Source organism: Desmonostoc vinosum (assembly GCF_059505385.1).
The window spans coordinates 1-57,671 of record NZ_JCACKM010000001.1; the positions used below are offsets into that span (position 1 = coordinate 1).

The 57,671-nt window shown below is 43.0% G+C and carries 54 protein-coding genes and 3 pseudogenes (1 of these 57 running past the window's edge); 20 read left to right on the plus strand and 37 right to left on the minus strand.

Annotated elements, in window-relative coordinates; genetic code table 11:
- Window positions 1-36: 36 nt before the first annotated feature.
- The 3 genes from AC5JMF_RS00005 to AC5JMF_RS00015 all read right to left on the minus strand — a co-directional run bounded on the left by AC5JMF_RS00005 (window position 37) and on the right by AC5JMF_RS00015 (window position 2,333).
- Window positions 37-252: a hypothetical protein gene (locus AC5JMF_RS00005; RefSeq protein WP_495793668.1), complete on the minus strand. Its 216-nt coding sequence runs from the start codon at window positions 250-252 to the stop codon at window positions 37-39.
- A 130-nt stretch (window positions 253-382) separates the two neighbouring features.
- The gene (locus tag AC5JMF_RS00010; protein ID WP_495793669.1) at window positions 383-844 is read right to left on the minus strand and encodes a BON domain-containing protein; all 462 of its coding nucleotides are present in this window, start codon (window positions 842-844) and stop codon (window positions 383-385) included.
- A gap of 217 nt (window positions 845-1,061) precedes the next feature.
- On the minus strand, window positions 1,062-2,333 hold the full coding sequence (locus tag AC5JMF_RS00015) for a general stress protein (RefSeq protein ID WP_495793670.1): 1,272 nt from the start codon (window positions 2,331-2,333) through the stop codon (window positions 1,062-1,064).
- A gap of 790 nt (window positions 2,334-3,123) precedes the next feature.
- Here AC5JMF_RS00015 and AC5JMF_RS00020 point away from each other — a divergent pair.
- Window positions 3,124-3,894, plus strand: coding sequence for a pentapeptide repeat-containing protein (locus AC5JMF_RS00020; RefSeq protein ID WP_495793671.1), 771 nt, complete (start codon window positions 3,124-3,126; stop codon window positions 3,892-3,894).
- A 354-nt stretch (window positions 3,895-4,248) separates the two neighbouring features.
- Window positions 4,249-4,548 (plus strand): RNA-binding regulator, encoded by a 300-nt coding sequence (gene rbp, locus AC5JMF_RS00025; protein WP_495793672.1) that lies wholly within the window; start codon window positions 4,249-4,251, stop codon window positions 4,546-4,548.
- A 135-nt stretch (window positions 4,549-4,683) separates the two neighbouring features.
- On the opposite strand, the gene AC5JMF_RS00030 is transcribed toward rbp, so the two are convergent.
- The 15 genes and pseudogenes from AC5JMF_RS00030 to vnfK all read right to left on the minus strand — a co-directional run bounded on the left by AC5JMF_RS00030 (window position 4,684) and on the right by vnfK (window position 21,291).
- On the minus strand, window positions 4,684-5,496 hold the full coding sequence (locus AC5JMF_RS00030; protein ID WP_495793673.1) for a carbon-nitrogen hydrolase family protein: 813 nt from the start codon (window positions 5,494-5,496) through the stop codon (window positions 4,684-4,686).
- Window positions 5,497-5,678: 182 nt separating this feature from the next.
- Complete coding sequence (gene hypB, locus AC5JMF_RS00035) at window positions 5,679-6,506, minus strand: hydrogenase nickel incorporation protein HypB (RefSeq protein WP_495793674.1); 828 nt, start codon at window positions 6,504-6,506, stop codon at window positions 5,679-5,681.
- Between the two features lie 146 nt (window positions 6,507-6,652).
- Window positions 6,653-6,979: a hydrogenase maturation nickel metallochaperone HypA gene (hypA, locus tag AC5JMF_RS00040; protein ID WP_495793675.1), complete on the minus strand. Its 327-nt coding sequence runs from the start codon at window positions 6,977-6,979 to the stop codon at window positions 6,653-6,655.
- A 16-nt stretch (window positions 6,980-6,995) separates the two neighbouring features.
- On the minus strand, window positions 6,996-8,087 hold the full coding sequence (hypE, locus tag AC5JMF_RS00045) for a hydrogenase expression/formation protein HypE (protein ID WP_495793676.1): 1,092 nt from the start codon (window positions 8,085-8,087) through the stop codon (window positions 6,996-6,998).
- Between the two features lie 42 nt (window positions 8,088-8,129).
- On the minus strand, window positions 8,130-9,299 hold the full coding sequence (gene hypD, locus AC5JMF_RS00050; protein WP_495793677.1) for a hydrogenase formation protein HypD: 1,170 nt from the start codon (window positions 9,297-9,299) through the stop codon (window positions 8,130-8,132).
- Between the two features lie 239 nt (window positions 9,300-9,538).
- A pseudogene (locus tag AC5JMF_RS00055) lies at window positions 9,539-9,778 on the minus strand (HypC/HybG/HupF family hydrogenase formation chaperone); the annotation flags it as partial.
- Between the two features lie 41 nt (window positions 9,779-9,819).
- Window positions 9,820-12,225, minus strand: a complete 2,406-nt coding sequence (hypF, locus tag AC5JMF_RS00060; RefSeq protein WP_495793678.1) for a carbamoyltransferase HypF — start codon at window positions 12,223-12,225, stop codon at window positions 9,820-9,822.
- Window positions 12,215-13,429: an NHL repeat-containing protein gene (locus AC5JMF_RS00065; protein ID WP_495793679.1), complete on the minus strand. Its 1,215-nt coding sequence runs from the start codon at window positions 13,427-13,429 to the stop codon at window positions 12,215-12,217. Before AC5JMF_RS00065 ends, hypF begins: the two co-directional genes overlap by 11 nt.
- Window positions 13,430-13,571: 142 nt before the next feature.
- Complete coding sequence (locus AC5JMF_RS00070; RefSeq protein ID WP_495793680.1) at window positions 13,572-14,414, minus strand: NifU family protein; 843 nt, start codon at window positions 14,412-14,414, stop codon at window positions 13,572-13,574.
- Window positions 14,415-14,500: 86 nt separating this feature from the next.
- Window positions 14,501-14,725 carry a hypothetical protein gene (locus AC5JMF_RS00075; RefSeq protein ID WP_495793681.1) on the minus strand — a complete coding sequence of 75 codons (225 nt, stop codon included), beginning with the start codon at window positions 14,723-14,725 and terminating at the stop codon, window positions 14,501-14,503.
- 8 nt (window positions 14,726-14,733) lie between these two features.
- Window positions 14,734-15,000 carry an asr0689 family protein gene (locus AC5JMF_RS00080; RefSeq protein WP_495793731.1) on the minus strand — a complete coding sequence of 89 codons (267 nt, stop codon included), beginning with the start codon at window positions 14,998-15,000 and terminating at the stop codon, window positions 14,734-14,736.
- An 81-nt stretch (window positions 15,001-15,081) separates the two neighbouring features.
- Complete coding sequence (locus tag AC5JMF_RS00085; RefSeq protein WP_495793732.1) at window positions 15,082-16,056, minus strand: hypothetical protein; 975 nt, start codon at window positions 16,054-16,056, stop codon at window positions 15,082-15,084.
- A gap of 633 nt (window positions 16,057-16,689) precedes the next feature.
- On the minus strand, window positions 16,690-18,033 hold the full coding sequence (locus AC5JMF_RS00090; protein WP_495793682.1) for a nitrogenase component 1: 1,344 nt from the start codon (window positions 18,031-18,033) through the stop codon (window positions 16,690-16,692).
- 110 nt (window positions 18,034-18,143) lie between these two features.
- Window positions 18,144-19,667 carry a nitrogenase component 1 gene (locus tag AC5JMF_RS00095; protein WP_495793683.1) on the minus strand — a complete coding sequence of 508 codons (1,524 nt, stop codon included), beginning with the start codon at window positions 19,665-19,667 and terminating at the stop codon, window positions 18,144-18,146.
- Between the two features lie 238 nt (window positions 19,668-19,905).
- Window positions 19,906-21,291: a V-containing nitrogenase subunit beta gene (vnfK, locus tag AC5JMF_RS00100; RefSeq protein WP_495793684.1), complete on the minus strand. Its 1,386-nt coding sequence runs from the start codon at window positions 21,289-21,291 to the stop codon at window positions 19,906-19,908.
- Between the two features lie 88 nt (window positions 21,292-21,379).
- Between vnfK and AC5JMF_RS00105 the strand changes: the two genes are divergently transcribed.
- On the plus strand, window positions 21,380-21,577 hold the full coding sequence (locus tag AC5JMF_RS00105) for a hypothetical protein (protein ID WP_495793685.1): 198 nt from the start codon (window positions 21,380-21,382) through the stop codon (window positions 21,575-21,577).
- A gap of 120 nt (window positions 21,578-21,697) precedes the next feature.
- Here AC5JMF_RS00105 and vnfD read toward each other — a convergent pair whose 3' ends face one another.
- A complete protein-coding gene (gene vnfD, locus AC5JMF_RS00110) occupies window positions 21,698-23,800 on the minus strand; it encodes a nitrogenase vanadium-iron protein, alpha chain (protein WP_495793686.1) in 2,103 nt (700 codons plus the stop codon).
- A 1,045-nt stretch (window positions 23,801-24,845) separates the two neighbouring features.
- On the opposite strand from vnfD, the gene nifH reads away from it, so the two are divergent.
- The 14 genes and pseudogenes from nifH (at window position 24,846) to AC5JMF_RS00180 (ending at window position 37,678) form a co-directional block, all read left to right on the plus strand.
- Entirely contained in the window at window positions 24,846-25,670 is an 825-nt protein-coding gene (nifH, locus tag AC5JMF_RS00115; protein WP_495793687.1) for a nitrogenase iron protein, read from the plus strand.
- A gap of 166 nt (window positions 25,671-25,836) precedes the next feature.
- Window positions 25,837-26,190, plus strand: coding sequence for a hypothetical protein (locus tag AC5JMF_RS00120; RefSeq protein ID WP_495793688.1), 354 nt, complete (start codon window positions 25,837-25,839; stop codon window positions 26,188-26,190).
- Between the two features lie 447 nt (window positions 26,191-26,637).
- Entirely contained in the window at window positions 26,638-27,999 is a 1,362-nt protein-coding gene (locus AC5JMF_RS00125) for an XRE family transcriptional regulator (RefSeq protein WP_495793689.1), read from the plus strand.
- 112 nt (window positions 28,000-28,111) lie between these two features.
- Window positions 28,112-29,230: a homocitrate synthase gene (gene nifV / locus AC5JMF_RS00130; RefSeq protein ID WP_495793733.1), complete on the plus strand. Its 1,119-nt coding sequence runs from the start codon at window positions 28,112-28,114 to the stop codon at window positions 29,228-29,230.
- Between the two features lie 116 nt (window positions 29,231-29,346).
- Window positions 29,347-29,475: pseudogene (locus AC5JMF_RS00135) on the plus strand (CopG family transcriptional regulator); the annotation flags it as partial.
- 182 nt (window positions 29,476-29,657) lie between these two features.
- The gene (locus AC5JMF_RS00140) at window positions 29,658-30,371 is read left to right on the plus strand and encodes a 2OG-Fe(II) oxygenase (protein ID WP_495793690.1); all 714 of its coding nucleotides are present in this window, start codon (window positions 29,658-29,660) and stop codon (window positions 30,369-30,371) included.
- A gap of 169 nt (window positions 30,372-30,540) precedes the next feature.
- Window positions 30,541-31,365 (plus strand): NADPH-dependent oxidoreductase, encoded by an 825-nt coding sequence (locus tag AC5JMF_RS00145; protein ID WP_495793691.1) that lies wholly within the window; start codon window positions 30,541-30,543, stop codon window positions 31,363-31,365.
- Between the two features lie 178 nt (window positions 31,366-31,543).
- Window positions 31,544-31,771, plus strand: coding sequence for a hypothetical protein (locus AC5JMF_RS00150; RefSeq protein ID WP_495793692.1), 228 nt, complete (start codon window positions 31,544-31,546; stop codon window positions 31,769-31,771).
- Between the two features lie 362 nt (window positions 31,772-32,133).
- Entirely contained in the window at window positions 32,134-32,640 is a 507-nt protein-coding gene (locus tag AC5JMF_RS00155) for a phosphate-starvation-inducible PsiE family protein (RefSeq protein WP_495793693.1), read from the plus strand.
- Between the two features lie 509 nt (window positions 32,641-33,149).
- A complete protein-coding gene (locus AC5JMF_RS00160) occupies window positions 33,150-33,644 on the plus strand; it encodes a DUF2231 domain-containing protein (RefSeq protein ID WP_495793694.1) in 495 nt (164 codons plus the stop codon).
- Window positions 33,641-34,246: a DUF2231 domain-containing protein gene (locus AC5JMF_RS00165; protein ID WP_495793695.1), complete on the plus strand. Its 606-nt coding sequence runs from the start codon at window positions 33,641-33,643 to the stop codon at window positions 34,244-34,246. Before AC5JMF_RS00160 ends, AC5JMF_RS00165 begins: the two co-directional genes overlap by 4 nt.
- A 2-nt stretch (window positions 34,247-34,248) precedes the next feature.
- On the plus strand, window positions 34,249-35,331 hold the full coding sequence (locus tag AC5JMF_RS00170; protein WP_495793696.1) for a cytochrome c oxidase subunit II: 1,083 nt from the start codon (window positions 34,249-34,251) through the stop codon (window positions 35,329-35,331).
- Window positions 35,328-36,983: a cytochrome c oxidase subunit I gene (gene ctaD, locus AC5JMF_RS00175; RefSeq protein ID WP_495793697.1), complete on the plus strand. Its 1,656-nt coding sequence runs from the start codon at window positions 35,328-35,330 to the stop codon at window positions 36,981-36,983. The genes AC5JMF_RS00170 and ctaD overlap by 4 nt, the downstream gene beginning before the upstream one ends.
- Before the next feature lie 104 nt (window positions 36,984-37,087).
- Window positions 37,088-37,678 (plus strand): cytochrome c oxidase subunit 3, encoded by a 591-nt coding sequence (locus AC5JMF_RS00180; protein WP_495793698.1) that lies wholly within the window; start codon window positions 37,088-37,090, stop codon window positions 37,676-37,678.
- Between the two features lie 108 nt (window positions 37,679-37,786).
- Here AC5JMF_RS00180 and AC5JMF_RS00185 read toward each other — a convergent pair whose 3' ends face one another.
- The 7 genes from AC5JMF_RS00185 to AC5JMF_RS00215 all read right to left on the minus strand — a co-directional run bounded on the left by AC5JMF_RS00185 (window position 37,787) and on the right by AC5JMF_RS00215 (window position 41,288).
- A complete protein-coding gene (locus AC5JMF_RS00185) occupies window positions 37,787-38,176 on the minus strand; it encodes a type II toxin-antitoxin system VapC family toxin (protein ID WP_495793699.1) in 390 nt (129 codons plus the stop codon).
- Window positions 38,163-38,408 carry an AbrB/MazE/SpoVT family DNA-binding domain-containing protein gene (locus AC5JMF_RS00190; RefSeq protein WP_495793700.1) on the minus strand — a complete coding sequence of 82 codons (246 nt, stop codon included), beginning with the start codon at window positions 38,406-38,408 and terminating at the stop codon, window positions 38,163-38,165. Before AC5JMF_RS00190 ends, AC5JMF_RS00185 begins: the two co-directional genes overlap by 14 nt.
- A gap of 434 nt (window positions 38,409-38,842) precedes the next feature.
- Window positions 38,843-39,808: a DNA-methyltransferase gene (locus tag AC5JMF_RS00195; RefSeq protein ID WP_495793701.1), complete on the minus strand. Its 966-nt coding sequence runs from the start codon at window positions 39,806-39,808 to the stop codon at window positions 38,843-38,845.
- Between the two features lie 150 nt (window positions 39,809-39,958).
- On the minus strand, window positions 39,959-40,186 hold the full coding sequence (locus tag AC5JMF_RS00200; RefSeq protein ID WP_495793702.1) for a hypothetical protein: 228 nt from the start codon (window positions 40,184-40,186) through the stop codon (window positions 39,959-39,961).
- A 3-nt stretch (window positions 40,187-40,189) separates the two neighbouring features.
- Window positions 40,190-40,663 (minus strand): type II toxin-antitoxin system VapC family toxin, encoded by a 474-nt coding sequence (locus AC5JMF_RS00205; RefSeq protein ID WP_495793703.1) that lies wholly within the window; start codon window positions 40,661-40,663, stop codon window positions 40,190-40,192.
- A gap of 81 nt (window positions 40,664-40,744) precedes the next feature.
- A complete protein-coding gene (locus tag AC5JMF_RS00210; RefSeq protein ID WP_495793704.1) occupies window positions 40,745-40,891 on the minus strand; it encodes a hypothetical protein in 147 nt (48 codons plus the stop codon).
- 241 nt (window positions 40,892-41,132) lie between these two features.
- Window positions 41,133-41,288 (minus strand): hypothetical protein, encoded by a 156-nt coding sequence (locus AC5JMF_RS00215; protein WP_495793705.1) that lies wholly within the window; start codon window positions 41,286-41,288, stop codon window positions 41,133-41,135.
- Here AC5JMF_RS00215 and AC5JMF_RS00220 point away from each other — a divergent pair.
- Window positions 41,278-41,571, plus strand: a complete 294-nt coding sequence (locus tag AC5JMF_RS00220; protein WP_495793706.1) for a DUF3854 domain-containing protein — start codon at window positions 41,278-41,280, stop codon at window positions 41,569-41,571. The genes AC5JMF_RS00215 and AC5JMF_RS00220 overlap by 11 nt on opposite strands.
- Here AC5JMF_RS00220 and AC5JMF_RS00225 read toward each other — a convergent pair.
- The 6 genes and pseudogenes from AC5JMF_RS00225 to AC5JMF_RS00250 form a co-directional block, all read right to left on the minus strand.
- Entirely contained in the window at window positions 41,555-44,341 is a 2,787-nt protein-coding gene (locus AC5JMF_RS00225; RefSeq protein ID WP_495793707.1) for an Ig-like domain-containing protein, read from the minus strand. The genes AC5JMF_RS00220 and AC5JMF_RS00225 overlap by 17 nt on opposite strands.
- Entirely contained in the window at window positions 44,338-45,924 is a 1,587-nt protein-coding gene (locus tag AC5JMF_RS00230) for a TIGR03032 family protein (protein WP_495793708.1), read from the minus strand. The genes AC5JMF_RS00225 and AC5JMF_RS00230 overlap by 4 nt, the downstream gene beginning before the upstream one ends.
- A gap of 84 nt (window positions 45,925-46,008) precedes the next feature.
- Complete coding sequence (locus tag AC5JMF_RS00235; RefSeq protein ID WP_495793709.1) at window positions 46,009-48,228, minus strand: hypothetical protein; 2,220 nt, start codon at window positions 48,226-48,228, stop codon at window positions 46,009-46,011.
- On the minus strand, window positions 48,219-48,479 hold the full coding sequence (locus AC5JMF_RS00240) for a hypothetical protein (RefSeq protein ID WP_495793710.1): 261 nt from the start codon (window positions 48,477-48,479) through the stop codon (window positions 48,219-48,221). Before AC5JMF_RS00240 ends, AC5JMF_RS00235 begins: the two co-directional genes overlap by 10 nt.
- A 2-nt stretch (window positions 48,480-48,481) precedes the next feature.
- Window positions 48,482-48,619: pseudogene (locus AC5JMF_RS00245) on the minus strand (IS5/IS1182 family transposase); the annotation flags it as partial.
- 96 nt (window positions 48,620-48,715) lie between these two features.
- Window positions 48,716-53,029: a DUF4347 domain-containing protein gene (locus AC5JMF_RS00250; protein WP_495793711.1), complete on the minus strand. Its 4,314-nt coding sequence runs from the start codon at window positions 53,027-53,029 to the stop codon at window positions 48,716-48,718.
- A 926-nt stretch (window positions 53,030-53,955) separates the two neighbouring features.
- Between AC5JMF_RS00250 and AC5JMF_RS00255 the strand changes: the two genes are divergently transcribed.
- Window positions 53,956-55,401: an NAD(P)/FAD-dependent oxidoreductase gene (locus tag AC5JMF_RS00255; RefSeq protein WP_495793712.1), complete on the plus strand. Its 1,446-nt coding sequence runs from the start codon at window positions 53,956-53,958 to the stop codon at window positions 55,399-55,401.
- Between the two features lie 62 nt (window positions 55,402-55,463).
- Here AC5JMF_RS00255 and AC5JMF_RS00260 read toward each other — a convergent pair whose 3' ends face one another.
- Complete coding sequence (locus AC5JMF_RS00260; protein ID WP_495793713.1) at window positions 55,464-55,643, minus strand: type II toxin-antitoxin system RelE family toxin; 180 nt, start codon at window positions 55,641-55,643, stop codon at window positions 55,464-55,466.
- Window positions 55,644-55,718: 75 nt separating this feature from the next.
- Window positions 55,719-56,129, minus strand: a complete 411-nt coding sequence (locus AC5JMF_RS00265; RefSeq protein WP_495793714.1) for a hypothetical protein — start codon at window positions 56,127-56,129, stop codon at window positions 55,719-55,721.
- Window positions 56,130-56,465: 336 nt separating this feature from the next.
- On the opposite strand from AC5JMF_RS00265, the gene AC5JMF_RS00270 reads away from it, so the two are divergent.
- Entirely contained in the window at window positions 56,466-56,642 is a 177-nt protein-coding gene (locus AC5JMF_RS00270; RefSeq protein WP_495793715.1) for a hypothetical protein, read from the plus strand.
- A 31-nt stretch (window positions 56,643-56,673) separates the two neighbouring features.
- Here the strand turns inward: AC5JMF_RS00270 and AC5JMF_RS00275 are convergent, their stop codons facing one another.
- The 3 genes from AC5JMF_RS00275 to AC5JMF_RS00285 all read right to left on the minus strand — a co-directional run.
- Window positions 56,674-56,931, minus strand: a complete 258-nt coding sequence (locus AC5JMF_RS00275) for a type II toxin-antitoxin system Phd/YefM family antitoxin (RefSeq protein ID WP_495793716.1) — start codon at window positions 56,929-56,931, stop codon at window positions 56,674-56,676.
- Complete coding sequence (locus AC5JMF_RS00280; RefSeq protein ID WP_495793717.1) at window positions 56,928-57,239, minus strand: type II toxin-antitoxin system RelE family toxin; 312 nt, start codon at window positions 57,237-57,239, stop codon at window positions 56,928-56,930. The genes AC5JMF_RS00275 and AC5JMF_RS00280 overlap by 4 nt, the downstream gene beginning before the upstream one ends.
- Before the next feature lie 278 nt (window positions 57,240-57,517).
- Window positions 57,518-57,671: the end of a hypothetical protein gene (locus tag AC5JMF_RS00285; protein WP_495793718.1), read on the minus strand. Its footprint extends 458 nt past the window's final position; the window shows 154 of its 612 coding nt (coding positions 459-612); its start codon lies beyond the right edge, outside the window; its stop codon occupies window positions 57,518-57,520.

A 57,671-nucleotide genomic window follows, 5' to 3' on the forward strand; every position in this document is an offset into this window, starting at 1 on the left:
CACTCAACCGTATTATCTCGTACTCTTTTTCAAAAATCAAATAGGAGTTCTATAGGTTTTAAAAAAGCTATTTAAGTATTCGGGCAGTTGCTCTAAAGATTGAGAAATTTGTTTACTAGTTTGCTCCCATTGAGATGCTGGTTGAGTAGCAGATGGTAGCTTTGGCAAATTTTCAGTATTTGCACCTTCAATTGCTAGCATCTCTTGAGAGGAAGTAGGATTGATAGATTCCATTTGTTGATCAGTTTCCATATCACTTACTAAATGAAATGTAGAGGGAGAGCGGCGTTCATTCCGCCGCTCTGAAACTAATGCTTTATGTCATAGAACTGGGTACTGGGGAGGGAGAAAATATTCTCCCTGACATTTGTTTGTAGCCTAATTAGTTTTTGGGGGGGGCAACAATTGCTTTGACAACTACATTTTTAACGCCTTTAATTTCTTTAGCTAAAGGTTCAATTTTAGCCAGCTGATCCTTGTTGTTTACAGTTCCAGCAACTGTTACAGTCCCATCTTTTGTGGCATCAACAGTAAGTAAACCATTGGGTATATTAGCCTCTAACTTTGAGCTAACTTCACTTTTGAGGTCTTTTACTGCTCTATCTGTGTCACCACCAGTAACATTACTGCGCTCTTCACGAGCGCGAATGTCAGAATTTAATTGCCTTCTGCGGACATTGCTCTGTGCATCTTGTTGAGAAGCCTCTGTTGTTTGTGCGTTTGGTGTTTCTGGACTAGTGTTAACATTCTCAGGTGCTTCTTGGCTAGTTCTGGAAGTATCTTGACAAGCAACAGCACCAAAAACCAAAAAGCAACCAATTAAGAAAGGAGTTAGTTTTTTCATATGTTTAATTGTGGATTGAAGAGTGATAGTTATTGGAGCAAAAATTCGGGGTGTAGGGAAAAAAGATCAGCAAGAGGACTGGGTTCTCAAGTGTGCCAAAAGACTCATATGTACATAGAGGCACTTCGCGCTTGAAATACGAGCGAGAAAATCAATACTTTTCTCTACACTCCCACACCCCTACACCCGACCCTTGCAAGGTCTCAAAGCAATGGGATTAAACTATGTCATCCCGACGATCAACAATTACTACAGATGGATCTCCGCTACCATGCTCGGTTGGGTAGCCAGTAACTGGTGTTTCTTGATGACGAGTTCTGTCGAAACCAGAGTGATGTTCGGTATTTAAATCACTGGCATCATAAATGGCGAATTCTTCAATGCCTCGGTGTCTGAGAATTGACTCAGCATGGTGAATTTCAGCTTCTGTACCATCTACTATTACTATATATTCACCGCGCTGGAAGCGATCGCCATAAACTCGTGCCCGATTTTCGGGAATTCCTAAACCAACAAGTCCACCACCAATGCCTCCAGCAGCTGCACCAATTGCACCACCAGTTAAAGTTGTTGCTATAGCCGTCGCTGCTGCACCACCTGCAATTACAGGGCCAATACCAGGAATAGCTAAAGCACCAATACCAACTAATAATCCACCTAATCCGCCTAAAACACCACCTGTAGCAGCTCCAGCTTTAGCTCCCTCGTCTGCTTTGTTGCCTGTACTAACGTTTCTATCCATACCAGCAATTCCTTGATTACTGGCATCTTTAGCAATCAGCGAAACTCTACTCATTGGGAAACCAGAATTTCGCAATTCTGTAAGTGCAGTTTCTGCGTCCCGATAATGAGGAAATGCACCAATGGCCCGCTTAATGCGACCAACATTCGTATGAGCTACACCAGGCGTCGCAACGGCATGATCTGTAGTTACATGTTGACCATTTGGATGATCATAAACACCAAACTCTTCAATACCCCGACGATGTAAAATTGCCTCTGCTCTGCTGATTTCAGTATCTGTACCTTCGATGATCACCAGATACTGTCCTCGTTCTACTCGCTCGTTGTAAACTCTGGCTCGTTCTTCAGGAATTCCTAAGCCAATCAAGGCCCCAATCAAACTACCAGCTGCCGCACCAATACCTGCACCTGCCAAGGTTGTAGCTAAGGTAGTTGCTGTAGCCCCAGCGAGCATAATCGGCCCAATTCCCGGAATCGCTAAAGTACCAAGACCGACTAGTAAGCCAGTCAAACCGCCTAAAGCACCACCAGAAATTGCCCCGACCTTAGCACCTTCATCTGCTTTATCACCCACCTTTTCACGCACTTGGGTACCAGCAATATCGTCGTTGCGGTCTGCATCTCTCGCAATTACGGAAACTCTGTCCATTGGAAAACCAGAATCTCTCAATTCATGTAATGCTTGTTCTGCATCTCGACGATGAGGGAACACTCCTACAGCACGTCTACGCACACCTACAACCATGCTTTTTCTCCCAAAATTAAAATTACTTTGTTTCACTAATTTGGTAATACCAATAGTTTTATTTATGCATTTATAGATTAATTTTTCCTCAATCGGCCGGCGTAATTTTTATCTCTATCATTAGATATAAGTGTAATTAGCTAAATAAGTAAAAAAATATATGGAATAATTTTACAGATTAGAGATTTTAGAGACATTGTATCGCAACGTCTCTACCAAATGATTGATCACAACTATTAATTGAATCAGGCTAAAAAATAAAGTGCAAAATTAAAAATAATTTGAATTAAATATTTTTGGAAGCTTCCGTGTATTAAAATCAAAAGACTTTAAATGGCTAGCTTTTAACCTATAAAACTACGTCTTAAATAATACATTTTTCTCAAATTTCTCTTAGGAAAATTGATTAGTTAAAAAGTTTTTTTTGTGCATTAACAAAACTTTAAAAATACTCAAAAATAAAAGATTAATAATTAACAACAATAGAACTTTTACCAAAAACTCAATGAGCTATCTTGACAAGGAAATATAAAAATATTTCTTCCCCACTCCCCACTCCCCACTCCCTATCATCAAAGAATGAAGATTTGCATTTATGTTATGCCAAGAAGATACTTAATGACAATTCATATGCAACATTTAAGTTTTTGGCAGTTTCCAACTATATGAGGTGTACTCTAGCCCCTGATGTCAATCTGAATGAATACAGAGGGCAAAATGCTGAGATTGCTCATATCATATGCTGGGGTATAAATTTATCTCGGATATTCATTGGTATTGAGTAAAAAGTATGAAAAATCAAATTTTAGCTACTGTGACATTTATAACCACAATCACTTTTTCAGCAACGGCTCAGGCAGCGAATTCCGAACATGTAAGACAGTTGTTGGCAACTAAACAATGTCAAAACTGTGATTTGAGTGGTGCAGGTTTAGTTATGGCTGACTTAGCGGGAGCTAATTTGAGTGGTGCTAATCTCACTAGTGCAAACTTGAGCCGTGCAAACTTGAGTAGTGCTGATTTGAGGAGTGCAAACTTGAGTGGCGCTAGTTTGTTTGGTGTTAATCTCAGCGAAGCCAAACTGAGTGGAGCGAATCTAGCGGGTGCTGATTTGAGAAATACCCATCTTGCGAATGCTGAATTTAATAGTGCTTACTTAAATGGTGCTAACTTTCAAGGTGCAGTTGGCATACCATCGCAAATTGCGACACCAGAAGACTTTTATGCTTGGGGTGTAGCAGAAGCACAAAAAGGTAATCAACAGCAAGCTATCAATTATTTTAATCAAGCGATCGCCATTAAACCCGAATATGCAGGTGCTTTTCTGGCCCGTGGCGTTGCTCGCTACCAAATTTTTGATCGGCAAGGTGCATTTCAAGATGCCCAAATCGCTGAAAAACTATTCATATCGCAAAACAATAGCCCTGGTACGCAAACAGCCCAGGCTTTTATTCTAGAACTACAAACACCCCATAACGAGAAAGTTAGCACTGGTAAACCGAGTTTTTTCGACTTCGTAGGCAGTCTGGGTTCAGTCTTACTTCAGTTCTTGCCTTTTTAGTGGGGATTGGGGATTGGGGGCTGGGGACTGGGGACTGGGGAGATGAGGGAGACGCGGGGACGCGGAGAATAATCAACCCTCTATTCCCAATTCCCCGTGGACTGAGCGGAGTCGTACCCTACGGGATCTTGCTACGCGCAGCGTCTCCGACAGGAGAAGCCCATTCCCAAATGGATTCTATAGAAAATTTTTCTAGTACCCTCTCTGATAGTTGGCTGGTATGTCATCATAATAAGTGAGATGAATTCGGCGATAGCGTTTGTTTTTAGTATTGATTGGCTTTTTCCTTTTGGTATTTACAGACTCTCTCCGAAATCTAAATCTCTACACAGTTGATGATTTTGGAGATGATTTATGTCAGTTTACGTAGGCAACCTCTCTTACGAAGTTACACAAGAGGCTCTGACTGCTGTGTTTGCTGAGTATGGCACTGTTAAGCGTGTTCAGTTACCTACTGACCGAGAAACAGGTCGTCCCCGTGGTTTTGGTTTTGTTGAAATGAGTACAGATGCTGAAGAATCAGCTGCTATCGATGCTCTCGATGGCGCTGAATGGATGGGTCGTGACTTAAAAGTAAATAAAGCTAAGCCCAAAGAAAATAGAGGTTCTTTCGGTGGAAACCGAGGAAACAGTGGCTTCCGTAACCGTTACTAAATTAAAATAAAATAATTTAGTATAGGCTCAAGCAGTATAGCTGTTTGAGTCTTTTTAGCGTCAGGGAATGGGGAATTGGGAGTTGATTATTCTCCGCGTCCCCACCTCCCCGCGTCCCCCTCATCTGCCCAATCCCTAAAACACCCGATGCTGTAAAGAAGGCATTTGACGACGGACTTGTTCGAGGCGGGAAGGTTTGATTTCAGCGATCGCAATTCCTGGCTGTTCACCAGCATCGGCTAAAATTACACCCCAAGGGTCGATAATCATGGCGTGTCCGTGGGTTTGACGGCGGGCGTAGTGAGTACCAGTTTGGGCAGGTGCAATCACATAGCAGGTATTTTCAATTGCTCTTGCTTGTAGTAATACTTGCCAGTGGTCTTTGCCAGTAAAGGCGGTGAAAGCAGCAGGAACAAATATGACATCGGCTCCTTTGTCTGAGAGATGTCTGTATAGTTCAGGGAAGCGGACATCGTAGCAAATAGAGAGTCCTAGTTTACCAAGTTTTTCAGAAAGATAGACTGGGGGTAGATGCTTACCAGCCATGACAGTACTAGATTCTTGATAGGTGTTGCCGTCGGGGACGTTAACATCAAACAGGTGTACTTTATAGTAGCGGGCGACTTCTTGACCGTTGGGGTCGATGAGTATGGTAGTGTTATAGAATTTGCCTGTGTTTTCTACTTTGACTGGAAAACTGCCGCCCAAGATAGTAACTTGAAAGCGTTGCGCCATTTTTTTAAGAAAGTTTTCGGTTTCGTGGGCGATCGCTTCTGCTTGAGAGAGTTTGTCTTTTTCTTCTCCCATATAAGAAAAGTTTTCTGGCAAACTTACCAGTTCAGCACCCCGACGTACAGCAAGATCAATTAATTCTTCTGCTTGTGCCAAGTTTTTGTGTAAGTCGGGCACACTGGTCAATTGAATAGCGGCGGCTAAATAAGACTTCATAGATTCAATAAACAACAGTGAATTTAGGCGATATAGATTCTCAAAATATATCGCTAGTTAAACGTTTTGGGGAATGGGGAATTGGGAATTGATTATTCTTTGCGTCCCCGCGTCTCCCTCATCCCCCGGTTGGTGAGCAAAGTCGAACCACATCCCCGCGTATCTTTAAAAGCTGTATTTAATTATACAAATTTTGCTACTTTTTCCGTTAGCCATTTATACCAACTATCTAATCCAGTTCCTTGAGTTGCAGATACCTGAAAAATCTGAATTTGGGGATTAACTTGCTGAGCATATTCTATGCATTTTTGCACATCAAATTGTACGTAAGGTAGTAAATCAATTTTGGTGATAATCATTATATCACTAGCGCGAAACATGTGCGGATATTTGATTGGTTTGTCTTCTCCTTCTGTTACTGAAAGAATTACTACTTTTGCCTGTTCTCCCAAATCAAATAACGCAGGACAAACTAAATTACCGACATTTTCAATCATCACAACTGAATTGAGTGGCGGATTCAGTTTTTGTAAGCTTTTATCTATCATTGACGCATCTAGATGACAGCCTGTATTAGTATTAATCTGGACGACTTTACAGCCTGTTTGTTTAATTTTTTGGGCGTCGTTAGTTGTTTCTTGGTCGCCTTCAATCACACTCATAAATAACTGATGCTTCAAGTCGTTGATGGTGCGAGTTAAAAGAGTGGTTTTTCCTGCACCTGGGGAACTCATTAAATTTAAGGCTATGATATTTCTACCTTTAAACCAGCCTCGGTTTTGAGCTGCTATGAGATTATTTTTTGCTAGAATATCCTGCTCTAAAGATATAGTTGTGTTGTGTATTTGAGCATGGATATGAGATGCTTCGATATGAGTTTTATGAGTGTGAAAGTGAGTGATTACTGTTCCATCAGGTAAGGTGTGAGTATGATGGTGAGCAAGGTCATCGGTTTCTAGATTGGTGATTTTGGTTTCGGAATTGTCAGAACAACCGCAGGTTACACACATGTTTTATCTACAGTAATAGTATTTTGGTTGTGATAAATAGGTTAAGATTTTCACGCAGAGGCGCAGAGGCGCGGAGAGTTGAAGAGTATTTTAAGAGGTATGTTTTGTGAAGGTGATTTGATAAATATATTAATTCGTAATTAATATTATATTTCTATTTGTTTGATTTTAAGTTCTTCTCCAGTGATTAAGGTTAATTGTGTACTACCACAATTACAAATACCGAAGGGTTGTTGTAAAGGGATTTCTGCACTACATTGGCGGCATTTTGCTAAGCCGGGAATTTCTAAAATTTCTAGTTTTGCTCCTTCTAAAAGGGTGTGTTGGGTGCAAATGTCAAAACAAAATTGTATGGCGTCAGGCATAATGGCTGAAAGTTTACCGATTTCTAGTACAACTTTTTGTACTTTTGCACCTTGAGCATGTTCGGTGACAATTGCCACAATGTTTTGAGTAATTCCTAGTTCATGCATAAAAAACTATTACAAATTAACAAATACGTGGCAATTGTTCGCTTATTAACATATCAACGATACGTTCAGTGCCAAAAGTTGTTTTTAACAATACTATGCCTGGAGGTGAAGTTATGACTTCGCCAATTACACAAGCGTTTTTACCTGCTGGATGAGATTTCATTGCTGATAAAACGGTGTCCGCATGTTCACGTCCTACTACTACTACTAACTTACCTTCATTTGCTAAATACAATGGATCTAAACCAAGAATTTCACACACACTTTTGACTTTTTCGTCTACGGGAATAGATTGTTCGTCTAGGCGTATACCCACGTGAGAACTGAGGGCAAATTCATTTAAAACTGTGGCTAAACCGCCGCGTGTCGCATCCCGCATGGCATGAATTTGAGGACACTGATTGAGGATGGTTTCTACTAAACTATGTAAGGGCTGACAGTCACTTATAATATTAGTCTCTAATGCTAGTTCGCCACGGGCGATTAAAATGGCTGCACCATGATTGCCTAACTCACCATTGATAATTACTGCATCTCCAGGTTGAATATTGTGAGATGAAATATTAATTCCTGTGGGAATTACACCAATACCAGTTGTATTAATAAATAGTTTATCAGCTGCACCACGATGTACAACTTTTGTGTCACCTGTAACGATTTGAACGCCAGCATTTTTCGCGGCAGCTTGCATACTTGCAGCAATTTGTCGTAAGGTTTTTACAGGTAGTCCTTCTTCTAAAATGACGCTACAGGTCAGATATAAGGGTTTAGCACCACTAACTGCTAAATCATTAATTGTGCCGTTAATGGCTAATTCTCCAATATCGCTTCCAGGAAAAAATAAGGGGTCTACAACATAGGAATCGGTGGTAAAAGCAAGTCTGTCTCCTTGTTGTAGAAGGCTAGCTAAATTGAAACTGGCTTGGTCTTCTAGTTGAGAAAGAATGGGATTATTAAAATTATTAACAAAGATGTCGTCTATTAAATCGTGCATGGCTTTACCACCACTGCCATGTGCAAGGGTGATGTGGGTATCGCGTACTTTAGCTTGGCGATGGTGGGTTTGCAAGAGGGGATTTTGTGCTGGGTTGGTGGGGGAAATGTTCATATTTAAATTAATTTTTAAACGCAGAGGTACGCTGAGAATTTGTTAATCTAATGACATTCCGCAGGCGGGGAGGGGTTCTTGTGTGAGGGTGATTGTTGCTTTTTTGGCAAGGGCGGAGAGTCTGCCATATTTGTAATAGGCTGCACAAGCACCTTCGGAAGATACCATACATGTACCAATGGGAGTTTCAGGGGTACATGCTGTACCAAATACTTTGCACTGCCAAGGTTTTAAGACTCCTTTGAGAATTTCTCCACATTGACAGGCTTTATGGTCGGCTACTTTGAGATTAGGAATGGTAAATTTAATTTCGGCATCAAATTGGGCGTATTCAGGACGAATTTTTAAGCCGGAATGAGGTATATCATTTAAACCACGCCACTCAAAATTTTCTCGCACTGTAAAAACTTGATTGATAGCTTGTAGGGCTATTGTATTGCCAGCTTTCTGCACGAGTCTGTTATATTGATTTTCGACTTCGCAACGATTTTCTATTAGTTGCTGCAATAGCATCCAAGTTGATTGGAGAATGTCTAATGGTTCAAATCCTGAGATGACAATTGGCTTACGGTATTGCTGGGAAATGAATTCATATGGTTCTGTGCCAATTACCATGCTGACATGACCAGGGCCAATAAATCCATCTAGTTGTAAGTCGGGGTTATTTAATAGTGCTTGTAGGGCAGGAATCACCAGGACGTGATTACAAAACATACTAAAGTTGTGGATTTTTTCGGCTGCGGCTTGGAGGATGGTGAGGGCTGTACTAGGGGCTGTAGTTTCAAAGCCTAATGCAAAGAATACTATTTGTTTGTTGGGGTTGTCTCTGGCAATTTGCAGGCTATCTATGGGAGAGTAAACCATGCGAATATCTGCACCTGTGGCTTTGGCTTGCAAGAGGCTAGTTTGGGAACCAGGAACTCGCATGGCGTCGCCAAAGGTGGCCAGAATAACGTTAGGATGTTGAGAGATGGCGATCGCATCATCTAATCTCCCTTTTGGCATGACGCACACTGGACAACCAGGCCCGTGAATTAATTCGATTGTGTCGGGCAGTATTTCTTCAATACCGTACTTAAAAATAGAATGGGTATGTCCACCGCATACCTCCATAATTTTGATGGGTTTTTCTAGTTGTTGCGATAGTTTGCCGATTCGCTGGCGTAAGGCTTCAGCTTTTTCTGGTTCGCGGAATTCGTCAACGTATTTCATGGGGAGTGGGGAGTGGCTGACAGGTGTAGGTTTTTAATATTTTGCGTTTTAATCGACGTGGGGACGGGGAGACGCACAGAAAGATTTCGGAACGGAAAATAGGCTTTTTCGGATTGAATGTGAAAAACCTACACTTGTGAGTCAGGGGGATGAGGGAAAAAATTTCTCCGCGTCCCCGCGTCCCCGCGTCCCCGCGTCCCCGTGTCCCCGTGTCCCCGTGTCCCCGCGTCCTCTTCTCGATTCCCAATTAATTCTTCCAGTAGTTGTAATGTTTCTGCTGCTTGTTGTTCGTTGATACGATTCATGGCGAAGCCAACGTGAACTAATACCCAATCTCCTATACAAGCTTCGGGAGGATGTTGTTCGTCAACGATGCAGGCAATGTTTACTTGGCGTTTGACTCCGGCAATGTTGACTGTGGCTAGTTTATGATTAATGTTTGTAATTTCGATAATTTGTCCGGGAATTCCTAAGCACATTGTGATTTTTCCTTTATTAAAAAGGTTTTTTATCCTACTCCCTAGTTGGTAATTAATTGAGCAGCTGTAATGATTGCTTGCCCTAATGATATACCGCCATCGTTAGTTGGAACTAAGCTGTGAGTTAATACGTTTATTTCTAATGCTTGTAGATGCTTAGTTACCTGCTCTAATAAAACACGATTTTGAAATACTCCTCCTGTAAGAACAACCTGATTGATGAGGTTTTCTTGACAAATGCGATTAGCCATTTCTACGATAATGTTGGCTAAACTTTGATGAAATTTGACAGCTATAATTGGTTGTGGAACTTGCTGCTGTAAGTCATTGAGTAAGGCTGTCCACATTGGGGATGGGTCTATACAATAAATCCTATCTAAAAAGCTAATATTAAAAGGATATTTTGATGTTTCTTTATAATTATTTAAGGTATAATGATCGATTAGGGCTTCCATTGCGATCGCAGCTTGTCCTTCATAGCTACATTCTTCTCTACAAATACCAATTGCAGCTGCTACTGCATCGAATAAACGCCCTACTGATGAAGCTTTTGGAGAGTTAATTTCTTTCTCAATTAGTTGATTCAGTAGCTTGAGTGGCTTTTGGTTTAAAAATTTGACAATTTCTAACTCCGTATATTTTTGTTGACAAATATCCCAAATATTAGCTGCTACTAATTGGGCGTAAGTGTTACGCCAAGGCTGACAAATTGCTTGTTTACCACCAATCATTGCTACTGGTTTAAATGTTGCTAGTCGTTGAAATTTGCCATAATCTGCTAAAAGAAACTCTCCACCCCAAAGTGTATCATTTGCACCATAACCTAACCCATCTAATGCAATGCCTAAAATGGCAGGTGAGTTAAGAGGAATACCATTTTCCGCCATACAAGCAGTAATATGGGCGTGATGGTGTTGGATTTGATGAAGTGGAATTTGATTAGCGGTTGCAAGTTCTTTACCGAGTTTGCTAGATAGATATTCAGGATGTTTGTCGATAGCTATGGCTTTTGGGTGATGCTCATATAAATTTAAGTATAAATTCAAGGTATCTTGATAGGCATTAAATGCCGCAGCATTTTCTAAATCCCCTAAATGTTGCGAAAGGATTGCTTTACCTTCACTTAATAGACAAAAGGTATTTTTCAACTCGCTACCCATCGCTAAAATCTGCGGAACATGATGAAATCCTGGTGGTAAATTAATAGGTGCAGGTGCATATCCTCTAGCACGACGAATTGTTTGCACTTGTTCACCAATAACCCGCACTACAGAATCATCTACTCGGTTAACAATCTCCCGATTATGTAGGATAAAATAATCAGCTATTTGACCTAATTTTTCTTTAGCTTGATCATTATCAATACATTGTGGTTCATCAGCAAGATTACCACTTGTTAACACAATTGGACGTTTCATCCGCCTGAGAATTAAATGATGCAAAGGCGTATAAGGTAACATAAACCCAAGAGTATTTTGCCCCGGCGCAACCCCAGAAGCTATAGAAGAGGGAATGATACGATTATCTTCTCTCCACATCCCCGCGTCTTTGCGTCCTTCCCCAATCCCTAGTCCCTTCTTCCGCAACAAAACAATAGGCGCAGCAGAACTTAGCAATAATTCCCTTTCTTTAGCGTTAACCATACAGTATTCTTCAATGACTGCTATGTCTCGCGCCATTAAGGCAAATGGCTTGTGATAACGCTGTTTGCGTTGACGTAGTTTTTGTACAGCTACTTGTTGCGTTGCGTCACAAGCTAGATGAATTCCGCTTAACCCTTTAATTGCTACTATTTCACCTTTTTGCAACAAGGTACAAACGGCATCAACATCATCTAGCATAGAAAACATGGAAGCGGTAACAGGTTTACCATCGGTACGTTCTAACCAAATTTGAGGGCCGCAGATATAGCAAGCTATTGGTTGGGCATGAAAACGGCGATTTTCGACATCGTGGTATTCTTTTGCACATTTAGGACACATGACAAACGCAGACATACTGGTATTGCATCTGTCGTAAGGAATGGCGCGAATAATACTGAGACGAGGGCCGCAATGAGTACAGTTAGTAAAAGGGTAACGATAAAAGCGGCTAAAAGGGTCAAAAATTTCTTGCTGACATTGTGAACAGGTAGCAGCATCCGGGGCAATTTCTGTTTTAATTACACTATTAATACTTGGAGAAATTATAAAATCATCAAATTTAATTTCTGTTTGATATCGAGTTCTTGTTAGTTGTTGAATTCTTGCTAATGGTGGACATTCTTGTTGTAATTTGGTGACGAATTCATTTAAAGCTGCTTCACTACCAGAGACTCGAATTAAAACACCTTCACTATCATTACAAACATCCCCAAGTAACCCACAAGCTTTAGCCAGACGATATACTGTCGGGCGAAATCCTACTCCTTGAACAGTTCCACAAACTCTAATTTTTTCAGTTGTCATAGTTAAACTGCCAAAGCAAAATTCGATTATTGCCTGAATCAGCTATTACCGCAGTCTTGTTATAGATTTTTATTCCATAGCACCAATTTAAACTATCTCGTTTGGGCATTCCAAAATTCCGATTTTCACTCTTACTATGAAAGGTATTTTGTGCAGCTAGCCCATCTGCCACAGCACCTTGTAATGATAAAATTGATTCTGGCTTTCTCCATCCTAGTAAGCGAGAATTAGCCGTATCTGCAACTACCAGCCAATCATCAGTAACCCCTACTCCATAAGGCATACTCAAACTACTAGCATTCGGTAAATAAACTCCTTGATTCATTTCTACGTAATTAAAGTTTTTTTGCCCTAAAATAACTGCACAAGGGGTATTATTTTCAGTGGGCATTCCCTGCCATATCATCACACGATGATTACCTGCATCTGTGACTACAAGATTGTCTCCCCAGAAGGCAATATCGTGACACCACCGCATACTAGCCGCACTTGGAGAACCACCGCCGTTCTCATTACGAGATTGCATATCCGGTTGTCCTAAAACTAAGTCAGCAGGTTGACCATTTTCTGTTGGTAATTGATGCCAAACTAATAGCCGTCGATTGCCTGTATCAGCAACAAATAGCTGTCCTTGGTGATAGAAAACTCCATATGGCCAGTGCATCGTATTGGCAGCAGCAGCTTGATTTCCTCTATTTGGTTCGTTATCTGTAAAATTAGCCTGTCCTAATACTAAGTCTGCCGGAATATTGCTATCTTCTGGGAACTTTTGCCAAATCAAAACCCGATGATTCCAAGCATCAGCCACCGCTAATCCTTCACTACAAGCACAAATTCCTACTGGTACACTTAGGGTTGTTCTGCCTGGTGTACCTTTAGCATTTTGTCCTTCATTAAAAAAGTCTGGTTGTCCAATTACCCAATCGGCGTTTTGATTATCTTTGGTAGGTAAATTTTGCCATCCTAATAATCGATGATGCCCTGTATCTGATACCCATAATTGACCATTTGGTAACAAACAAGCACCACGAGGGCTAAACATTTTTGTGGGACTGGGTGCAAGGGGTATGACTAATTGTTGTGGTTCAATAATATTGCCTAAAATAACTTCTGCACCTTGGGGTGATAGGGGCAAATTTTGAAGTGTAATTATTTTTTCTGGTGACAATTGTGGGGTGAAATTAACTGTAGTTGGGATGTGCATTAACCGCAGATAAATGCTGATGTATATTGATGTGTATTAATGATAAAAAATGTCATAGGTTTTGGCACGAATGTGAGAATTTTTTTTCACGCAGAGTCGCAGAGAGTAAGAAAAGAGTTTATATTAGATGTGTTTTGGTTTCCTATTTTCTGATTTGCACAAATACCTTATCACCTTTAATTTTTACTGGATATGACTGTAAATAAATATCAGGTGTGGTTAAACATTCACCAGTATCTAATCTATACTGAAATTTGTGAGCAGGACAAGTAATAATTCCGTTCTCAACTTTACCTGTATTTAATGGAGATGCCAGGTGAGTACAAGCATTACGGTAACAACTCACATTCACACCTTGACGATATAGAATGAGTAGATTATCTGCGATTTGTTTTACAACAATACCAGATTCTGGTATTTGGTCAAGAGTTGCGACTTTGATCCAAGTAGAGGCTAACGGTAGAGAAAATGGACTGCTGAGGGCAGAATTAGCGTTACTACTTATGGGATTATTGACAGCAATTACTTGGGTAATTTCTGGACAGTATTTTTTAATTATCTGTTCAACTCCTTGAGACAAGGTTAAAGTGGAAGCAGCACAATTACTACAAGTTCCGATTAATTTTACTTCTACTGTGTCTGGTAGTTTGATTGCTACTAATTCTACATCTCCATTATGGCTTTTTAAAGCTGGACGAACTTCATCAAGGGCTGTCTCGATACGTTGTGTTAAAGGAGGTGTTGGCGGTTTGACGAGTTCATGATAAAGTAGCACTGCGTACACTACTTCATCGTCAACAGCACTACACAAAGCTGACATTGATTCTTGCTTCAAGCTTTTAATTAAATTCGTTAATGCTGCTTTATGTAAAGCTTCAATCGCTCTTTTAAGTCCTACTACTACACACCGTTGATTTTCGTCCCACTCAGATATGATTGCCTCAAAGCGGTTAATTTCTTGAATTAGTTCTTCAAGGGTAGCCATTAGTTATATTAGTCATTAGTAATTAATCATTGGTCATTTGTCGTGGCTTATTCATAAAGAACGCATGACAAATAACAACTAACAGATCATTTCATTTTAAAATCCTTAAGTAGAAATGGCATCATGATACCAGTTGCTAAGCTACATAATGTTACTGGTAAACAAAAAGGAATTTCGACTTGAGCTAGCAACACTAATATTAACAAACCTATGCTAGTAGCGATCGCAGTTTGTCGGATAAAATAAATCGGGTCGCGCAGTAGCTTACCTTTAAAAAATAATTTGGCAGAAAACCACCCTATTTCTAACATTTTGCCTCCTAATAATTACTGAGTAAAGTTAGTGCAGCAAACCCTAATAATATGGCAGGAATTGTACCAGCCGGTGCAAATAATGCACCCAACATTGCTGAGAAAGCATAACCGATATCTTTCCCAGCTAATATCATTCCACCAATAGCACCACCAATCATTGATAAAGCAGTTGCTATAATTAACCATACTAATTCTGTAGTTAAGTTAAGTTCACCAGTAACCATACTGGTTAAGAAATGTTTCAAAGTTGGGCTGTGCAAAATATCCATGATTTGATATTCTCCCGGTTGGTAATTTGTGATGGGGAATTGGGAATTGATTATTCTCCGCGTCCCCGCGTCCCCGCGTCTTCCTCATCCCCTCCCCCCTATCTCTACTTCAATTTCTTGTATCGCTTGATTAACTATTTCTGCTTGTTCTATTTGTTGATGGTAAGCAAAAATTTCCCATGCTTTTTGATAGTAAGTACGCGCTTGTAAAAGATTTTTCAAATTACCTACTTCTGGTTTTTCTGGATCATCGGGTAAGTTGAATAAGGCGTTAGCTTTGTTAGAAATTGTGTTAGCATATTCTAAAGGTGTATCTTTGGAGTTACGCACTTTTAACGCTTCATCGTAAGCTGCGATCGCTCTCAAATTATTCTCCACAGGATGAGAACTCACTAAATATTGCAAAGCGTTACCCAAATTGTTTTGCAACATCGCATATTCTCTGGGATGATCGATCAAGTTAATATGCTTGAGTGCCACTTCAAATGATTGCACTGCTAACCCTTGACGCAAGTATTCTCTCTCTGATGCCATGGGCATAGAAAGGTAAGCGACCGCAATATTGTTATATAAAATCGCGTACTCTTGTGGGTAATCTTGCCAGGTAAATATCCGCAAAGCCTCGTGATAAGCTTGGATGCTGTCTGTAATTCGCGCCAAATTAAATGGTACAAGGGACTGCAACACCAACCCAAAGTTCATCTGTGCCTCTGCTAGTTCCTCTGGTGTAGCTAACTGTTGTAAAATTGACAGCGCTTCCTCATAACCTGCTTTTGCTTGCAACAACAGTTCAGTTCCTGCATCCGGTATTATCTGTAATGTCCCTGCCATCCCCACTTGGGCACGGGCTTTGAGTAGAGGATACTCTTCACCACACATCTCATATGCCCGGTAATACAGAGAAACTGCATTCCGCAAATCTTGGGCGGCTTTGGGCTTTTTTTGAAAACCTTGTGCCATCTCAAGCAGCATCTGGATTTTTTCTTCTGCTGTCGCTGACTCCAATGCAACAGCTGCGATCGCTGCCTTGACACCTGAATCTGTAATACTAGGGGTCATAACTGCCATACTCTAGCCAATTGGAAATTGAATCTGTCAACGCCCACAACAGACACATAATTGCATCTCATCAAGGGCTATACCGATTTACGCAGGCTTGAGTCTATTAATGACAATTACCCATTTTTCATTCCCAATGAATACTATAAAACACCCTATTGATAAAATTCTACGAGGAAATTGCTAATGTTAATGTCAGCTTTAAACACTTGATATTTTTCAATACTCTCACCAATCCACTATACCAATCCTAAATCATATCATGTCCGTTTAAAGACTTATGATTGGGCTGACGCGGAGATAGGGAGACGCGGAAGGGAGAAATTTTTATGATAAGTGATTAGCCAGACATGATATCATTCATGAGAATTAAGATCCCGGACTTCTTTGAGAAGTCCGGGATATGGATACCGCGAATTTTCACAAATCAGATAGGATTGCTATAGATAAGTGACTACTGTCAAAGCTAAATCTAATATCTGTAATGTGATCAACAAAAATTTCAGCTATGTGCTGTCCGTCTTGAGTGTCAATTACACGAACTTTGCGTGGGGGTATAGATTTATTTTTAGCTTCAGGAGAACTCCCCTTGATGGCGATTGCCGTTGCCGAGACGTGTAGCAAAACACTTCTTTATGTCCAATGAATCTCTTTTGAACGAAAAGCTCTATCCCAATCGTTGGCAATCACCTCCATCATATTGATCATTCCTTCATAGCCAAAATATGGCTTGTCAAGATAGGTTTCTCTGTTAGTAGGACTAAATACATCAAAAGCAATTTGTATTCCTAGTTCCTCTGCCATGTATTTTTCCCATGCCGAGCCAATAACGGCATTAACATCAACCTCTTGTAAGGCATGTTTGATTTGATATCCATCTGCCGAAAATACTACGCGGGGAGAAAGACCGAGGCTGTGTAGTTCTCGCTCTAGAATTGAACGAGAATCAGGCATCGCTGAACGAAATAATAAGACTTCCGGAATCATTTCCAATTCTTCAAAAAGCATTCTAACTAGTCCAATGCCAAGTGTCCCATCCGCAGATACGGCAATTCTACAGTTACGATATCGGGGAATAATCATCAATGCTCGTTTGCGAAGTGTATCTACAACCATTTCTTCGCCTTGTTTGATAATTGGCTCAACTCTTTCTTCTAGCTTGAAATGTGCCGCCAATGCCTTCAACCATCGAGTAGTGTTGTTTACACCCACTGGTAAAGGTATGTCATCAAGGATGAGGGGGATGTCATGGGTTTTTTGCATTTTCCGAGCAAACTTATACCCAACATCATGACTGAGAACAATATTGGCGGTTGCCTCACCAGCTTGCTCCAGTTCTTCAAAAGAGGTGTTATGAGAGAAAACCGTCTGTACTCTAATCCTCAAAGACTTTAACGTCTGCTTTACCCATTGCAAATCAGCCCACCAAGTCGGATTCAAATTTGCTTGTGGCGCAATGATATTTACAATCCTTGGCTTTCTACCCCTTCTCTTAGTCTGCCTTTTTTTGATAAAAGGAAGTAAAGCCTCTAAACCCATATCCAAGCCATCATAAGCATTGCCTCGAAACCCACCAGCAAGTAAAGGAACGAGTTTAGCTTTGACTTCTGGCTGAAGTTGGTGGCACAATCCCGCAATATCTTCACCAATAATGTCCGCCGCACAAGTACCAACAACAAACATCACCTTAGCATCAAAAGATTTATCCGCCTCTTTAATCATCCCTTTGAGTTTCTCAGTTGCTCCCATCACAATGTCTGACTCAAAAAGACGAGTACAACCGACTTTCCGCTTGGTGAAATCAACCTCATGAGCATCATACCCAGCCGCGACTGTAGACGCGCAACCCTGTGGAGACTGAATCACAATACTGACATCTTTGATACCAGCAACCGTAGTTGCAATACCTTCAAGGGCACAGCCAACAATTGGGTCTTTACTATGGTCACAATTTTCAAAATTTAGTCCAGCAGACATTTTCTCCTCCTCTTTCTTTAAGGGCATTGCATTGACTATAGGTAGGTCTAGGTTAAGTTCAGTCCCAACATCTAAAAACGTTGTGTTTGTTGGGTTTCAATTTTTACTTATTACTCGTTAAAACATTTTCCCCGCTTCTTTCCTGCATACACGGTACAGTCAGGCAGGTCTTGGGCTAGTTTTCCAGTTAGTGATTGAGCAGATGCCAACCCAGCATTTTTAGGGAATACCATTTGCTTGGTTAACGAACTGCGAGGTCTAAAGCCATATTGGAGTGCTGTTTTAATACACTGTGCCACCTTTAAGGCTCCGCGATAACCGAATCTGGGACGATTTAAGATAGCGTTTAAATCAACGACAGGAATATGAGGGAAACTCAAGGAAGAACCAAAATATACAACTGAGTCTGGATCTAGACCACCAATAAAATCGAGTAATTCATCTTCCGTTTGTTTCATAGATTCGTATTTACCAAAAGCCAGTGTTCCTTTCGTAATCAGGATTTCCGGGTCTAACCCTGTTTCCAACAGGTAATCTACACTGGTTTCTCGTGCTTCCGTACTCCAGGGATGGAAGTTATAGATGACCACACGCATCCCAAAATCGCGTTCCAACATGTGGGCGATAGACAAGCACTTAATAGCGTCATGTCCTTCGATAATTGCTAATTTCCCTTCTATATAACTCTTGGCTGCTTCAAATTCAGTTTTGATTGCGGCATATTCTCTTTCCATCAATGCAGCCGCCTGTTCTTCCATCCCTAAATATTTTGCCGCCCCTTCGAGCCATTTTTCTGTAGCGCTGATTCCATAAGGCAGTATAGTAGAATTTAATGGAGTACCAAACTTGTCTGACATGGCTTTACCGATGGTATAACCAAGATCCAAACATAAAGTACAGTTAACTGCCGCACTTGGCGCTTGCTTGAGTTCTTCTAAAGTACAGTCACCAGCAATGACACTGTGAACTCTCGCCCCCATTGCTTCGATGAGTCGTATTAATTCCTTAACATCAGTCTCAACTTCCGTTCTTTCCGGGCCCATCTTTGCACCCACAATATTGACAGAATCGGCTAATTGTGCTTTACGTTCTGGAGTTGGCGGCTCCATAAAGTCTACGATTTGCCGAAATACAATATCAAATCCACTACGATACTCCCCTGCAAATCCTTCACAATGTATCGTCATGATCTCAGACTGGATTTCCTTGCGGGCTTTATTCACCACATCATCAACACAGTCGCCAATAATACCAGATGCACAACTAGTAGCAACAACGATCGCATCAGGATGGTATTTTTGATCTACTTCTCGAATCGCACCAGCTAATTCTTTTTCACCACCAAAAATTACCGCCTTCTCACTCATGTTCGTCGTCACCACAGGTTCATAAGGAGAACCACTATTGCGGCTATTGGTCAGCTTGTATGCCCGCTTGACACCATAAGCACAGCCACTCGGCCCGTGAGAAATGACGATCGCATTTTTAATACCACTTAAAATCTTTGTTGCAGTCCAAAATTTACAAGGGCGAGTATGACTACCTTGTAGAGTGGTTTTAATCTTACCCTCTTTTGCCATTTGGTAAAGTTCGCTCAGATTTCCGTAAAATACGATATTTTGATCTATAGTCATTATGGTTCTCCAATTTTTGATTTTTTTAACGCAGAGGTACGCTAAGGTTAGCGCAAAGAGAAGTATGAGCGGCGGCTTCCGCCGTTCATAACTTCGGTGGGAACGCAAAGTTTAACTCTGCGATCCTTTGCGTTTTACTCGGCGTTCCTACCCTGCGGAAAGGCGTAAAGCCTACGGCATAGCTTCGCTTAACGCGTAGCGTCTCGTAGAGAAGCGCCTATGTGTTAAAAACTCATTCTTACCAGACGTTTAAGATCCACTCGCGATCGCGTTTGTACTCCATGTCTGCAAACAAAGCATTAGCGATATTATCTGCTAACCATTCTGCCCCTTTGTAGCCAATCACAGGGTATTTCCACAAACCGGCGCGGTCAAAGCTGGGGAAGCCTACCCGAACCATCGGAATATTGTTATCGATGCCGATATACCGACCTTTGGAATGACCTAAAATTAAGTCAATGTTCAGGGATTTATCTTTAATGCGGCGCTCTAGTTCCCAGAGGTCTGCATTTGTGATCACTTCGATGTCAGTAGGTGAGTTGTTTTCCAGAGCCTTAATTCTGGGGTCTTTTGCACAAGCTTTATTATCATCGCCTAACAACAGCAGTACTGGCTCTAACTCAACTTCCAAGCAGAACTCTGCTAGACCAATTACTAAATCGGGATCTCCGTAAATGGCTACCTTCTTGTTGGCGAAGAACATGTGAGCGAGGTCGGCGAGGGCATCGATGGCTTTACCCCGTTCTTTAACTAAAGATTCTGGTATTGGTTTACCGGTTAGTTTGCTGATATTTTGCAGCCAGATGTCGGTGTTTTTGATCCCAATTGGTGTTGGGCCAACAATCGCAGGAACCTTAAACTTCTGGTCTAAAAATTCAGCCGCGCTACCGCCTTCATATTTGCATAAAGCGATAGTGCCGATGGCGTTAGCAGAATCAGCAATGTCTTCGATGGTGGTATTCCCAAAGGCAAAACTTGTCTTATCGGGCATAGTGGGCGCATCGAAGCTTTCTGTATCCATTAAGATGTTTCCTGGAACATCCATTTCTTTTAAGATACGCTTAACTTCTGTGACATCTCCAGGGTTAACCCACCCAGTAATGACGTTTAACTTGCCAGTTGGTTCGCCTTTTTTTGCCAAGGTAGAAATGATCGCATGGACGCCGACATTATAGCCAGTGACTTGAGAACCTTTGTAACTGGGAGTATGCACAGCAACCAGTATTACCTCGCGATCGGGATAGTCTTTCTTTAACTGGCGGTTGAGCTTGTTAATGGTTCCTTCGATGTCGTCCCCAATCGTCTCGGTTGAACAAGTTGTAATAATTGGAATAATCCGTAAATCGGGATATCGTGCGACTAAGGTCTTTACGCCTTCCTCAATCCGTGGTATGCCTCCAAGAACAGCGCTATTTTCATGCAGTGAAGAAGAAGCAATGTCAAAATTTTCCTTCAAATGCTGGGCAAATAGGAGACGAACAAACATACTACATCCCTGTCCGCCATGCACCAGAGGGATACAATCTTTAATTCCGATGGAAGCATACTCGGCTCCAGCAGGTTGACAGGTAAAAATTGGATTGATTACGCCGCTGCGTTCCTTCTGTTTGACAATTACAGACATCCTATTGGCTCCTATATGGTAAAAAATTGCGTGATTTTGTTTAGCGTTGCTGCACGAAGAGATGAATTGTCATTTTGAGTTTAAGAAAGTGGAGCGATGCCTGCGACAAGCGATCGCATTTCGCACTCACCGAACTAGTAAGTTACGCCTCGCATCGATTACAGAAGAAGGTAGAATTGAATTTCCGAAAAGTCTTGCAAACAAACGAGAACTTCTCTGTAAAACGGTGCAAGAACACTACGCTACTTTTTGGGAATGCGTTTGGCGATCGCGCTACGTCGGTTAAAGGCATCGCTCCGTTAGGCAAATTTCAGCACAAACACTAACAGGATGACAAAACTCTAATTCATATTCATACTCCAATTGAGCAACGCTGTTCGTTGATTGGAATTACTGATCCAATTGCTTAATAAAGCGAATGGTGCAATTCACCATTTAAGGACTTGGTGATTGCAATATCGATCAGCTTGTGTTTAACAGACTCCAACACTGCTTTCTTTTGCACGTTATCCATCTTGGTTAACCATTGGAACTTGTTTTCCAAATCATTCACAAGAAGTTTTGCGTCTGCATAAAAAGCGCGATCGATAAGGGTTTCCAGAACCACCTGTTCCCCAGTCAAGATTTTCGCAGCCAGACCGAGAACGCCACTGATGTTTTCTTCCCGATCCCATGAGCGCGAGTGAAACTGCCACAAACACCGTTGTTGTATTAATGAGGTAATTTCCTCAGTTCGCTCTTGAATGTATGACGCGATTTCTTTGGCTGGCTGTTGAACTGGTGCAATGGTTTCCTTCACTGGCGATTTAACTTGTGAAGTGGTTTCCTTGGCTGCCTGTTCTTTAGCTGGCTGTTGAACTGGTGCAATGGCTTCCTTCACTGGCGATTTAACTTGTGAAGTGGTTTCCTTAGCTGCCTGTTCTTTAGCTGGCTGTTGAACTGGTGCAATGGTTTCCTTCACTGGCGATTTAACTTGTGAGGTAGTTTTTTCAGCTGGCGCTTGAACTGCTGAGGTAGTAGTTTTATTCGCTGACTGCTGAATTAATGAAGTCATGTCCGCAGAGGTATCTTTGGCAGCTTTACCATTGCCATTGCTTTTACCGTTACCATTAGCAACAGAAACATCTTCGCGGATATCATCTTTAGCCAATTTCATCAAAGGCGAGTAAATGGCATTGTACATATCGCGTGCCATATTCACCGCACCTTCAAAACCCATGTAAGGGCCATTGTGGTAGCCATGACCGTTGACATAAGGCAAGTGCAACTTCTTCACCAATGCACCCACCCGTGGCCCAGTCAAAACCAAATCAGGCTTGACCATCTCTAGCACTTCAAAGAACTCAAGTTCATTGCCATCATCAATATAGATAGTACCTTCTTCACCTCTGGCAATGACCTTTTCAAAGTCCTCTTGGTGACCAAACTTCGACGACATCGCCACAACTTTCATGCCTAAATCGTCTTCTAGCGCCTTTGTCCAGTGCCACAGTCGAGGCCCACCAGTCCAAATACAGACTTTTTTGCCAGTCAAGCGCTCCTTATACCAAGCTAACTTAGATTCATATTTAGCTACCTCTTCGGCAATCACAGCTTCGGCTCTGTCTTCAATTCCAAAGAAAGTTCCAATTTTGCGTAACCCTTCCTTGGCATAGTCAAAGCCCCAAGTATCCACATCAATACGAGGAATACCATATCTTTTCTTCAACTCATTGGCAATATATCCCGCAGACCGCGCACAGTTAGTCACATTCAACTGCGCTCTGTGCATCCCACGTAATGAGTCATAAGTACCGTTACCTGTAAAATGGGCGATGATTTGGATGCCCATTTTTTCCATATACTTTTCGAGGACAAAGGTATCTCCTTGAATGTTATAGTCCCCAATCACATTGATAGTATATGGACTGGTAATCTCTGGCTCAAAGGTTCCGACCTTCTCATTCACCCAGCCCATGTTGAAAACGTGGTGTCCTTTGGATTGACTCACCCCAGCAAAACCCGGACACTCTACAGTGAAGATATCAACATCACCGAGTTCTTTTTCTACCTCTTTGACTACAGGCTTGATGTCATCACCAATCAAAGCTGTCGAGCAGGTGGTGTACACCATCATCCGCTTGAGGTCAGGAAATTCAGCAAAGGCTTCTTTGATAGCCTTCTTGAGCAGTTTCTCACCACCAAAGACAATATGCTGTTCCTTCATATCCGTTGACCAGGCATACTTGAGTTGGAAGTTGCCATTATCACTAGGATAGCGTTTAGTGTGCCAAGTATCGTATGAACAACCTACAGGCCCATGTATCAACTGGATAGTATCCTTGAGGACACCACCAATTACTAACTTAGCGCCACAATAGCTGCATCCGCGCTCAGACAATGAGCCAGGAATCGTTTCAACGTTAGCACTGGGAAGAAACTGGGTTGTATCTTCTCCCTTTTCTTTTATATATATGTGCTTTTCCCGTTCGGGAATGGTTTGGTCGCACTTAAACAACTTCATTGGCATGGCTGATTGCTCCTTGTGCAATAGCTAAGAAGAAGAAATATTCTTCAAGACTTTGTATTTTTAGAAGAGAACTTCTTTGAGTTCCTTGATTTCAAAATCCTAACAACATCTTTAATTAATAATAGTAAATCTGATAACAAAAATGGAAATAAATGTAGAAAAACTAAGGATTAATCTATTTGTAAATAGACAATTCTGTCTAAATTTAAAATTGCCTTATCTAAGATAAATCAGATTTTGATCAAGAGAAATAGACAGACTGTTCTAACTAAATATGAAGAGATAAATGATGGAATTTTTGTCCTGTTTATAGATATGCCACTGGGAAAAATCAGTGATATTTGGTCAACTCAAAACAACAGAAAAATGGCAGTGATTAACTTTCAGGCTCTTTAGGTGATCACTAATTGTGACCACGAATACTGTTTATAAATAATTTGATAACCGCAAGTAATTTTGCTGGATGTATGATATTCTTGATTTATAGGGAATCTAAATTGCCAAAGCACAATAACTCCTCAAGCACCTGCTAATCAGATATTCAGACCAGCCTCATCAGTTATTGGTGACGGCACAACGTTAATCGAAGTGGAGCAAAGCCGCCAAAAAATCGGTTTTTCGTTTGGCGAAGCTGTTGCTATAAGGTAGGCTGGACTGATTTTTATGTATCTTCCTGCCAAGGAAACATAGTATTTGTTTGGCTGTGATCAAGTAGAAATTTCTCCTTCACCTGCGATCGCTGTGAAAGTTTTTAAACTCTTGTAACAGGATTGCGACTAATTTTTAGTACCTTTGTTGTATCTCACATCCCACTAATATTTACTGCTATGTTTGCAAGAAACTGTTAACTTATAGCAGCTAGCCGATGATAGTTTAAAATGTTGCATAAAACGCCTATATCGACTATTTGACTAAGTTGATACTGTTACAACTTCAGCAGTAAACTCTCTCAAAAACTGCAACTATTATTGAATTCAACACTCTGCTTGATTACACCATAATTCTGAAACCAAATCGACATGTCTGCACCATTACTGGGGTTCTTATGCGGAAGATTGCTATTTATGGAAGAGGAGGAATTGGCAAGTCCACAACAACTCAAAATACTGTGGCTGGACTGACTGATATGGGTCGTAAGGTGATGGTTGTAGGGTGTGATTCAAAAGCAGACTCTACCCGGCTCCTCTTAGGGGGATTCCATCAGAAGATTTTACTCGACACCTTGCGTAAAGAAGAAGATGATGTGAATTTACAAGACTTCCGTCAGGAAGGATGGGGGAAGACGCTGTGTGTGGAATCGGGCGGGCCGGAACCTGGTGTAGGATGTACAGGTCGAGGCATCCTGACATCGATTGGATTGCTGGAACAATTAGGTGCTTATGATGATGCGGTTAGGCTTGATTATACATTTTATGATGGTCTGGGTGACGTGGTGTGCGGTGGGTTTGTGATGCCCATTCGAGAACGCAAAGCTCAAGAAATTTACATCGTCACTTCTGGGGAAATTATGGCAATGTATACCGCTAACAACATCTGCCGAAGCATTCAGAAGTATGCCCTGATAGGCGATATACGTTTGGGAGGATTGATTTACAACTCTCGCAAAGTTGATGGGGCAAACGATCTGATCGAGGCTCTAGCTGAGAAACTGGGAACTCAAATGATTTACTCTATACCCAGAGACAACATGGTGCAACGGGCAGAGTTCCGCCGCAAGACGGTGATTGAGTATGCTCCTGAGTGCGAACAGGCACACCACTATCGCAACTTAGCAACAGCAATTGATCAGAACACAGATTTTGTGATTCCGAAATCTATGTCTAACCATCAGCTTGAGGAACTGCTGGTAAAGTTTGGGTTGTTTGACTAGGACAATGCAGTAAGGGTTATCCTTCATACAAAGTATCTGGAGCAATTGGCAACCTCTGACTCGAAAAAGCAGAAAAAACTGCGTAAGTTTCTTACCAACATTTGAGAAATCGACGTTGCAAACCACGTCAAAATTTATCTACCTCATTGAAGGAGTAGAACTTATTATGTTGACTGAAGAGGTATTAGTCCAAAAATTTATTAGCGTAGCTACGAGGCGCTGTCCCCAACTCGGTGAGTTGCTCCAGTACTGCCACGTCGAACTCGTAAACTCCTATTGGGGCTGCCCCTCACAACTTATTCAACATTTTGCTATATTTTCGCCCAACCTGCTGTTTGCTTCTGTTAATCGCTACAAAGATATTCTCAGGGGCACTGCTAAAGATCTGGGGACATCGGATGCTGTTTGTATGAACGCCACACGTATTATCCGCGATCCTGCCTCAACATTAAAGGAAAGAAACCCCATCCTGTGGTTGGAACTTCATTATGTGGCAGTACCAACTAAAAAATGCAGTTGATATCTAAGACCTCTTGCATAAATATTTTTTTATCTCACGCAGAGGCGCAGCGAAAAGTTCTGTTCGCGTAGCGTCTCCGTCAGGAGAAGGAGGGTTTCCCTCCGTAGGAACGCCACTTGCGCGGCTGCCGGGGAACCCGTCCAACGCAGTGGCTCAACTTTTCAAGACAGAGGCGCAGAGAAGAGAACGCAAAGAAGGACTTTTGCAAGAGGTCTCTAGATGGGGACTTACCATACTTGAACTGAAAGTTGCATTCATTGGGCGAAATAGTATCTAAAGATGCAAGTATATTTGCAAAATGTATGATATGCTTGCAGCAGATAAGCAAAATTGTCAAAACATTAACATGTCTGACAGCAAAAGTGGCAAGCACCAGAAAACCTTGCTATTGTCCCAACAGATTACGTTTGTTCGCTGCGGCTTTTTCTAACGGAGAGATACAGCCTCATGAAACTGGATGTGAATCTTTGCAACAACCTGAAATCAATTAGAACTCGCTTAGGCATGAGTCAGCAGGAATTAGCTAATATTGCTGGCGTAACTCGTCAGAGTATTGGTGGTGTGGAATCGGGACAATATGCTCCTTCTGTTGCTATGTCACTTCGTTTAGCTAAGGCGCTTGGTTGCCAAGTTGAGGACTTATTCTGGTTCGAGGAAGATTTACCAGAAGTTGAGGCAATTATTGCCGGATCAGCCTCTAAGCAACGGCAATCACGAGTTAGTCTGGCGCGAATTGGGGATCAATGGATAGCTTATCCCCTCGTTGGGAACAATGCTTTTCGTATGGAAATGATTCCAGCTGATGGTGAAACAGTTGTGGTGGTGAGACAGTCTGATCTTGAAGATTCCCACGCCACTTGCGACAACTTTGGGAACCAAAACAACGTAGTGGCTCCCCAAGAAGAACTACCGAAAGGGTTTCCCGGCATAAGCAAACTGTCTAACCCGCAGGGTGAAGCAGTTACGGTGAATCAGCAAACTGCCATTGGCCTTAGCGATCGCGCAATCTTAGCTAAGTACGAACATCATCCAGCAGGTGAAGCACAGAACCAGATCGGTACAAATAAAGTTCTGGTTCGGCTTCTGGATGATATAGACAAACTGCACAATACAGTTGTGATTGCTGGTTGTACACCTGTGCTTTCTCTCTTGGCAAGAGCAACTGAACGCTGGCATCCGCAACTACGAATTCATTATCATTTCGCTCACAGCACGGCTGCATTGCGTAGTCTGTGCCGAGGTGAAGTTCACATTGCAGGGATGCATTTATATGATCCCCAAACTGGGGAACATAACATTCCCTTTGTGCGGGAAGCCTTAACAGATAAGAGTGCGGTTTTGATTACCCTGGGAGTTTGGGAAGAAGGATTGTTAGTCCCACCAGGAAACCCAAGGGGAGTTAAAACAGTTTCCGACTTAGTAGAATTTGGAGCAACTATTGTTACCCATGAGATGGGTTCTGGTAGTCGGATGCTCTTAGAACGGAAACTTCAAGAAGAACGAGTACCATTGCACAAAGTTAAAGGATCTGACTGTATCGTCCACAACCATCAAGATGTTGCCTTATCTATAGTCTCAGGAATCGCTGATGCAGGTATCAGTACAGCATCTATAGCTGCTGCCTTTGGGTTGGGATTTATCCCTCTACATCGAGCGCGATACGATTTGGTAATTCTCAAAGAATACTTGGAAGAGTCACCAGTACAGCAGTTTCTCAGTATCTTGGGACATCGGCTAGTGCGATCGCAATTAGAGATTCTCGGCGGCTTTGACATTAGCCATATTGGGGAAGTTGTAGCGAATATCTAAATAATTCGTAATTCGTAATTCGTAATTAATGGGACAGACGCGATAAATCGCGTCTCCACAAGTCAATCAAAATCATACTACGGGTTAGTTGGTCATGAATCACCACTTCACTATGAACAAACATCCGATTCAAATTAACGATACCACCTTGCGAGATGGCGAACAGGCGGCAGGTGTGGCTTTTAACGTTGAAGAAAAAATTGCGATCGCCACTTTTCTAGATTCTATTGGTGTTCCAGAACTAGAAATTGGTATTCCGGCAATGGGACAAGAAGAAGCAGAGTCAATTCGTACTATTGTCAATTTGGGATTAAACGCTAAATTACTTGGCTGGAACCGTGCTAATTTATCTGATATTCAAGCATCTATAGATTGTGGTTTGCAACGGGTGCATATTTCCGTTCCCGTCTCGGAAATTCAGATTGCTGCCAAGTTTAGCGGTAAGCAACAGAAAATGCTGGATCGTTTGCGAGATGCGATTAATTTCGCTTGCGATCGCGGTTTAGCTGTATCTGTTGGCGGCGAAGATTCTTCTAGAGCCGATCCATCCTTTCTATTAGATGTAGCATTTGCTGCTCAGGAGTGGGGAGCTTTTCGGTTTCGCTTCTGTGACACTGTAGGAATTCTCGACCCTCTAACTACTTACAGTAAAGTTCGTTCCCTTGTGCATCACCTATTTATTCCTATAGAGATGCACACACATAATGACTTTGGACTGGCAATGGCGAACTCATTGGCTGGTATTGAAGCAGGAGCGCTATCTGTCAACACCACAGTCAATGGAATTGGCGAACGGGCTGGGAATGCGGCGTTGGAAGAGATTGTCATGGCACTGAAATATATGTACGGTATCCGAACGGGTATTGATACAAAACGGCTGCTGGAACTATCACGGTTAGTTGCTAAAGCTGCTAACTGGCCAGTTCCCCCTTGGAAAGCGATCGTTGGTGAAAATACCTTTGCACATGAATCAGGCATTCATGCTCATGGAGTGCTGCAAAATCCTGGTACTTACGAACCGTTTGCGCCGGAAGATGTTGGTTGGGAACGTCGTTTAGTTGTAGGCAAACATTCCGGGCGGCATCTGATACTCAGTGTGCTGCAACAACATGGAATCACGCTAACTCAGCCAGAAATTCAATCGGTGCTAGATGCTGTCAAGCATCAGTCAGTACAAGTTAAACGCAGTCTCACGGTTGAAGAACTCCTGAGTTTGGTTCCCCAAGGATGAAGGTAGGGAAAGAATAAAGTGAAGTTGGTTAAGAATGCATAACAATTTTGTCTGTGTTGGCGATCGCAATCATTCTACTAACTGCTACAATTCTACCAATTATGTTGGTATTAACTATGCCGAGAAAAGAGCAAGGATGGATTACCTTTCAATCGTCAAGAGAAGAACTGCAACTTTTGGAGCAGTACTGCAAGCGGTCTCAACGCACTAAAACTGATGTATTGCGTTCTCTATTGCGTACTCTCCAACCCAAATTACTCAAAAAGCGGAGTAAGCAGTTTGATTCTACAGAGGTCGATCTTGACATGTTTAACTATTTTGAGTAGGGATAAAGCTAGTTGTAGAGGTCAATAGATTGTTGATGGCGCTCCAATTGATGTCCAGGGTAGTCAGGATTTGTTAACTATACTAAAGTATTTTTTCTACCATGCTTAATTTTCAGTCTATTCGTACCACAACAATGCAAAGAGTCCCATATAATTGGGCTTTGATCGAGAACCTGCTCTCAATAGAAGCAAGCTTAGAACTAGCTGCCAGTTTTCCCCACGAAGAGTTTCGCTTGTCAGAGGGAGAGGGATATGGATACTCTTGGGGAAAGATGCTTGCCAGTAGCGAGGATATTCCGTTGATGCTCAAATCTAGCGATCGCCGCTGGCGAGAGCGGATGGCACAAGGTAGACTTACTTGTGACTTGGGATACCTCAGTAATGTCTGGCGACAGTTGATAGAAGGACTATGGACAGATTCTTACCGCGCAGCAATGGCTAAAATGTCTGGGTTGGAGCTAAAAGACTGTTTAATGGATATTGGATTTCGGCGGTATAAGTTAGGACAGTTGCATCACCCCCATACAGATGAGCCAAATAAAGTTTTAACTCATCTGCTATTTTTCAATCAACAATGGTCTATGGACTGGGGAGGCTGTTTGCGAATTCTCAAAGACTCTCAGCCGGAATCTGTCTTCCAAGATATTCTACCCCTGAACGATTCCTCTGTTGCGATCGTGCGTTCTGACAATTCTTGGCATACGGTAACTCCGCTAACTTGCCCTATATCTGAGTGTCGGCTGGCTTTGCGAGTTGCTTTTTTTCGGAACGATCGCTTAACTTCAGATTTCGGAGAAACCCAGCTAGTTGCCTAGCAGTCAAGTATTTTTCTATGGAAGCTTGATATGAATAAAGAATTCTACAATTTTACGGACATTCTAATCCAAATCCTGCCTCTGCTTCTGTTAGTCCTGCTGGCCGTATACATCAACTTGAAAGTGATAGAGCGTTATCCTCCTGTTGTCACTTCCGTCAAAGAAAATTATGACTAATCCTACAGAATTATTGCGATCGCGCTATGGTGAAATTCCCTTCAACTACGAAATTGACTGGAACAACTCTCTAGAAACACTCGTATCTCACCGTTCAGTTCGGTCTTATTTATCTAATCCTCTACCATCAGGAACCCTGGAATGGCTAGTTGCTGCTGCTCAATCTGCTGCTAGTTCGGCTAATATGCAAACCTGGAGTGTGGTAGCCATTGAAGATCCAGAGCGCAAAGCAGAATTATGTAAACTGGCTAATAACCAAGCATGGATTAACCAAGCTCCTGTATTTTTAGTTTGGTTAGCAGATTTAGGTCGTCTGGCTCATATTGCTGACAGTCGCGGACTACCTCATATAGCTCTGGATTACATCGAACTGTTGGTGAAAGCAATAGTCGATGCTTCAGTGGCGGCGCAAAATGCTGTTGTAGCTGCTGAATCTGTCGGTTTGGGAACAGTATATATTGGTGCAATTCGCAAAAGCACGCAAGAGGTAGCCACATTACTAAATTTGCCACCTTTCGTGTTTCCCATATTTGGGTTGTGTGTCGGTTATCCCGATCCTGATGCACAACAACCTGCTATTAAGCCGCGTTTACCTCAACCAGCCGTACTGCACCGGGAAACATATAAATTAGCAGAGCAAGATGAAGCGATCGCTCACTACAACGACATCATGAAAGAATTCTACACCGAACAAAAGATGAATGTTACTGTTGATTGGTCGCAACACTCAGCCGAGAGAATCGCTACCTTAGACTATTTAAAAGGATGCAAGTACTTGCGTGAAACTCTCAACAACTTCGGCTTCAAGTTGCTGTAAAGGGGACTGGGGATTGGGTACTGGGGAACTCGGGGCCCCCTCTGGGGATAAGGGGCAATGGGGATTGGGGATTTTAGATTGAATTTGTAGCTAAAATTGCAAACTTCTTCTCTGCGTCTGGGGCGTCTCTGCGTGAATAAATCATACCCGCACTTAAAACAGAAAGGAGCTTCAAACAATGAATAGTTTGTCTACCAAAGACCTCAACAGACTACGCTCTCAAAGCAAAATAATTGTTAATCGAGTAGAGATTTTCATCGAGACTTATTTATCAGAAACTTCCCTTGATGAGAATCTAGTGAACGAAACCTTAGAAGAAATCATCAAGGCTGCGAATAACTTAACAACCGCAGCATCCAAGATGAAAACCGTAGAAACTGTACATAACCTTAACGGTTCAAAATAGTTCAATAGCGCTGAGTAGAACCCCATAGCTCAATCATAGGAAGTACCGATTTCTAAGTGCTGAGTAATTGACGCTAGATACTCAGCACTATTTTGATTATGGGAAGGACGTAAATAAAGTGAAGATACCGCAGGCGAGACGCCTAACGCCACTTCTTACCCTGCGGGAAGCTCTCCGGGTTCAGCAGTCGCTCATGGGGGAAACCCTCTACGTACCCGTCGCTGCTTCACCGCTACGCGTCTACAAGTCGGGCATTACCCGCTTCCCCCACAAGAGGTTAATTGTTATTGTGGGATGGGTTGGACAGCCCACTATAGTCAGAGTTCATCTACTTAAATGAATCTAGACTGTTAGGAAATATTATGCTAAAAGAGCTAATTTCAAACTTCAACAACTGGTTACAACGAAATAGTATTGTACGTAACCTGGAGTTTTTCCAAGATTTTATTATCATTTCTTTGTGTCTTGGTTTATTTTGTGTGATGCTCATCCGACTAGGAGATATGTTTTTCTCCTTTTTGCACCCTTTAGATTTACGACAAGTAACATCTGATATCTTATTCATTTTGATTTTAGTAGAATTGTTTCGCTTGTTAATCGATCATTTACAACAACAAAGAACATCCGTGACCGCAGCAGTGGAAATTACTATTGTTTCTGCTTTGAGAGAGGTAATTTTACGCGGCGTTCTCGAAATTCCCCGCGACCAAATTTTCGGTATAGCTGTATTTCTAGTAGTTTTAACAGCAATTATTGTGGCTTTACCTTGGATATCTCGGTTTTTGGAACAGGTCAAAATTGCTAACCCAGAACCAACAGAAAAAAAGCAATTGTTGACTAAAAATACTCTAGCTTCTGATGAATTGTAACCATAAATACTGTTTAAAAATTAGTTGGCGATCGCAAGTAAAATTGCCAGATGTATGATATTCTTTATATATGGAGAATCAAAAGCACACTTAAAAACAACAATTTCCGCGTAGAACTTGAGCTATACGAAGTTTCGCTTAAAAGTCTGGTTTTTGTATCTCCCTAGCTTATCAACGTAGAAGTAAAGTCAAATCAGCCAAGCATCTTCAATTTTGCTCAAGTGCATCAAACAGCAAGTGATATTAGTGATATTTAATATCTGTGTGTTTCTCTTTAATACCTTGTTTGACTTAACTCATTCGTCAGCATTTACCAACCACTAAAACCTTTTTCAATAACTTGCAATTCTGTATTCATTCCAGTGAGCTTTTGCCTATCAAAATTAAGCGACTCTGTGAAAGAATTTCCATAATCAGAATTGCTGTTGTTTTTTAGAAGGATTTTCAATGCAATCTAAGTTGTTGTAGAAATCAACATTGTTAATCACTAAACACATGAGTAGAATACCATGCTTGAGAGCCTTCTGAACAACCATAATCTACCGTATCCTGATACGATACATCCGATCATTGTCCATTTTGTGATTGCGATGGTGTTGTTTGCCTTTTTATGTGATGTCATTGGCTACTTTACTAATAACTACCGTCTTTTCGAGGTGAGTTGGTGGAATATGTTTTTCGCTACAATTTCCATCTTCATCGCCGTTGTTTTTGGTCAATTTGAAGCAGGTTTAGCACAACCTTATGATGCCGTTCAACCAGTACTGAATTTACACACTATCCTTGGCTGGTCACTTTCAGGAATTCTTGCAGCTGTTACAGCTTGGCGTTATGTAATTCATTGTCGTAATCCAAAAAAGGTATCAATTTATTACTTAGCAGCAAGTCTACTTTTAACTGTATTAGTAGGCGTACAAGTGTATTTTGGAGATGAATTGGTTTGGGTATATGGACTGCACACTGTACCAGTTGTTGAAGCCGTGAAGGAGGGCTTACTACGATGAATCCTGAAGTTGTTGAGCAATTAAAAACTCATTTGGGAGCAAACGGGTTGCCCTATCCTATACCCATTCACCCAAATCTAGTTCATTTGACTATAGCCTTATTTATCCTTGGTATTACCTTTGATTTCATCGGTACATTGTTCCCTCTACAAAGACCAATCTTCAAGTTTTTAGCAATTCCTGCTAATCGTTCTAGCTTCTTTGAGGCTGGTTGGTACAACATGCTAGCTTCGGCACTGATTACATTGTTTACAGTGGCAGCAGGTTTTTACGAAATCATGTTAGCAGAACCACTCACAGGGGTAAAAAGTGCCTGGGGATTAGAAGCCGTGGAAACAATGCTTTGGCATGGTGTAGGTGGTGTTTTTCTCTTAGGGCTGATTGTTGGGATGGCTATCTGGAGAGGATTGCAGCGCTATATTTGGGAGCGAGATGACGGTAAACAGGTGCAGTGGGCTTATTTATATTCTGGACTGTTCATCATATTCATCATGTTCATCCACGGTACGCTAGGAGCGCACCTAGCTGCTGAGTTTGGGGTTCACAATACTGCTGACATGTTATTGCGCTTGGGCAAAAACCCCAACTTACTACTGAGGTAATCATGAAAATCCGAAATGTTTTGATTTTGAGTGTGGTTGCGATCGCCCTAACTGCTGTTAGTCTTCAGATAGGACAGTGGACGTATTCTTGGATGCCTCCTCAAGCCGCAGCAGAATCGCACCTCGTCGATAAGTTGTTTAGTTTTTTAATCACGTTGGGAGCATTTATCTTCCTGGGAGTTACAGGAACACTGATTTATTCAGCGATTTTCCATCGAGCAGAGAAATACGATACAAGCGATGGCCCTCCCATTGAAGGAAATATCACACTAGAAATTGTCTGGACTGCAATTCCTGTATTACTAGTATTTTGGATTGCTGGTTACAGCTACCAAATCTACGAGCAAATGGGGATTCAAGGGCCAATGGAGGCTATGCATCTGCATATTCCAACAGTCATGAAATCTGCATCTGCTGCACCAGTCAAAGAGGACACGAGGACGCGGAGACAGGGAGACGCGGGGAAAGAGGAAGCCGGGAAAAGGGGACAAGAGGACACAGGGAATATTAAGGGACTTCCTGTTGAAGATATTGAAGTCGATGCTAAACAATGGGCTTGGGTTTTCCGCTATCCAGGAACAGATATCAGTACCACCGAACTACATTTACCCATCAATCATCGCATCCGTTTAGCTTTGCATTCAGAAGATGTTCTCCACGGCTTTTATATTCCTGCCTTCCGAGTCAAGCAAGACATTATTCCCAACCGCAACATTGACTTTGAATTCACCCCTACTCGCATTGGCAAATATCAATTAACCGATTCCGAATTTAGCGGCACTTACTTTGCAACCATGCAGGCCGATGTCATTGTCGAGTCTCGTGAAGATTACAAACAATGGCTAGCAGAAGCAGCAAACCGTAGACCATGCATAGCAAATAATCAAGCAGCTTCCGAATATGCCCAAGAATCAAAAGAACTAATCAAAGGTTGGGCTACAGTAATACCTGCAAAAGCCCCCATAGTCAACTCCAGCAAACTAATTAATCACTTATCTTACTCCCTTCCTCTCTGCGCCTCTGCGCCTCTGCGTGAGGAACAAACCTTCAAATATCCTTCAAGCGTGGCAAGAGCAAACAAATGACAAATATTCCCGCCCAAAACATTAACATTACAAATCAAATACCTAACCACGAACCTCAAACAAACTGGAAGCAATACTTTAGCTTCAGCACAGACCACAAAGTTATCGGTATTCAGTATATCGTTACCGCCTTCATTCTCTTTTTAGTAGGTGGTCTATTTGCAATGATCATTCGTGGAGAATTAATTACTCCACAATCAGACCTCCTCGACCGTAGTGTCTACAATGCAATGTTCACCATGCACGGCACCGTGATGTTATTTGGCTGGACATTCCCCATACTTACAGGTTTTGCTAACTATCTCGTGCCTTTAATGATTGGGGCGCGAGATATGGCGTTTCCCAGACTCAATGCTGTTGCCTTCTGGATGATACCAGTCGCTGCTATTCTACTGATGGTCAGTTTCTTTGTCCCTGGCGGGCCAGCCCAAGCAGGTTGGTGGTCATACCCTCCCGTCAGCGTACAAAACCCTACAGGAAACTTCATCAATGGTGAGGTTATCTGGCTTTTGGCAGTGGCAGTATCAGGTGTTTCCTCAATTATGGCGGCGATTAACTTTGTCACCACGGTTGTGAAGATGCGCGCACCTGGGATGACATTCTTCCGGATGCCCATCTTTGTTTGGAACGTATTCAGCGCCCAGATTATCCAACTATTTGGACTACCTGTGTTAACAGCAGGTGCAGTCATGCTTTTACTCGATTTAACAGTTGGAACGAGCTTTTTTAACCCTGCCAAAGGAGGCGACCCAGTTCTATTTCAGCACTTTTTCTGGTTCTACTCCCACCCTGCTGTTTACGTAATCATTCTGCCAGTCTTCGGAGTCTTTTCAGAAATCTTCCCGGCTTTTGCTCGTAAGCCTCTATTTGGCTATAAGATTGTTGCTGTTTCATCACTCTTGATTGCTGGGGTGAGCGGTATAGTCTGGGTACACCATTTGTATGTCAGTGGTACTTCCGGCTGGATGCGGATGTTTTTCATGCTGACAACAATGTTCGTATCTGTCCCCACTGGCATTAAGGTGTTTGCTTGGACTGCAACGATTTGGGGTGGCAAACTACGGTTTGATACACCAATGCTATTTGCGTTTGGTGCATTAATCTTGTTTGTGTTTGCAGGTATTACTGGCATCACCCTTTCTTCCGTTCCTATTGATGTCCACGTCAATAATACCTACTATGTGGTGGGTCACTTCCACTATGTTCTATATGGCACAGTCACGATGGGGATGTTTGCTGCTATATACTTTTGGTTCCCTAAGATGACTGGACGTATGTACTACGAAGGCTTGGGTAAGTTGCACTTCTGGCTGGCGTTCATTGGTACTAACCTCAACTTCTTCCCAATGCACCCATTAGGATTGCAAGGAATGTTGCGTCGAGTTTCTTCTTATGCACCACAGTATGAATTTTGGAATATTATCGCCAGTATCGGAGGGTTTTTGTTAGGTGTGTCTACTTTGCCTTTTATTCTAAATATGATTGGTTCTTGGATACATGACCAGCGCGCATCAAAGAATCCTTGGCGAGCAATTGGACTTGAGTGGCTAGTTGCTTCACCACCTCCTGTAGAGAATTTTGAGAAAATTCCAGTTGTTGTGGGTGAACCTTACGGATATGGGAAATCTGAACCGTTGGTAGCCGAGAATTAGTTTTAACGCAGAGGGACGCGGAGAGTTTGAGATGAGATAAATGCGATCGCATTTATTTAAACTTGCGCCTCTGCGTGAGACAAATACATAGGAGTATTCAAGCAATGCAAAGTTCAATGATTTCAGAAGAATCGCACGAGCATACCCATGATGAAGAAGGCAGCAAGATGTTCGGCTTCATTGTGTTCTTGCTTTCAGAGACTTTCATTTTTCTCGGTTTTTTTACTGCATATATTGTCTATAAAACAACAGTTGCCGACTGGTTGCCTGCTGGTGTTTCCGGGCTGGAAGTCATAAATCCGGCAATTAATACGGTAGTTCTTGTTTCCAGTAGCTTTGTCATCTACTTAGCAGAACGCGCCCTTGCACGCCACGATTTGATGAAATTTCGCCAGTTTCTTTTGTTAACGATCGCAATGGGAAGTTACTTTTTAGTTGGACAAGCGATCGAGTGGAGTCATCTTGCTTTTGGCTTTACCACAGGTGTCTTTGGTGGGATGTTCTACTTACTGACAGGCTTCCACGGTTTGCATGTTCTCACAGGTATTTTATTGCAGATACTTGTTTTGGGTCGCTCTTTCATTCCTGGTAACTACGACACAGGTCATTTTGGTGTCAATGCCACTTCTATTTTTTGGCACTTTGTTGATGTCATCTGGATTGTTTTGTTTATCCTGATTTATATCTGGCAATGACACTCGGTGGTTTGAAGTTTTGTGCGGAAGATAGCTTTGCAAAATAACCTTGAACTCTCACAGATAACCTCTGTTCCGTCCGCACCAACGCAGTGTTAGCTGGCGGCACTACTCCAGACATTTAAACCCCTTTTCACCCTTCAGCTTACCATCAAAACTCCAGGTGTCTGTGCAACCTGCTTGACGAGATACTGCTCCAATCAGGTAATCAGAAAAATCAGCTTTACCCTGCCTGTATTGCTGTAGAGCCTGGTCAACCGTTGATCGGTTTTCAAATTCAAAGGCTGCACTATGCAACATAGCCTCTAGCACATTAATGATCTCGTCCTTGCGAAAGCCGTAGTTTGCTCCCCTAAGCACCCAAACCAACTCACATAGAACGATATTGGTGATAAAGCAAGGCTGATTCTGCTGAATGACCGTAACAGTCTGTTGCCATTGCTGTTCATCATCTCTGGTGAGATATCGAACGAGCATATTGGTATCAAGTCCAATCATTCGCACCCTCAGAGATGGCTGTTTCCATATCCTCAAGGGACGCTCGTTGAATGCCAGGGCGATGGAGGATGCCGGATAAGTCTTCTACGGCAACGTTGAGGGGAAAGAGTTTGACTTGACCGTCTTCGTCGATCACAAATTCGATTCGGCTGCCGCTCACTAGCTTGAGATGCTGCCGAATTTCGTCAGGCAGGGTAATTTGTCCGGTATTGGTCACTGTTGTACTGAGCATAGCTAGGATTGCCGCAAGTGAGCTTAATACCCAAATTTTAACTCCTGTATGGTCGCAAGTTTTTTAAAAACCTTCATTTTAATGCTGTTCTGCTCACTTTAAAATTCCTACTTTGGCTATTTCTTGTTGCGATCGCGCTTGGCGGCTCCTTTCGGAGCATCGGAGCCTACTAAGCTGGCGCTGTAACTCTGTCACAGATACTAAATCTGCTGACGATCTATTATCCATTGGGGAATTATCCATAGTACTCATCGCTTGCTTTGCAACTTCAAAGTTAGTGTCTATTGTAAGACAATCAATTGTAAGAGAATATTACGAGTTTGTTCCTGAAACTGCTGTGGTAGATCGGCAAACATTTTACGATGTTTCTGGATCTAACTCTTGCGTCTTACCTGCACGATGTTCAGCTGCATGACCAACTAAAGTCGCCAAACTCATCGTATAAATTCTCTTCTTGCCGCGTTTCTACGATCAAAGGCAATCCATTCTTCTTTGGTCATGCGACGAACATTCTCTATACGTTTGGATGCCCAATCATTGTACTCAATATTGAAGTCACACCCCATCCAACGTCGATTTAGTTGTTCTGCAACTACTATGGTTGTTCCTGAGCCTGAAAATGGATCAACAATCAAATCTCCTTCTTTAGAGGATGCAAGGACAAATTTCCTCAATAGTTCTTCAGGCTTTTGTGTAGGATGAGGTGTTGTCTCACCCATGCCATTACAAGTAGTAGGAATTTCTATTACATCTTTAGGCTTTGCACCTTTTGGATTGGGTGTCCAGTTATCGCGCTTCTTTGATGATCCTTTCCCATAAGCACTTGTTTCTGCTTGTGGATGTGAAGGATATTTCAACGTATGTGCACCATAAGGAATTCTTACATCATCAATATTTAATTTGATCCCATCAGATTTGCGAAAATGAATAATGCTTTCATGAGAGCGTCCCCAGTTACTACCTAAATTTGCTTTGTTTTTGTAATGCCAAATTAGCCAACGGCAACTTCTAAAATATCTTGATGCTGGATGTTTGAGATCAGCCAGGATTTCGGAAAAACCACAAATGTAGAGAGAACCTGTTGGTTTTAGAATACGAGAGGATTGACTAATCCATTGAAGCGACCATTCAATGTACTGCTCCTGATTCTCAAAATCATCCCAATCAGCTTTTTTAATGTTATATGGTGGATCAGCAAAAATTAGATCAACGCTCTGAACCTCAAGGGATTTGAGCCAGTCGATTGAATTACCCTGATACAGTTTTCCATGAGGATGTTCATATTGCAGTTGAAATCCTTCTGTTAAAGGCTTCAGTTCTTGCCGTCTCATCAATTGTGGCGTTGCCACAACTTCTAAAGATAATTGGGTTGTCTTGAGAATTTGATTGGAACTAACCACCCCTGCTGACCTCTACTAACGCACGAGCGTCTAGGAGCAAATTATAGTACACATTTACAGCTTAACCAGATCTTATAGGACTATTTAACCTGGAATACCTCACAGGTAACGCTCTAGCAAGGTCTCCACCAAAAACTAGCAGGCTAACGGCTAAGTTGAGCGGCGGCTAGTATCCTTTGCATCCTCACCAAAATCTCTCGCTCGTCCGCTCCAACGTGTTGTTAGACCGTGCTTTCGCGACAAGCTCACAACTTCTTTGCCACTTTCAGCTTCCTTCTTGCGTAAGTCTTCAAATATTGCGTCCAGGTCATAATTCAATGACTTTGCGTATGCTTCGCGAATTTGGTGAATCTCTTCTACAATCTCATCTTGCCACATGACCTAATCTCCCATCAGTTCGTTTGGGGTGCAGAGAACAGGCAGCACATAGCCGAAGTCGAGACTAATTTCTGCTAGCTTTCCCTGGATTTGAGCGTTAGCAATATGCTTACAATTCCAAGTTAGCAGATAATCCATGCCGTGGACGGTAGCAGCAGCGATGTGAATCGCATCAACCCTCGCTTTTGAAGGCAAATTGCTTCGGAGCAGAAGTTGTGCAGCTAGACTCTGCACATCCTGGTTTAATGACAACAATGAAAAATCGCGCAGCATCTCCAGCCTTTGAGCAGCGATCGTTGGATCTCCCTGTGCCACTTCCTCTAAAACAGCCTCAGAAGCATAAAGAGTGAAGGCGCTTCGACGAGATTCCCACCAGTCTTTTGTGATCTCCATGTTTGCAGCCAAGATTAGGTTTTTGGTTGATCTGGATGTGAGATAGCCCAAGATGCTGGTTTCGATGTAGACCGTTTCGCTCATATGGAATAGGCTTGAGGTCTTCCCATTTTACAACTGTCTGGCTCAAGGACTATGTTAAACCGCGACCCTGCAATGATGCATTTAGGGCTTCAAAACTTCTTTTGCACCTTCAATAAAGAATTTAGCGACAGGGTGATCAATCATCTTTTCCAAAGCTGCGAAGCTTCCTGCTTTCATTCCCCGCAGAATTCGGGATTTTAGCTCAGGACTTTTCTCAACTTCATCCACAGCTTTAGCAACCAGAACTCTAGGACTATCACTTGGATAATCGACGGAAAGTTGATCTAGCAGAACTTTAATATCTTTTTTAGTGATTTCGCCTAATTATCAGCTTCCCGGTTGTACCCAAACGGATAACTCTGCGGTCTAACGTTTCTGTTGAGCGGTAGCCAGTAACTTTTGTATTACTATTAATATCTTGAAGCTATCCGCTCCAACAGGATTGTTATGCGTTGCCATCTTCACACCCCTATTCAGGCTTAATCCAACCTTTAACAATTGCTTTACCAACATTGATATAAGGATTATCTAAAAATTCTTCAATTGCAGTTTCACCGCCAGCTTGTAAAGCACTAGCTACTCTACGTTTGAAGCTAGGAGTAGTTTCATCATTGATGTATGCCACTTTCTCAGAATCAGTTGCAGCAGAGTTTGTCTATGTAACGATTACAATTGTCGAAGGCGTCAAAAAAGCAGCTTGTCTATTGACTACTGGTGACGCTGCGATCGCAATTCCTGGTGTTAACGCTGGCTACCGTACACCAACTGATGAATACTCTAGGTCATTTTCAAAAATACAGCATTTTCTGAGCGCACCTGCGGAATCTGGGTTACCAACTCCTAAAACTATGTTTTTATACAACACAGTTTTAGGAGTCAGTAGATTGAGATTTACGCTTGAATCATAAAATCGCTAGCAGTTAAACTTGGCTTGCCATCGAGAGTGGCAAACTGACCACCAGTGCCAAAACCAGGCGCAGTACCATTTTCGTTATAGAACAAGCGTCCATTCACAGCATCGTAGACAATCTTGGCACTGCTAATGCCCTCCAAAATAGTCAATTGGAACAAGTCAAAACCAATACTCTTAAAATCACCTGCACTACTGAAACCATTTCCGGGATTAGAACTAAGGACACTGAAAGTGGTTTTATCCAAAACAATCTTGTCACCTTCAGAACGCTTGAAGTCAGTAATTTTATCGATACCAACACCAGACTGAGTGAAAGTAGCATTAGTGTTGAAAAGGAATCTATCAGCACCAGTTCCACCTGTTAGCACGTCATTCCCCGCACCACCAGCGAGAGTATCATTCCCCGCACCACCGATGAGAGTATCATTGCCTGCTTCGCCACGCAGATGATCGTTGCCACTCTTGCCATCGATTCTGTCATTACCGCCTTGAGCGTTAATTACATCATTGGAATTGTCAAAACCAGAGGTGTTGTTATTCAGGTCATTGAGGAACGTCACCGCATTCTTTTGGAAGATGCCGCTAGCATTAAAGTTAGCATCGAAGACATCAAAACTGTCGCTGGGGCTGGTTTGTCCATCAAACAGGATATTGGCTAAAGCCGGTCTACTACCTGATGCGGGCAGATTATCTAGGTTTTCCAGCTTGAAGTTTTGCACTATGACTTTGGTGTTGGCAACATTATCAAAAGTGACTTCTAGATTGTTGCCATTTGCAGTTAGTAGCAGATTTTTAGCACTTAAGCCAGTACCAGTAAATTGCAGCGTGTCAATATTGGCGATTACTGTTGCATTGGGATTTGTACCTTTGCCAACACCGCCAAAGTCGGTGATGGTGTCAGTGCCATCGCCAGGGCGAATAATAAAGGTGTCTCTTCCACCACCACCTGTAAGGGTATCGTTACTAGCTTTGCCATCAATAATATTGTTGCTAGCTGTGCCTTTTAGAGTATCGGCATTGGGAGTTCCCGTTAAGTTAAGGGGAGTGATACTCAAATTAAAGATATCGCTGACACTGGCATTAGCTGTGTCCTTGGCAGTAACTTTGACGTTGATGTTACCGACATTGGCGGCTTTTGGTGTGCCACTGAAGGTGCGGGTGTTGGCGTTGAAGGTTAGCCATGAGGGTAAAGGATTGCCGTTGTCAAGGGTGGCAGTGTAAGTTAAAGTGTCGCCAGCATCGATATCAGCAAAGGTGTTGGCAGCAAAAGTGAAGTTGAAGGCACTATTTTCTGTTGTAGTTTTGTCGGGCAGGGCGTTGGCTAGGGTTGGTGCATCGTTAACTGGGTTAATTGTGAGATTGACGGTGGCGGTGCTAGTGCCTCCATTTCCATCAGCAATGGTATAAGTAAACGAGTCTGTGCCGTTAAAGTTGGCATTGGGAGTATAAACCAAAAAGTCATCGGTTGTATTTGCTGGAGTGGCGTTATCGTTGAGGGTAACGGTTCCGTTGCTGGCATTGGTAAAGCTCTCGATGCTTAAGGGGTCTGAATCGGCATCGCTATCGTTAGTGAGGACGCTGATGTTAACCGGGGTATCTTCATTGGTGCTGGCACTGTCGTTCACAGCGACAGGTGCATCGTTAACTGGGTTAATTGTGAGATTGACGGTAGCGGTGCTAGTGTTTCCATTTCCATCAGCAATGGTATAAGTAAACGAGTCTGTGCCGTTAAAGTTGGCATTGGGAGTATAAACCAAAAAGTCATCGGTTGTATTTGCTGGAGTGGCGTTATCGTTGAGGGTAACGGTTCCGTTGCTGGCATTGGTAAAGCTCTCGATGCTTAAGGGGTCTGAATCGGCATCGCTATCGTTAGTGAGGACGCTGATGTTAACCGGGGTATCTTCATCCGTGGTTGCGGTGTCATCATTGGCAACGGGGGGTTGGTTAGACACAACGGGAGTGTTCTCGAAGAACAGGATATTGCCGTCATTATTCCCGACGAAAGCATCGAGATCCCCATCGCCATCGATATCGGCAAACGTGGGCGCGGCAGAATATCCCACATCCGTGAGTCCGAAGTTCCCCGCCTCTTGGCTGAAAACCGGAGCCGTGACCGTTCCCGTATTGCGGTAGAACACCGTATTGCCGTCAAAATTCCCGACTATTGCATCGAGATCCCCATCCCCATCGATATCGGCAAACGTGGGCGCGGCAGAATATCCCACATCCGTGAGTCCGAAGTTCCCCGCCTCTTGGCTGAAAACCGGAGCCGTCGCCGTTCCCGTATTGCGGTAGAACACCGGATTGCCGTCATTATTCCCGACTATTGCATCGAGATCCCCATCCCCATCGATGTCGGCCAACGTGGGCGTGGCATTTAAACCCACATCCGTGAGTCCGAAGTTCCCCGCTTGTTGGCTGAAAACCGGAGCCGTCGCCGTTCCCGTATTGCGGTAGAACCGCGTATTGCCGAAACGTTCCCCGACGAAAGCATCGAGATCCCCATCCCCATCGATGTCGGCGAAGGTGGGCGAGGCAGAACCCCCCACATTCGTGAGTCCGAAGTTCCCCGCCTGTTGGCTGAAAACCGGAGCCGTCGCCGTTCCCGTATTGCGGTAGAACCGCGTATTGCCGAAACGTTCCCCGACGAAAGCATCGAGATCCCCATCCCCATCGATATCAGCCAGGGTGGGCGTGGCAATAGTCCCCACATCGGAGAGTCCGAAAGGGTTAGTCACAGGGGATAAAAAGTTTGGGTCAGTCATGGTTGGTTTTCTCCTTTTTTAGATATGTGTTTGAAAGCTGTTTCTACAGCTTGGTTGAGTTGCTCCCATTGCCAGTTCAACTTGCGTAGTAATGGCACGAGGGCAAGATTGGTGAAGTCGTCCTTCGGATAGCTCACCTGTACTCGCTGGCATCCGTTTTTCATCAATTCGACTTCTAAGGCTTGGAGTGTGCGGGTGCCGATGCCTCGATTTCGGCACTCCGGCAACACTAAAAACGAAATCAGTTCGGCTACGCCATTATCTAAGAGTTCGGCTATAGCAAAACCGACGATTTCCCCGTCTAGCGATGCGGAAAGTCCGAGCAATTCTCCCCGTTGCGGTTGAGTTAGCCAGCGTTGGCTCAGACGGGGAAAGGTCAAAGCATCATAAGGCAGCAAATTTCCTGGGTTGAGATGGTACACACGCTGATATTTAATCGCCGAAGGGGTAATCTCCCTCAATTTGGGCAATCCAGCCACAGGTGCTTTAGCTCCCTGACTGGGGCGTTCGGCGGTGGGTTTGGTAATCACAATGCCCTCCGAACCGGGAAACGTCACCAGACGCTCGATTTCATCACTTTGCAATCCCAAAGCTTGGGGACGGCGCACTCCCGGCAGCACCACCACATCAAATAATTCCTCGACCACCCCTTCTAACTGAAGCCAGTGCAGCACTTCTCCCGTCGTCAGCGAAATTGCCATTAGTCCACATTGAGGGACATTTCCCTGCTTGGCTAACCGTTCCTCTAAGACTAATCCGCTAAACGTCCGCGCTCTGAGTTTGGACAATCCCACCAGTGCCACATCCCCCCAAAACGCCAAACCCCTGACAAATCCTGGACAGAAAGCGATGGGGACAAATTGACCGCCCTCAATATATCCCAGTTCTCCCGTTCCGGAATTGAGTAGCCACAACTTCCCCTTGTACCAACGGGGTGAATGGGGCATCGATAAACCACTCACGACGATCTCGTTATTGGGAACATCGATAACCACTCCTCCATCTGAGCGACAGTGCCGCCAACCCGCCGCCGTATCGGTACTACTGCAAGCGGTGACATAAGCGGGTTTTCCCTCCACTAACGCCAAACCATTGAGATGACAGCGATCTTCAGCCACCAGCTTAGAAATAAACGGCGGTTGCCACAGGGGAACAAAACTGTAATCGGGACTGAGCGTCGCCAGACAGCTAAAATCGGTATTGACAAAAATTAGATTATGTGCATCTTCCAGGACAACATCATGGACATTGATATCTCCTGTAAAGTAGGCGGTACGGGGGACATAGAGGCGATCGCATTCCCCATACTTTTCTCCTGCCTCTAAAAGATTCTCGAAATGCCAAAGTTGGTAACGGCTACTCATGTAGAGGCTACTGCCTGCTGCATATAGTCCCATCGGTTTGTCGAATAGTCTTTCGTGTACTTTCAGATGTCCTTGTGCTTGGCTACTGACGAAAAAAAGGCGGTTGGTTTGGTAGGTGGTGCAAGCAAGACTTAGATTCTCCTGTGCTAGCCACAAGGAAAACTGTTGACTAGCGGCAATTTTTAACGCTGGGGTAGAATTTGCTGATGTTGTCTGCATTATCCAAAGTTGGAGTTGTAGAAGATGCCCCTTTTACAGATGCAATTAAAGCGATCGCCATTTAATATATAGTTGGCGCGCGAATTACGCTTGAATCATAAAATCGCTAGCAGTTAAACTTGGCTTGCCATCGAGAGTGGCAAACTGACCACCAGTGCCAAAACCAGGCGCAGTACCATTTTCGTTATAGAACAAGCGTCCATTCACAGCATCGTAGACAATCTTGGCACTGCTAATGCCCTCCAAAATAGTCAATTGGAACAAGTCAAAACCAATACTCTTAAAATCACCTGCACTACTGAAACCATTTCCGGGATTAGAACTAAGGACACTGAAAGTGGTTTTATCCAAAACAATCTTGTCACCTTCAGAACGCTTGAAGTCAGTAATTTTATCGATACCAACACCAGACTGAGTGAAAGTAGCATTAGTGTTGAAAAGGAATCTATCAGCACCAGTTCCACCTGTTAGCACGTCATTCCCCGCACCACCAGCGAGAGTATCATTCCCCGCACCACCGATGAGAGTATCATTGCCTGCTTCGCCACGCAGATGATCGTTGCCACTCTTGCCATCGATTCTGTCATTACCGCCTTGAGCGTTAATTACATCATTGGAATTGTCAAAACCAGAGGTGTTGTTATTCAGGTCATTGAGGAACGTCACCGCATTCTTTTGGAAGATGCCGCTAGCATTAAAGTTAGCATCGAAGACATCAAAACTGTCGCTGGGGCTGGTTTGTCCATCAAACAGGATATTGGCTAAAGCCGGTCTACTACCTGATGCGGGCAGATTATCTAGGTTTTCCAGCTTGAAGTTTTGCACTATGACTTTGGTGTTGGCAACATTATCAAAAGTGACTTCTAGATTGTTGCCATTTGCAGTTAGTAGCAGATTTTTAGCACTTAAGCCAGTACCAGTAAATTGCAGCGTGTCAATATTGGCGATTACTGTTGCATTGGGATTTGTACCTTTGCCAACACCGCCAAAGTCGGTGACGGTGTCAGTGCCATCGCCAGGGCGAATAATAAAGGTGTCTCTTCCACCGCCACCTGTAAGGGTATCGTTACTAGCTTTGCCATCAATTATATTGTTGATCGATGTGCCTGTGAGGGTATCGGCATTGGGAGTGCCTGTCAAGTTGACTGACGCGAACCGCTGGGCGTAGATTCCATCACTACTGCCGTCCTGATCGGTACTCTCCCAAGCGATGACAAAGTTGCCGTTAGCGTCCACTCCCACAACGGGATCGTCTTGATTGTTGGTGGTGTAGGTATTAACCAGGAATTCACCGCTATCTGGGGTACCATCAGCGTTATAGCGCTGGGCGTAAACCCCATTGAGATCGCCATCCTGACCGTTACTCTCCCAAGCGATGACAAAGTTGCCGTTGGCGTCCACCGCCACAGCAGGGTCTGCTTGAGAGGAGGTAGTGAAAGTATTGACCTGAAATTCGCCCCCATTGGTAGTGCCATCCGCGTTGTAGCGTTGGGCGTAGATCCCATCACTACTGCCATCCTGATCAGTACTCTGCCAAGCGATGACAAAGTTGCCGTTGGCGTCCACTGCCACAGCAGGGGTACTTTGACTGCCAGTAGTGAAAGTATTGACCTGAAATTCGCCGCCATTGGTGGTGCCATCGGCATTGTAGCGCTGGGCGTAGATTCCTTCAAGACTGCCATCCTGACCAGAACTGTCCCAAACGATCACAAAGTTGCCGTTGGCGTCCACTGCCACAGTAGGGTTTTGTTGAGTGCTAGTAGTGAAAGAATTGACCTGAAATTCGCCCCCATTGGTGGTGCCATCAGCGTTATAGCGCTGGGCGTAAACCCCATTGAGATCGCCATCCTGACCGATACTCTCCCAAACGATCACAAAGTTGCCGTTGGCGTCCACTGCCACAACAGGGTCTCTTTGAAAGTCGGTAGTGAAAGAATTGACCTGAAATTCGCCGCCATTGGGGGTGCCATCCGCGTTATAGCGCTGGGCGTAGATTCCATCAGCACTGCCATCCTGACCGGAACTCTCCCAAGTGATCACAAAGTTGCCCTTGGCGTCCACCGCCACAGTAACGTCATCTTGACTGCCGGTAGTGAAAGAATTGACCTGAAATTCGCCGCCATTTGTGGTGCCATCCGCGTTGTAGCGTTGGGCGTAGATTCCTTCACTACTGCCATCCTGACCGGAACTCTCCCAAGTGATCACAAAGTTGCCCTTGGCGTCCACTGTGATTGCGTGATCTGCTTGCCTATCAGTGGTGAAGCTATTGACTTGGAATTCTGAACCGACTGGTATTACTGGCATTGTTTGTTTCTCCAAAGTGAGTTTTGAGGTTGAAATTCATCCATTAAAGATTCTGGATGTAGCCAATAGGCATCCGGTGCGGTAAAGGCATCGCGCACTGCTTCCATCTCGGTATTGAGAATGGTGGGGCGCATTTTTCCGGGGAGAAATTGCACTTCACATAGTTCCTGTACTCCACTGGTAAATTCAAAAAGTCCAATTTGTTGTCCACTACGGCAATCTACCACCACTACACCGCTAATTAACTGCATCTATAATTCCAGATTTTCAAGATTTTTAGACGACGATTTACGTGTTCAACAGTGATTCTTAATCGATTGAGTTCTCGATGAGATTTCTTTTGTTCTTTTGTTAACCTTCTAACTCTTGGTTTTTTAATTGGTGTTTGACTCTGCATTTGAGTCGAGTAACACATATAAAATAACGATCGCCCCTTTTACAGATGCAGTTGAAGCGATCGCCATTTAATATATAGTTGGCGCGCGAATTACGCTTGAATCATAAAATCGCTAGCAGTTAAACTTGGCTTGCCATCGAGAGTGGCAAACTGACCACCAGTGCCAAAACCAGGCGCAGTACCATTTTCGTTATAGAACAAGCGTCCATTCACAGCATCGTAGACAATCTTGGCACTGCTAATGCCCTCCAAAATAGTCAATTGGAACAAGTCAAAACCAATACTCTTAAAATCACCTGCACTACTGAAACCATTTCCGGGATTAGAACTAAGGACACTGAAAGTGGTTTTATCCAAAACAATCTTGTCACCTTCAGAACGCTTGAAGTCAGTAATTTTATCGATACCAACACCAGACTGAGTGAAAGTAGCATTAGTGTTGAAAAGGAATCTATCAGCACCAGTTCCACCTGTTAGCACGTCATTCCCCGCACCACCAGCGAGAGTATCATTCCCCGCACCACCGATGAGAGTATCATTGCCTGCTTCGCCACGCAGATGATCGTTGCCACTCTTGCCATCGATTCTGTCATTACCGCCTTGAGCGTTAATTACATCATTGGAATTGTCAAAACCAGAGGTGTTGTTATTCAGGTCATTGAGGAACGTCACCGCATTCTTTTGGAAGATGCCGCTAGCATTAAAGTTAGCATCGAAGACATCAAAACTGTCGCTGGGGCTGGTTTGTCCATCAAACAGGATATTGGCTAAAGCCGGTCTACTACCTGATGCGGGCAGATTATCTAGGTTTTCCAGCTTGAAGTTTTGCACTATGACTTTGGTGTTGGCAACATTATCAAAAGTGACTTCTAGATTGTTGCCATTTGCAGTTAGTAGCAGATTTTTAGCACTTAAGCCAGTACCAGTAAATTGCAGCGTGTCAATATTGGCGATTACTGTTGCATTGGGATTTGTACCTTTGCCAACACCGCCAAAGTCGGTGATGGTGTCAGTGCCATCGCCAGGGCGAATAATAAAGGTGTCTCTTCCACCACCACCTGTAAGGGTATCGTTACTAGCTTTGCCATCAATAATATTGTTGCTAGCTGTGCCTTTTAGAGTATCGGCATTGGGAGTTCCCGTTAAGTTAAGGGGAGTGATACTCAAATTAAAGATATCGCTGACACTGGCATTAGCTGTGTCCTTGGCAGTAACTTTGACGTTGATGTTACCGACATTGGCGGCTTTTGGTGTGCCACTGAAGGTGCGGGTGTTGGCGTTGAAGGTTAGCCATGAGGGTAAAGGATTGCCGTTGTCAAGAGTGGCAGTGTAAGTTAATGTATCGCCTGCATCGAGATCATTAAAGGTGTTGGCATCAAAAGTGAAGTTGAAGACACTGTTTTCTGTGGTAACTTTATCAGGAATCGCATTGGCAACAGTTGGCGGTTTGTTGGCCTCGATAGTCAAATTTACCGTACCAGTGGTAGTTCCACCCTGACCATCACTAAGGTTGTAGGTGAAGGAATCAGTACCGTTGTAGTTAGTATTGGGGGTATAAACAACGAAATCATCGCTCAAGTTTCCAGGAGTGCCGTTATTGTTAACTACAGCCGTGCCGTTAGTGGGGTTGGTAGCAATACTGAAGCTGAGGGGATTTCCGTCAGCATCGCTGTCGTTAGCGAGGACATTAATATTTACAGGTCTATTTTGATTAGTAGTAGCAGTGTCATTAACAGCCACAGGAGCAGTGTTGGTAGAAACCTGTATCGGCTGTCCATCGCCGAAAATTGTGGTGGTTGTGTAGGTGACTGAGGCACCAGGATTAATCACAAAACCTCTGCCTAGAGCTAGGGTGATATCGTAGGGAGCGGAGTCGACAAATTGGTCACCATCGCTATCACCAGTGATATAGTTCCTTAAGGACTCACCCTCGTAGATTTGCTCACGTAACAAGGAAAATCTACTGATTTCATAGCTACCAGGCAGCGAATTTCCCCCTAGTGCTGTAATGCCAACAAAAGTGCTGGGTGTGGTTGAGCTACTCCCAGAATCGGTCTCAAATAAAATTTGCTTGCCATCCTGGCTCAAAAGACCACCTGCATCATTATCGCTACCATCAAACTCCAAGTCACCATCTAGATAGCGAATCAGTTCTAAATTAACGGCTGTGGAACCTGGGTTAGTGATGGTGTAAGTCTGGATGAGTTGACCACCTGTGCGTGTGCCAGAAGTAAACTGGTCACTGACCCTTTGATCGAGAGCGAAGTTTAAACCTTTGTAAGTAAACTTACTCTGAGCGTCGGTCGGGTTGATGGCAGTATAAATAGCATTGGTGAGTGCAGGTGTCTCATTCAAAATCTCATCTTCAAAAGATAAGGCATCTCGTTTGCCTGTATCACCAATGCGAATAGCCACAGCAGAGGCATAAATAGTATCGCCTGCTTTTAGCTCACCCACAGGATCGTAAGTAGCATCACTAGAAACAGCTGAACTAGTGGTAGAGCCGAAACTGCCATAGGGGTCAAGCTTGACCTTAAAGCCACCATCACCAGGAGCGGTGGCCAAGGTAGCAGAAAACCCGACATTATATTGAATATCCAGAGTGTAGGCACCAGTGTCGCCATCACTACCGCTATCGGCAACCGATGGATCGTAGTCCTGATTATCAGTATCACTCACACCAATGTAGTAAGTGCCAGTGGCGGTAGGAGTAAAGGAAATTAAGGAATCATCCCCATCAAAGTCATTGTTGCGTTTGATTTCATTGCCTGCTGAGTCGAACAGCCGCAGGTAAGAATCAAGGTCGGAACCAATTGACTGGGCAGTAATGCTAAAAGTAACAAAGTCTCCTGCATTCAGTTGGACTTTATATAAGTCCACATCTTTTCCAGCGTCAATGTTTAAATTGTCGCCGATAAAGCCGTTGCTAGAAAAACTTCCCCCTCCATTGATTCCCGTATCGATCGCTTGCGAGAGAATGTCATTAGGTTCAACGAAGTTAGTTGCCTTAACATCAAACTTCACGTTGTAAATGCCTGTTTTGCCACCACTGCCGCTACCCTCGGTTTCTGCGCTGTAGTCATTGTTGCTAAAATCGCTCACGCCAATGTAATAAGTGCCAGCAGCACGGGCAAAGAAGCTCAACCCAGAGTCACTCCCCAACAAGTCATCGTTGCGTTTGATTCGCTCGCCTGCTGCGTCTAACACCCGTAGGTATGAATCTAGAGCAGAATCAATCGATCGTGCATCAATCCCAACTGTGAGGACATCTCCAGCGTTGAGTTGAACTTTGTATAAGTCAACATCTTTTTTGGCATCAATATTCAAATTATCGCCGATGAAGCCACGATTGGAAAAGGTTCCCCCTCCATTGATTCCCGTGTCGATTGCTTGGGAGAGGATGTCGTTCGGTTCAGGACGAAAGTTAGGAAGACTAACATTAAGCTTGATGTTGTAAATGCCAGTGTTAGTCTCAGTAACACTACCACTGCCCGCAACCGATGGATTGTAGCTTGTGTTCTTGGAGCTACTCACGCCAACGTAGTAAGTACCAGCAGTGCGAGCATAGAAGTCTAGCCCAGAGTCACGACTGTCTATGTCATCATTTTTGACAATTTCATTTCCTGCTGAATCGAACAGCCGCACGTATGAATCGAGGCCGGAACCAATCGCTCGTGCATCAATATCGATGTTGAGAAGCTCTCCAACGTTGAGTTGAACTTCGTATAAATCAACATCGGTAGGATCGTCGCCAATGATACCACTGCCGAGGAAAGTTCCGACACCGTTGATTCCTGTAGCATTTGCTTGGAGCAGAGTATCGTCTGGTTCAGCAAAAACTCCAGTATAAGTGTCCATGACTTGGGGGGAAAATGCTCTAGCATTAGTCATTTCCCCAGTGGCGATTTCTAGTTGCCAATCGCCTCCCTTGAGTTGGCTACCCGTGAGCTTGGCAGAAGCCATAATTTCTGCGCCTGTAAGTTCGTGCAATCTTTGAATAAATTCTGCTCCCGCATCGCCTGCTGCCACGTTACAGCCATAGAGGAGCAAATGCACACCCAAAGTAGAGGAAAACCAAGTTCTTAGCTGCTGGGCATAATGTTCTAAATTATCTAGTCCCAAGTGGGAATTACCTAGATATAAGTTACCCGGTGAGCCGTGGCAAACGATGTGAACAGCGCTTAGGTGCGAACATTTAGCTAATGCTGCGGCAATTTGGCTGACACCATCACTTGATGAGTCGAGTACTAAGATTACTGCTTTTGATACTGCACCTGCAATTAGCTGCTGATAGTTATCAACATTTGGGTCAATGACGATCAGGTTTTCCGCTCTGATGTCAATATTCTCAGATGAAGTGCCATTGAAGGGGTTATTGCTGTTGTTTTGAGATCTGAGAGCCATAATGATTGGTTTCCTTTGGTAAATATTTGGTAGTAAAAAGTAACTCTTGATTCGAGACTGGGTTAGAACTGGTGAAGCCAAGTTTGCCGCTCTTTGACTTCACCTGCTTTGTGTCCAAGGCGATCGCCTCAAGTTAACTTATGTATAAGCTGGCTTTTTCGTCTGCCCATAAACTCATACATCCACTGCTCAAACAAAGGTGCGAGCGAGATGTGAATTGCGATCGCACCTCAGTTCTCATAAATACTTTGCTAATCTAAACTTCTTAGGGACTTTTACGGTTCTTGTTTTATATAAAAGTAAAAAGTGTTACTTTTAGAGACTTGCAGTATACGAGATTACAGGATATCAACAGCATAGTCAATGTTTACTATAAAATATCCCACTTTTCTTACTTTTCTTACCTCAGTAAATTAGTGAATTTACGCAATCAATTTTTGCAGATGTGTTTAATAACAAAACAATTCAAAATTCAAAAAGCAGAATTCAGCAAGTCCTACTTAGGAGCGATCGCTACTCATCCCACTTCACCAGCGCTCCATCCACACACGCAATCCCCCACTGGGGAAACTTTGCCAAAAGATTTATACAAGAGGTCTAATACTAATTCGTAATTCGTAGTTCGTAATTCGTAATGACGCGACGCTCCTGCGTCGCTAACGCTTCGCTATCGAGGACTCGCTACCGCTGCGCTAACGTAGTTCGTAATTAAGAAACTCTTATTTAATATGGGTTTCGGATTTTGAATGTGTAGCCGAATTTTAGAGAATTGGTATAATCTATATGCCAAATTTTAGAGAATTGGTATAACTAGCCTACTTTCAGTATTTTTCAATTGTTCTAAATAAACAGCAACGAAGATCATAATTCTGCTACATCTTTGTTAAGAAAAGTTACAAGTCTCTTAACACAGGGAAATATTTTTTATGGTAGTTTCACTAGAGAAGAATGCACCACATCAGGTTGTAATCATTGGTGGAGGCTTTGGTGGACTTTATACAGCAAAGACTCTCAACAAAGCGAATGTCAATGTTACTCTCATCGATAAACGTAACTTTCATTTATTTCAGCCGCTTTTATATCAAGTTGCGACAGGTACGCTATCACCTGCTGATATCTCCTCACCATTACGAGTTGTATTCAGGAAAAGCAAAAATACTCAAGTGTTGTTGGGAGAAGTAAATGATATCGATCCAGAAACCCAAGAAGTTATTCTCGGTGATAGAACAATACCCTACGATACATTAGTTATTGCCACAGGTGCTAACCATTCCTATTTTGGTAAGGATAACTGGAGACCATTGGCTCCTGGCTTGAAAACAGTTGAAGATGCGGTAGAAATGCGTCGCCGGATATTTTCGGCATTTGAAGCGGCAGAAAAAGAAACCGATCCCGAACTACGCCGTGCTTGGTTGACCTTTGTAATCGTCGGTGGTGGCCCTACAGGTGTAGAATTAGCGGGTGCGATCGCAGAATTGGCACATAAAACTCTCAAAGAAGATTTCCGCAACATCAACACCTCAGAAACTCAGATTTTGTTATTGCAAGGGGGCGATCGCATCCTCCCTCATATGGCTCCACAGTTATCAGAAGTAGGAAAAGTATCCTTGCAAACGTTGGGTGTGGTAGTCAACACAAATACCAGGGTGACGAATATTGAAAATGATATCGTTACTTTCAAGCAAGGCGATCAAGTTCAAGAAATTGCCTCAAAAACTATATTATGGGCAGCAGGTGTGAAAGGTTCCTCTATGGGGCAAGTTCTAGCAAACCGCACAGGTGTAGAGTGCGATCGCTCTGGACGTGTGATTGTAGAACCAGACTTGACGATTAAGGGTTATAAAAACATCTTTGTTATCGGAGATTTAGGCAACTTCTCTCATCAAGATGGAAAACCCTTACCTGGTGTTGCACCCGTAGCCAAACAACAAGGAGAGTATGCAGCTAAACTCATTCAAAAACGCCTTCAAAGTCAAACGCTACCACGATTTCGTTACAATGACGTAGGCAGTTTGGCAATGATTGGCAAAAATTTAGCTGTTGTAGATTTAAGCTTCATCAAACTCCAAGGTTTCCTTGCTTGGATATTTTGGTTAGTCGTTCATATCTACTTCTTAATCGAGTTTGATACTAAATTACTAGTAGTATTTCAATGGGCATGGAACTATATCACTCGTAGTCGTCGCTCTAGGTTGATTACAGGTCGAGAAGCTGTGGAAGAAGCAAAAACTGTTAACAACAGCACTAATTTGGCGACTAAAATCGCTAACTCTCCCACTCAACCAACACCTCATTCAAAATTGCAATCTTACACTGCGGATATCGAGGTAGCAAGTTCCTGGTTAACATCACCAAAACTGAATCATCATTAAGATTACCACGGTCGCCCCGCTAAGACATACAACATGTTCCGCTTACCTTGCCGCAGATAACCTCACGGTTCATACGCCTCACTGCGATGTGCGATCGCTATCACAAATACCTGCACTAGTTCATCGTCTATCGAATAAATGACCCTGTAATCTCCGATTTGGTAGCGATAGTACCCTGCATAATCTCCCTTGAGGGCTTTGATATGAGGGTGGAACTGGGGAGTTTGCTCTAACTGCTGCAAACATCGGGCAATTTTTTTGCTAAAGCTTTGTCAGCATTGATATAAACTTTTTGGGCATCGGGATGGAGAACAACTTCATACATCAGAGCGAAGGTTTCTCCAGGGTGTGTAAAGGGTTTTAGGGGTTGCTGATGAGTGCTTAACTCGCTCTAGCAATCCAGGAATTGCCAAAAGTTCTTGGGTTGCAGCTTCGCTTTCAGCATTTGCTAAATAAGCCGCAAAATCAGCAAGCACTTGTAATCGCTCTGGCGAAAGTTTCTTGAGTAAGGGAAAAACCTCATCTAGAGGTGTGATATCACCAGCAGCAATTTCCTGCCTTACGATCTGGGCTATCCGATCCCACTGCTCGTCCGTGGTAGATTCAAACTGAGCTTTCCATGTCTGCTCATCCTCCATCTCTCCAAGGAGACGAACTGCGATCGCATCCTGCTCGTCAGCAGGTAAAGTTTTCAATTGGGCGATCGCTTTTTCGAGTAATTCGGTCATTGCAAAAGTACTCCTACCAAAGAGGTACTAACCATTATCGCTTACCCAATTACTGAAAGCTTTATCATCCGGCTCATAGCCTTTTTAAATGAAGGCTTTAAATGAAGGCGATCGCAACTATGCTAAAAAAGACTCTAAATATAGATGCAACACAAATTCATCAAATAATTTATGCCTCTAGCTGAACTTTTACCTCTGCTTCAAGAATTATCTCACTCTGACAAGCTCTTGCTATTAAATTTCCTGGTAAGCTAAAAAACATCTAAAATTACATAATCAAATTAAATAAAACTCTTGTGGTGTGGGCATCTTGCCCGCCCTAATTATGCAAGTTATATGTGGAACAGCTTAGCTGAATTGTTGAAGGAATCGGGTTTAGTTCCATTAGACACTCAAGGTAGGGTGTCTAGTCAAGGTTTATATGATTCTTTTGAAGCTGCTGATGTTTTAGCAAAGGCATTAGCAGAGGAAAATTCTGAATCGGCGTTTGAGATTAGCCCTAAAAAAGCGTGAGTAGGAAATCAGCTTTTTTAGAACACGGTTGTTATACTGCGTATTTAGCCTTTATCTCTTCAATGCTTATGCCTTTTCCCTCTTTCAAACTTTGACGAGCTTGAGCAATCTCTGCTTCAAAACGCGGATTGCACAGCATTAGTTCTTCCCACCAATCTTCCGCATCCTCTAACCCAATCAAAATGCCTACAGGTTGTCCATCACGGGTAATAATCACGCTTTCCCTCTCGGCAATTTGTAAATAACCTGACAGGTCATTCTTGACTTCATCAATTGAGACTTGCTTCATTCCTCTTTCCTACCAAACTCGGCTAACCACCTCATTGCCTCCGATTTCTCTCGAATCCGAAGGACTTCTACTGCGCCATCTCCATCATCAGTGTAACTCACATCGTAGAAGGCTCGCAGGTCATCAATCCGCAACCGATATTGAGGTTTTTGCATCTTTTGAAGGCGCTTGATCCGGCTCTTGCTCGTTTTTTCTGGTTCGTATCTCAGAAATGTCTCAATTGCATCCAAGGCTTTTGCGCGATCGCTAGCTTTCAGGGCAGCGATATCTTCTTCAGCTTCGGGTGAAAAAATAATCTCGTATCTCACAATGACTCATTGGTTTTATGCATCCATAGCCGAGCAGTATAACGGACTGTGCTTAACCTTTAAAATTCCCTACACTGAGCTTTCCATGTCTGCTCATCCTCGATTTAGCAAGGAGACGAGCAGCGATGCCTGCGGCGGGCTACGCCTACGCGTCCTGCTCGTCAGCAGGTAAAGTTTTCAATTGGGCGATCGCTTTTTCAAGTAATTCGGTCATCACAAAAGTACTCCAACCATTGAGTTACTAACCATTATCGCTTATTCAATAGTCAGATTCTTCTTCAATACTTTTGTATTTTTAATTCACATTGTTGAAAAATATAATTCACCGCAGCAAACAATTTCTCTAAGTCTTGAATCACATATAAATTTTTATTCCGAGTAAATACATCAGCAATCAACTTTCCAAATTGCCATATTTTCCCGTTAGAAACA

Excerpts from the sequence above, each read along its gene's own strand:
- AC5JMF_RS00125 (WP_495793689.1), top strand. The coding sequence starts at position 26,638 with ATGAAACTGGATGTGAATCTTTGCAACAACCTGAAATCAATTAGAACT.
- AC5JMF_RS00205 (WP_495793703.1), bottom strand. The coding sequence starts at position 40,663 with ATGAGCGAAACGGTCTACATCGAAACCAGCATCTTGGGCTATCTCACA.
- ctaD (WP_495793697.1), top strand. The coding sequence starts at position 35,328 with ATGACAAATATTCCCGCCCAAAACATTAACATTACAAATCAAATACCT.
- AC5JMF_RS00270 (WP_495793715.1), top strand. The coding sequence starts at position 56,466 with ATGTGGAACAGCTTAGCTGAATTGTTGAAGGAATCGGGTTTAGTTCCA.
- AC5JMF_RS00070 (WP_495793680.1), bottom strand. The coding sequence starts at position 14,414 with ATGGCTACCCTTGAAGAACTAATTCAAGAAATTAACCGCTTTGAGGCA.
- AC5JMF_RS00140 (WP_495793690.1), top strand. The coding sequence starts at position 29,658 with ATGCTTAATTTTCAGTCTATTCGTACCACAACAATGCAAAGAGTCCCA.
- AC5JMF_RS00095 (WP_495793683.1), bottom strand. The coding sequence starts at position 19,667 with ATGACTATAGATCAAAATATCGTATTTTACGGAAATCTGAGCGAACTT.
- AC5JMF_RS00165 (WP_495793695.1), top strand. The coding sequence starts at position 33,641 with ATGAATCCTGAAGTTGTTGAGCAATTAAAAACTCATTTGGGAGCAAAC.
- AC5JMF_RS00265 (WP_495793714.1), bottom strand. The coding sequence starts at position 56,129 with ATGACCGAATTACTCGAAAAAGCGATCGCCCAATTGAAAACTTTACCT.
- AC5JMF_RS00065 (WP_495793679.1), bottom strand. The coding sequence starts at position 13,429 with ATGCACATCCCAACTACAGTTAATTTCACCCCACAATTGTCACCAGAA.
- hypB (WP_495793674.1), bottom strand. The coding sequence starts at position 6,506 with ATGTGTGTAACCTGCGGTTGTTCTGACAATTCCGAAACCAAAATCACC.
- AC5JMF_RS00155 (WP_495793693.1), top strand. The coding sequence starts at position 32,134 with ATGCTAAAAGAGCTAATTTCAAACTTCAACAACTGGTTACAACGAAAT.
- AC5JMF_RS00120 (WP_495793688.1), top strand. The coding sequence starts at position 25,837 with ATGTTGACTGAAGAGGTATTAGTCCAAAAATTTATTAGCGTAGCTACG.
- AC5JMF_RS00250 (WP_495793711.1), bottom strand. The coding sequence starts at position 53,029 with ATGGCTCTCAGATCTCAAAACAACAGCAATAACCCCTTCAATGGCACT.
- AC5JMF_RS00190 (WP_495793700.1), bottom strand. The coding sequence starts at position 38,408 with ATGCTCAGTACAACAGTGACCAATACCGGACAAATTACCCTGCCTGAC.
- AC5JMF_RS00160 (WP_495793694.1), top strand. The coding sequence starts at position 33,150 with ATGCTTGAGAGCCTTCTGAACAACCATAATCTACCGTATCCTGATACG.
- AC5JMF_RS00180 (WP_495793698.1), top strand. The coding sequence starts at position 37,088 with ATGCAAAGTTCAATGATTTCAGAAGAATCGCACGAGCATACCCATGAT.
- AC5JMF_RS00225 (WP_495793707.1), bottom strand. The coding sequence starts at position 44,341 with ATGACTGACCCAAACTTTTTATCCCCTGTGACTAACCCTTTCGGACTC.
- vnfK (WP_495793684.1), bottom strand. The coding sequence starts at position 21,291 with ATGTCTGTAATTGTCAAACAGAAGGAACGCAGCGGCGTAATCAATCCA.
- nifH (WP_495793687.1), top strand. The coding sequence starts at position 24,846 with ATGCGGAAGATTGCTATTTATGGAAGAGGAGGAATTGGCAAGTCCACA.
- rbp (WP_495793672.1), top strand. The coding sequence starts at position 4,249 with ATGTCAGTTTACGTAGGCAACCTCTCTTACGAAGTTACACAAGAGGCT.
- AC5JMF_RS00255 (WP_495793712.1), top strand. The coding sequence starts at position 53,956 with ATGGTAGTTTCACTAGAGAAGAATGCACCACATCAGGTTGTAATCATT.
- AC5JMF_RS00020 (WP_495793671.1), top strand. The coding sequence starts at position 3,124 with ATGAAAAATCAAATTTTAGCTACTGTGACATTTATAACCACAATCACT.
- AC5JMF_RS00015 (WP_495793670.1), bottom strand. The coding sequence starts at position 2,333 with ATGGTTGTAGGTGTGCGTAGACGTGCTGTAGGAGTGTTCCCTCATCGT.
- AC5JMF_RS00240 (WP_495793710.1), bottom strand. The coding sequence starts at position 48,479 with ATGCAGTTAATTAGCGGTGTAGTGGTGGTAGATTGCCGTAGTGGACAA.
- AC5JMF_RS00010 (WP_495793669.1), bottom strand. The coding sequence starts at position 844 with ATGAAAAAACTAACTCCTTTCTTAATTGGTTGCTTTTTGGTTTTTGGT.
- AC5JMF_RS00200 (WP_495793702.1), bottom strand. The coding sequence starts at position 40,186 with ATGTGGCAAGATGAGATTGTAGAAGAGATTCACCAAATTCGCGAAGCA.
- AC5JMF_RS00150 (WP_495793692.1), top strand. The coding sequence starts at position 31,544 with ATGAATAGTTTGTCTACCAAAGACCTCAACAGACTACGCTCTCAAAGC.
- AC5JMF_RS00230 (WP_495793708.1), bottom strand. The coding sequence starts at position 45,924 with ATGCAGACAACATCAGCAAATTCTACCCCAGCGTTAAAAATTGCCGCT.
- AC5JMF_RS00005 (WP_495793668.1), bottom strand. The coding sequence starts at position 252 with ATGGAAACTGATCAACAAATGGAATCTATCAATCCTACTTCCTCTCAA.
- hypE (WP_495793676.1), bottom strand. The coding sequence starts at position 8,087 with ATGAACATTTCCCCCACCAACCCAGCACAAAATCCCCTCTTGCAAACC.
- hypD (WP_495793677.1), bottom strand. The coding sequence starts at position 9,299 with ATGAAATACGTTGACGAATTCCGCGAACCAGAAAAAGCTGAAGCCTTA.
- hypF (WP_495793678.1), bottom strand. The coding sequence starts at position 12,225 with ATGACAACTGAAAAAATTAGAGTTTGTGGAACTGTTCAAGGAGTAGGA.
- AC5JMF_RS00075 (WP_495793681.1), bottom strand. The coding sequence starts at position 14,725 with ATGTTAGAAATAGGGTGGTTTTCTGCCAAATTATTTTTTAAAGGTAAG.
- AC5JMF_RS00275 (WP_495793716.1), bottom strand. The coding sequence starts at position 56,931 with ATGAAGCAAGTCTCAATTGATGAAGTCAAGAATGACCTGTCAGGTTAT.
- AC5JMF_RS00090 (WP_495793682.1), bottom strand. The coding sequence starts at position 18,033 with ATGTCTGCTGGACTAAATTTTGAAAATTGTGACCATAGTAAAGACCCA.
- AC5JMF_RS00235 (WP_495793709.1), bottom strand. The coding sequence starts at position 48,228 with ATGCCAGTAATACCAGTCGGTTCAGAATTCCAAGTCAATAGCTTCACC.
- AC5JMF_RS00085 (WP_495793732.1), bottom strand. The coding sequence starts at position 16,056 with ATGACCCCTAGTATTACAGATTCAGGTGTCAAGGCAGCGATCGCAGCT.
- nifV (WP_495793733.1), top strand. The coding sequence starts at position 28,112 with ATGAACAAACATCCGATTCAAATTAACGATACCACCTTGCGAGATGGC.
- vnfD (WP_495793686.1), bottom strand. The coding sequence starts at position 23,800 with ATGCCAATGAAGTTGTTTAAGTGCGACCAAACCATTCCCGAACGGGAA.
- AC5JMF_RS00145 (WP_495793691.1), top strand. The coding sequence starts at position 30,541 with ATGACTAATCCTACAGAATTATTGCGATCGCGCTATGGTGAAATTCCC.
- AC5JMF_RS00185 (WP_495793699.1), bottom strand. The coding sequence starts at position 38,176 with ATGATTGGACTTGATACCAATATGCTCGTTCGATATCTCACCAGAGAT.
- AC5JMF_RS00220 (WP_495793706.1), top strand. The coding sequence starts at position 41,278 with ATGTATGCCACTTTCTCAGAATCAGTTGCAGCAGAGTTTGTCTATGTA.
- hypA (WP_495793675.1), bottom strand. The coding sequence starts at position 6,979 with ATGCATGAACTAGGAATTACTCAAAACATTGTGGCAATTGTCACCGAA.
- AC5JMF_RS00170 (WP_495793696.1), top strand. The coding sequence starts at position 34,249 with ATGAAAATCCGAAATGTTTTGATTTTGAGTGTGGTTGCGATCGCCCTA.
- AC5JMF_RS00030 (WP_495793673.1), bottom strand. The coding sequence starts at position 5,496 with ATGAAGTCTTATTTAGCCGCCGCTATTCAATTGACCAGTGTGCCCGAC.